51 protein-coding genes and 1 pseudogene (1 of these 52 cut by a window edge) are annotated in these 56,887 nt (G+C 71.3%); 25 read left to right on the top strand and 27 right to left on the bottom strand.

Features of this window, described 5'->3' with window-relative positions:
- The 4 genes from O4J56_RS10540 to O4J56_RS10525 all read left to right on the top strand — a co-directional run.
- A protein-coding gene (locus O4J56_RS10540) for a hypothetical protein (protein ID WP_270685539.1) crosses the window boundary here: on the top strand, window positions 1-311 show its final stretch. 454 nt of this gene lie to the left of the window's left edge; only the last 311 of its 765 coding nucleotides appear in the window; the start codon falls outside the window, past its left edge; it ends in the stop codon at window positions 309-311.
- A gap of 409 nt (window positions 312-720) precedes the next feature.
- Window positions 721-1,278, top strand: a complete 558-nt coding sequence (locus tag O4J56_RS10535; RefSeq protein ID WP_270685538.1) for a hypothetical protein — start codon at window positions 721-723, stop codon at window positions 1,276-1,278.
- Between the two features lie 125 nt (window positions 1,279-1,403).
- A complete protein-coding gene (locus tag O4J56_RS10530; RefSeq protein ID WP_270685537.1) occupies window positions 1,404-2,705 on the top strand; it encodes a hypothetical protein in 1,302 nt (433 codons plus the stop codon).
- Window positions 2,705-3,166 carry a hypothetical protein gene (locus O4J56_RS10525; protein ID WP_270685536.1) on the top strand — a complete coding sequence of 154 codons (462 nt, stop codon included), beginning with the start codon at window positions 2,705-2,707 and terminating at the stop codon, window positions 3,164-3,166. Before O4J56_RS10530 ends, O4J56_RS10525 begins: the two co-directional genes overlap by 1 nt.
- A gap of 7 nt (window positions 3,167-3,173) precedes the next feature.
- On the opposite strand, the gene O4J56_RS10520 is transcribed toward O4J56_RS10525, so the two are convergent.
- Window positions 3,174-3,554 carry a hypothetical protein gene (locus O4J56_RS10520; protein ID WP_270685535.1) on the bottom strand — a complete coding sequence of 127 codons (381 nt, stop codon included), beginning with the start codon at window positions 3,552-3,554 and terminating at the stop codon, window positions 3,174-3,176.
- A gap of 201 nt (window positions 3,555-3,755) precedes the next feature.
- On the opposite strand from O4J56_RS10520, the gene O4J56_RS10515 reads away from it, so the two are divergent.
- Both O4J56_RS10515 and O4J56_RS10510 read left to right on the top strand, forming a co-directional pair.
- Window positions 3,756-5,177 (top strand): C2 family cysteine protease, encoded by a 1,422-nt coding sequence (locus O4J56_RS10515; RefSeq protein WP_270685534.1) that lies wholly within the window; start codon window positions 3,756-3,758, stop codon window positions 5,175-5,177.
- Between the two features lie 23 nt (window positions 5,178-5,200).
- Window positions 5,201-5,884, top strand: a complete 684-nt coding sequence (locus O4J56_RS10510) for a hypothetical protein (RefSeq protein WP_270685533.1) — start codon at window positions 5,201-5,203, stop codon at window positions 5,882-5,884.
- A 130-nt stretch (window positions 5,885-6,014) separates the two neighbouring features.
- Here the strand turns inward: O4J56_RS10510 and O4J56_RS10505 are convergent, their stop codons facing one another.
- The 7 genes from O4J56_RS10505 to O4J56_RS10475 all read right to left on the bottom strand — a co-directional run bounded on the left by O4J56_RS10505 (window position 6,015) and on the right by O4J56_RS10475 (window position 12,287).
- Entirely contained in the window at window positions 6,015-6,449 is a 435-nt protein-coding gene (locus tag O4J56_RS10505) for a hypothetical protein (RefSeq protein ID WP_270685532.1), read from the bottom strand.
- Between the two features lie 70 nt (window positions 6,450-6,519).
- Window positions 6,520-7,137, bottom strand: a complete 618-nt coding sequence (locus tag O4J56_RS10500) for a hypothetical protein (protein ID WP_270685531.1) — start codon at window positions 7,135-7,137, stop codon at window positions 6,520-6,522.
- Complete coding sequence (locus O4J56_RS10495) at window positions 7,134-8,522, bottom strand: hypothetical protein (protein ID WP_270685530.1); 1,389 nt, start codon at window positions 8,520-8,522, stop codon at window positions 7,134-7,136. The genes O4J56_RS10500 and O4J56_RS10495 overlap by 4 nt, the downstream gene beginning before the upstream one ends.
- Window positions 8,523-8,924: 402 nt before the next feature.
- On the bottom strand, window positions 8,925-9,086 hold the full coding sequence (locus tag O4J56_RS10490) for a hypothetical protein (RefSeq protein ID WP_270685529.1): 162 nt from the start codon (window positions 9,084-9,086) through the stop codon (window positions 8,925-8,927).
- 285 nt (window positions 9,087-9,371) lie between these two features.
- Window positions 9,372-9,767 carry a hypothetical protein gene (locus tag O4J56_RS10485; protein WP_270685528.1) on the bottom strand — a complete coding sequence of 132 codons (396 nt, stop codon included), beginning with the start codon at window positions 9,765-9,767 and terminating at the stop codon, window positions 9,372-9,374.
- A complete protein-coding gene (locus O4J56_RS10480; protein WP_270685527.1) occupies window positions 9,764-11,314 on the bottom strand; it encodes a hypothetical protein in 1,551 nt (516 codons plus the stop codon). The genes O4J56_RS10485 and O4J56_RS10480 overlap by 4 nt, the downstream gene beginning before the upstream one ends.
- 211 nt (window positions 11,315-11,525) lie before the next feature.
- On the bottom strand, window positions 11,526-12,287 hold the full coding sequence (locus tag O4J56_RS10475) for a hypothetical protein (protein ID WP_270685526.1): 762 nt from the start codon (window positions 12,285-12,287) through the stop codon (window positions 11,526-11,528).
- Window positions 12,288-12,459: 172 nt separating this feature from the next.
- Between O4J56_RS10475 and O4J56_RS10470 the strand changes: the two genes are divergently transcribed.
- The gene (locus O4J56_RS10470) at window positions 12,460-13,347 is read left to right on the top strand and encodes a hypothetical protein (protein WP_270685525.1); all 888 of its coding nucleotides are present in this window, start codon (window positions 12,460-12,462) and stop codon (window positions 13,345-13,347) included.
- A gap of 99 nt (window positions 13,348-13,446) precedes the next feature.
- On the opposite strand, the gene O4J56_RS10465 is transcribed toward O4J56_RS10470, so the two are convergent.
- The 4 genes from O4J56_RS10465 to O4J56_RS10450 all read right to left on the bottom strand — a co-directional run bounded on the left by O4J56_RS10465 (window position 13,447) and on the right by O4J56_RS10450 (window position 15,797).
- Window positions 13,447-14,172 (bottom strand): SUKH-4 family immunity protein, encoded by a 726-nt coding sequence (locus tag O4J56_RS10465; RefSeq protein ID WP_270685524.1) that lies wholly within the window; start codon window positions 14,170-14,172, stop codon window positions 13,447-13,449.
- Window positions 14,173-14,365: 193 nt separating this feature from the next.
- Complete coding sequence (locus tag O4J56_RS10460) at window positions 14,366-14,725, bottom strand: CPCC family cysteine-rich protein (protein ID WP_270685523.1); 360 nt, start codon at window positions 14,723-14,725, stop codon at window positions 14,366-14,368.
- Window positions 14,726-14,799: 74 nt separating this feature from the next.
- A complete protein-coding gene (locus O4J56_RS10455) occupies window positions 14,800-15,204 on the bottom strand; it encodes an Imm7 family immunity protein (protein ID WP_270685522.1) in 405 nt (134 codons plus the stop codon).
- Between the two features lie 41 nt (window positions 15,205-15,245).
- A complete protein-coding gene (locus O4J56_RS10450) occupies window positions 15,246-15,797 on the bottom strand; it encodes a hypothetical protein (RefSeq protein ID WP_270685521.1) in 552 nt (183 codons plus the stop codon).
- Window positions 15,798-15,877: 80 nt separating this feature from the next.
- On the opposite strand from O4J56_RS10450, the gene O4J56_RS10445 reads away from it, so the two are divergent.
- Together O4J56_RS10445 and O4J56_RS10440 are read left to right on the top strand one after the other, a co-directional pair.
- A complete protein-coding gene (locus O4J56_RS10445; protein ID WP_270685520.1) occupies window positions 15,878-16,834 on the top strand; it encodes a DUF1152 domain-containing protein in 957 nt (318 codons plus the stop codon).
- Between the two features lie 152 nt (window positions 16,835-16,986).
- Window positions 16,987-17,874: a DUF3592 domain-containing protein gene (locus O4J56_RS10440; protein WP_270685519.1), complete on the top strand. Its 888-nt coding sequence runs from the start codon at window positions 16,987-16,989 to the stop codon at window positions 17,872-17,874.
- Between the two features lie 15 nt (window positions 17,875-17,889).
- On the opposite strand, the gene O4J56_RS10435 is transcribed toward O4J56_RS10440, so the two are convergent.
- On the bottom strand, window positions 17,890-18,357 hold the full coding sequence (locus O4J56_RS10435; RefSeq protein ID WP_270685518.1) for a hypothetical protein: 468 nt from the start codon (window positions 18,355-18,357) through the stop codon (window positions 17,890-17,892).
- A gap of 38 nt (window positions 18,358-18,395) precedes the next feature.
- On the opposite strand from O4J56_RS10435, the gene O4J56_RS10430 reads away from it, so the two are divergent.
- From O4J56_RS10430 to O4J56_RS10405, 6 genes are all read left to right on the top strand, one after another.
- Window positions 18,396-18,746, top strand: a complete 351-nt coding sequence (locus O4J56_RS10430; RefSeq protein ID WP_270685517.1) for a hypothetical protein — start codon at window positions 18,396-18,398, stop codon at window positions 18,744-18,746.
- Window positions 18,747-18,918: 172 nt separating this feature from the next.
- Entirely contained in the window at window positions 18,919-19,353 is a 435-nt protein-coding gene (locus O4J56_RS10425) for a GntR family transcriptional regulator (RefSeq protein ID WP_270685515.1), read from the top strand.
- Window positions 19,350-20,531 (top strand): DUF5808 domain-containing protein, encoded by a 1,182-nt coding sequence (locus O4J56_RS10420; protein WP_270685514.1) that lies wholly within the window; start codon window positions 19,350-19,352, stop codon window positions 20,529-20,531. The genes O4J56_RS10425 and O4J56_RS10420 overlap by 4 nt, the downstream gene beginning before the upstream one ends.
- A gap of 152 nt (window positions 20,532-20,683) precedes the next feature.
- Window positions 20,684-21,667: a CPBP family intramembrane glutamic endopeptidase gene (locus tag O4J56_RS10415; RefSeq protein ID WP_270685512.1), complete on the top strand. Its 984-nt coding sequence runs from the start codon at window positions 20,684-20,686 to the stop codon at window positions 21,665-21,667.
- Between the two features lie 167 nt (window positions 21,668-21,834).
- On the top strand, window positions 21,835-23,019 hold the full coding sequence (locus tag O4J56_RS10410; protein ID WP_270685510.1) for a colicin E3/pyocin S6 family cytotoxin: 1,185 nt from the start codon (window positions 21,835-21,837) through the stop codon (window positions 23,017-23,019).
- A 47-nt stretch (window positions 23,020-23,066) separates the two neighbouring features.
- Complete coding sequence (locus O4J56_RS10405) at window positions 23,067-23,306, top strand: DUF7683 domain-containing protein (RefSeq protein WP_270685508.1); 240 nt, start codon at window positions 23,067-23,069, stop codon at window positions 23,304-23,306.
- 334 nt (window positions 23,307-23,640) lie between these two features.
- On the opposite strand, the gene O4J56_RS10400 is transcribed toward O4J56_RS10405, so the two are convergent.
- On the bottom strand, window positions 23,641-24,534 hold the full coding sequence (locus O4J56_RS10400) for a DUF4231 domain-containing protein (protein WP_270685506.1): 894 nt from the start codon (window positions 24,532-24,534) through the stop codon (window positions 23,641-23,643).
- Window positions 24,531-30,953, bottom strand: a complete 6,423-nt coding sequence (locus tag O4J56_RS10395; protein ID WP_270685504.1) for a HEAT repeat domain-containing protein — start codon at window positions 30,951-30,953, stop codon at window positions 24,531-24,533. The genes O4J56_RS10400 and O4J56_RS10395 overlap by 4 nt, the downstream gene beginning before the upstream one ends.
- A gap of 383 nt (window positions 30,954-31,336) precedes the next feature.
- On the opposite strand from O4J56_RS10395, the gene O4J56_RS10390 reads away from it, so the two are divergent.
- Window positions 31,337-31,894, top strand: a complete 558-nt coding sequence (locus O4J56_RS10390) for a DoxX family protein (protein ID WP_270685502.1) — start codon at window positions 31,337-31,339, stop codon at window positions 31,892-31,894.
- Here O4J56_RS10390 and O4J56_RS10385 read toward each other — a convergent pair.
- Window positions 31,891-32,754, bottom strand: coding sequence for an urea carboxylase-associated family protein (locus O4J56_RS10385; RefSeq protein ID WP_270685500.1), 864 nt, complete (start codon window positions 32,752-32,754; stop codon window positions 31,891-31,893). The genes O4J56_RS10390 and O4J56_RS10385 overlap by 4 nt on opposite strands.
- 167 nt (window positions 32,755-32,921) lie before the next feature.
- Here O4J56_RS10385 and O4J56_RS10380 point away from each other — a divergent pair, with 167 nt between their 5' ends.
- On the top strand, window positions 32,922-34,289 hold the full coding sequence (locus tag O4J56_RS10380) for a C15 family peptidase (protein WP_270685498.1): 1,368 nt from the start codon (window positions 32,922-32,924) through the stop codon (window positions 34,287-34,289).
- A gap of 77 nt (window positions 34,290-34,366) precedes the next feature.
- Here the strand turns inward: O4J56_RS10380 and O4J56_RS10375 are convergent, their stop codons facing one another.
- Both O4J56_RS10375 and O4J56_RS10370 read right to left on the bottom strand, forming a co-directional pair.
- Window positions 34,367-35,047 (bottom strand): hypothetical protein, encoded by a 681-nt coding sequence (locus O4J56_RS10375; RefSeq protein WP_270685497.1) that lies wholly within the window; start codon window positions 35,045-35,047, stop codon window positions 34,367-34,369.
- Window positions 35,048-35,195: 148 nt separating this feature from the next.
- Window positions 35,196-35,870: a hypothetical protein gene (locus O4J56_RS10370; RefSeq protein ID WP_270685496.1), complete on the bottom strand. Its 675-nt coding sequence runs from the start codon at window positions 35,868-35,870 to the stop codon at window positions 35,196-35,198.
- Window positions 35,871-36,401: 531 nt separating this feature from the next.
- Here O4J56_RS10370 and O4J56_RS10365 point away from each other — a divergent pair.
- Window positions 36,402-36,611, top strand: a complete 210-nt coding sequence (locus O4J56_RS10365; protein ID WP_270681278.1) for a hypothetical protein — start codon at window positions 36,402-36,404, stop codon at window positions 36,609-36,611.
- Between the two features lie 153 nt (window positions 36,612-36,764).
- Entirely contained in the window at window positions 36,765-37,580 is an 816-nt protein-coding gene (locus O4J56_RS10360; protein WP_270685495.1) for a pentapeptide repeat-containing protein, read from the top strand.
- A gap of 62 nt (window positions 37,581-37,642) precedes the next feature.
- On the opposite strand, the gene O4J56_RS10355 is transcribed toward O4J56_RS10360, so the two are convergent.
- From O4J56_RS10355 to O4J56_RS10335, 5 genes are all read right to left on the bottom strand, one after another.
- The gene (locus O4J56_RS10355) at window positions 37,643-38,770 is read right to left on the bottom strand and encodes a protein kinase domain-containing protein (protein WP_270685493.1); all 1,128 of its coding nucleotides are present in this window, start codon (window positions 38,768-38,770) and stop codon (window positions 37,643-37,645) included.
- Between the two features lie 227 nt (window positions 38,771-38,997).
- Window positions 38,998-39,816 carry a LolA-like protein gene (locus tag O4J56_RS10350; protein WP_270685492.1) on the bottom strand — a complete coding sequence of 273 codons (819 nt, stop codon included), beginning with the start codon at window positions 39,814-39,816 and terminating at the stop codon, window positions 38,998-39,000.
- Between the two features lie 178 nt (window positions 39,817-39,994).
- Entirely contained in the window at window positions 39,995-41,389 is a 1,395-nt protein-coding gene (locus O4J56_RS10345) for an Nramp family divalent metal transporter (protein WP_270685491.1), read from the bottom strand.
- Window positions 41,390-41,595: 206 nt separating this feature from the next.
- Window positions 41,596-42,186 (bottom strand): mycothiol-dependent nitroreductase Rv2466c family protein, encoded by a 591-nt coding sequence (locus O4J56_RS10340; RefSeq protein ID WP_270685490.1) that lies wholly within the window; start codon window positions 42,184-42,186, stop codon window positions 41,596-41,598.
- 117 nt (window positions 42,187-42,303) lie between these two features.
- Window positions 42,304-43,476, bottom strand: a complete 1,173-nt coding sequence (locus tag O4J56_RS10335) for an NAD(P)-binding protein (protein WP_270685489.1) — start codon at window positions 43,474-43,476, stop codon at window positions 42,304-42,306.
- Window positions 43,477-43,908: 432 nt separating this feature from the next.
- Between O4J56_RS10335 and O4J56_RS10330 the strand changes: the two are divergent.
- Together O4J56_RS10330 and O4J56_RS10325 are read left to right on the top strand one after the other, a co-directional pair.
- Window positions 43,909-45,468: pseudogene (locus O4J56_RS10330) on the top strand (OFA family MFS transporter); the annotation flags it as partial.
- A gap of 239 nt (window positions 45,469-45,707) precedes the next feature.
- The gene (locus O4J56_RS10325) at window positions 45,708-47,000 is read left to right on the top strand and encodes a pectate lyase family protein (RefSeq protein ID WP_270685487.1); all 1,293 of its coding nucleotides are present in this window, start codon (window positions 45,708-45,710) and stop codon (window positions 46,998-47,000) included.
- Between the two features lie 153 nt (window positions 47,001-47,153).
- Here O4J56_RS10325 and O4J56_RS10320 read toward each other — a convergent pair whose 3' ends face one another.
- Both O4J56_RS10320 and O4J56_RS10315 read right to left on the bottom strand, forming a co-directional pair.
- A complete protein-coding gene (locus O4J56_RS10320; RefSeq protein WP_270685486.1) occupies window positions 47,154-48,671 on the bottom strand; it encodes a PepSY-associated TM helix domain-containing protein in 1,518 nt (505 codons plus the stop codon).
- A gap of 280 nt (window positions 48,672-48,951) precedes the next feature.
- Window positions 48,952-49,617 (bottom strand): hypothetical protein, encoded by a 666-nt coding sequence (locus tag O4J56_RS10315; protein ID WP_270685484.1) that lies wholly within the window; start codon window positions 49,615-49,617, stop codon window positions 48,952-48,954.
- A 225-nt stretch (window positions 49,618-49,842) separates the two neighbouring features.
- Between O4J56_RS10315 and O4J56_RS10310 the strand changes: the two genes are divergently transcribed.
- The 4 genes from O4J56_RS10310 to O4J56_RS10295 all read left to right on the top strand — a co-directional run bounded on the left by O4J56_RS10310 (window position 49,843) and on the right by O4J56_RS10295 (window position 53,232).
- A complete protein-coding gene (locus O4J56_RS10310; protein ID WP_270685483.1) occupies window positions 49,843-50,772 on the top strand; it encodes a DUF3592 domain-containing protein in 930 nt (309 codons plus the stop codon).
- Window positions 50,773-50,983: 211 nt separating this feature from the next.
- Window positions 50,984-51,814, top strand: coding sequence for a DUF3592 domain-containing protein (locus O4J56_RS10305; protein ID WP_270685482.1), 831 nt, complete (start codon window positions 50,984-50,986; stop codon window positions 51,812-51,814).
- A 155-nt stretch (window positions 51,815-51,969) separates the two neighbouring features.
- Window positions 51,970-52,884 (top strand): DUF3592 domain-containing protein, encoded by a 915-nt coding sequence (locus tag O4J56_RS10300; protein ID WP_270685480.1) that lies wholly within the window; start codon window positions 51,970-51,972, stop codon window positions 52,882-52,884.
- A 132-nt stretch (window positions 52,885-53,016) separates the two neighbouring features.
- Entirely contained in the window at window positions 53,017-53,232 is a 216-nt protein-coding gene (locus O4J56_RS10295; protein WP_270685479.1) for an EF-hand domain-containing protein, read from the top strand.
- Between the two features lie 60 nt (window positions 53,233-53,292).
- Here the strand turns inward: O4J56_RS10295 and O4J56_RS10290 are convergent, their stop codons facing one another.
- Window positions 53,293-54,537 carry an endonuclease/exonuclease/phosphatase family protein gene (locus O4J56_RS10290; protein WP_270685477.1) on the bottom strand — a complete coding sequence of 415 codons (1,245 nt, stop codon included), beginning with the start codon at window positions 54,535-54,537 and terminating at the stop codon, window positions 53,293-53,295.
- Between the two features lie 124 nt (window positions 54,538-54,661).
- A complete protein-coding gene (locus O4J56_RS10285) occupies window positions 54,662-56,257 on the bottom strand; it encodes an alpha-amylase family glycosyl hydrolase (protein WP_270685476.1) in 1,596 nt (531 codons plus the stop codon).
- Window positions 56,258-56,887: the final 630 nt, after the last annotated feature.

Genomic DNA, 56,887 nt, shown 5'->3' with positions numbered 1-56,887 from the left:
GGGGCGGTCGGTTCGAGTCGGTCCACCTGGACCTGCCCTCCAAGCGGGCATCGCTGTCCCTGCTGGTCGAGCCCGGGGACGACGACCCGGACGCCGACCTCGTCCCCCACCTGCTCATCCTGCAGGAGGTATCGGACCTGCGCCTACTCTCCGACGGCGGGCGGCTCCACGGGGAGGCGTTCATCGACGAGATCCGCGGACGGGCCGACGGGGACGGATATCGCTTCGATTTCGTTTTCGAATCGACCGGGGACCGGCTCGGAGTCCATTGCGCATCCGCCTTGGCGGACTTCGAGGAGATCACCCTGTGACGGGAGGGCCCTGCACTGGGCCCTCCCCTTCCCGACCCCTCCCTTGAGGTGGGAACTCGCACGTCAAACCGGTGGAGCGGGCCTAATGGGACCCAAATCCACGGGTCCGATTTGGGACCGGTTGGGTCTTCTTGGCCTGCTCCGCCGATGCCTAGCCTCGAAGGTACGAGTACTGAAATAGCCGGAGGTCAGGGGTCCGCGTCCGTTCGCGTCCCCCTGCCGCCGGGATCGGCGCCTTCCCCGCTCTTCGTCGGCGATCCGTCGGCGTGACCGCGCCGCTCCCCTCGGCCGTGTGCCGTGGGCCCACCCCTTTTCGGGGTACGGGTCCATCGCGCTCTGCGGTCGAGGCGGTGCGGCGTGCGCACGCGGGCAGGGTGCCCGGCAGGAGCGGATTCGGAGGATCCCGGAAATGGGAAGAATGAGGGGCGCCGGTTGCATCACCGTATTGGTGGTCGTGGGAGCGGCCGCCGGCATCTACTACTACGCGGCGCCCGAGCCTGAGGGAGTGCTGACCGAGGAGCGCGCCGAGGAGCGCACCTCGCAGTACATCGCCTCGGCGGTCCGTGCCCTGCCCGGGGACTCGGCCATGGACGAGGAGGCGCTCCTGCCGGCCGTGAGCGACCCCTGCAAGACCGATGAGCAGCAGGTCTCCAAGAGCTACCAGGTCCCCGTCGGCACCGAGGAGAAGGAGGCCGAGGCGGCCGAGGCCCTGGTCGACCATTGGGGCAACCGGGGGTACACGCTCCAGGAGGACATGCGCCCCGAGGAGATGTACGTCCTGTTCCGCAACGACGACGGCTTCCGCATGGCCGTCAGCAGCTCCACCGACGAGGACGAGCTGTCCATCAGCGCGAGCTCCCCGTGCTTCGACCCGGAGGCCGAGTCGGCGGGAGGACCGGAGATCCCGGTGGTGTCGGACATGTGGGAACAGGTCCAGTCCGCGATCGGCGGCATGGAACAGAAGTGAGGGCTCCCGAACCGCACCCGAGCCCGGCGATAACCCCATAGCACACCATTTGGGCCCAGATCGGGGCCCACGGACTCTTACCGCCCGGTAACACCTCGCTCTACCGTCACCCCATCACCGCCGCAATGGCGGTGGTGGACGGGGGCGACCAGAGGGAGGGGCGGGGAGTGCGCTGGGTCTGGAGGGGTGAACAGGGCGGCTTCAAGATCGAGTACGGGGCGCTGTTCCTGCTGGTCGCCACGATCGTGACCGCGGTGATGGCGTTCGGCCTGCCGACCCGCACACAAGAGCTCTACATCAACGCCCTGTGCGCCATCGACCCTGACAGGGACGACTGCGGGACCTCCGCGGCTCCGCCCGACGACGGCCAGGGCGGCGACGGCTCCGGCGGCGGTCAGGACGGCGCCGAGGATGGTGACGGAGCAGGTGAGGACGAGGACTCCGGCGACGGCACGGAGGAGAACGAGGACGGCGAGGACGCCGACGGCGCCGAGGACGAGGACGCGGGAGACGAGGAGTCCGAGGAGGAGGGCAAGACCGTCGAGGTCTACTCCCAGAAGGACGGGGAGGCCCTCCTCGACGCCTACGAGGAGCTGACCGCGGCCGAGGCCGAGATGGACGCGGCCGAGTCCGACGACGCCTACGACCTCCTGATGGAGATCCTCCTGGACATCGTCGGCTACACCGATGCCAAGAAGTGCCTCACCGAGGGCGACATCATCGCCTGCCTGAGCTCGGTCCTGGGCTTCACCGCCATCGGAAAGCTGTACAAGCTGGGCAAGAACAGCAAGAAGATCTACAACCTCTGGCAGCGCTACCGCAAGAGCAAGAAGGCCAAGTCGGCCGCGAAGTCGCGGCTGGACGACGCCCGCCAGGCCGTCGACGACGTCAAGAAGCGCGCGGACGACAACAAGGTGACGCGCACCTGCCCGGTCCCCAGCCGGGGGTTCGTGTGGACCCCGGCCTCTGGCGCGGTCGTGGACGGCGGTCCGGTCCTCAGGCCCCTCGGGACCGACGGCGCCCTCACGGGAACGGGCCCCGGTGCCGCCACGGGCCCGGCAACGGGCATCGAGGACGGCTTCTACACCGGCGAGCCCGACGTCGTCATCCCGGTCAAGAAGGACCTCCAGGACAACATCAACCTCCTCGGCGGGGACTGGACGGCCCGCAGGGACACCTTCCCGATGGGGAAGAACGTCGACTTCGAGATCCACGTCTACTACAAGGGCAAGGAGGTCGGCGTCTACGGCAGCAATGGGTGGTTCAATAAGCACCGCCACAGGGGCGTCCCGGATGTGCCGGACGCGGTCGAGAACCGTCTGAAGGGGATCGCCGTCGATACCATGCGCAAGACCGGGCGGCTTAAGGAAGGCGACAGCGTCAAGGGCGACGACTGGAAGCGCAACCGCCTTGGGGGAGGCTGCTAGTGAAGTACGTGGAGGCCTACAGGACGGGTGACGGCTCGTACTGGAGCAACCCCCAGGTGTACCTGGAACGGCTCCCTGAGCTGGTGCCGGACCTTCCCGAAGGCGCGAGGGCGTTCGCGTCCGAGGCCGGCCACTACAACTACTACTCGCGCCGGTGCGTCAAGGACCTGAAGCTCGCGCGGGTGGACCTGCCTCTCGGCGACGACGCACCACTGCGCCTCCGGTTCGCCCCCAACCCCTTCAAGCACGACGCTGGGCTCACGCTCACCTACACAGGGGCCGAGGCCTTCACCGTCGACAGCGACGACGGGGACGGACTGGTCGGGCTGGGCGACGTGATGCTCGACGAGGTCCTCCCCGCCGCCGAGGGCTGCACCCACGAGATCGCGTTCCGGTGGGGGCGGGTGACCATCGCCTGCACCGACCTCCACGCGGAATGGCAGGAGGACCCACAGGCCTGAGCCCGCCCTACTCCGGTTCGACGTCGATGTACTGGTCGATGTCCACCGACGCGCCCGCCGCCGCGGCCCACGCCGCGACCTCCCAGGGAAGGTGGATGCCCTTCTGCATCCCGTCGTCGGGATCGTCGATCTCCTGCACGAGGGACAGGACCGTGTCCCCCGACGCCAGATCCGCGACCAGCCGCGCACCGTCGTCGCCGAGCCGCAGGAGACGCTGGAACAACGGATCCGGCCGAGGATCCTCGCCGAGAGGGAGTTTCCACAAGGTGCCGACCCGGACCGGCCGCTCGACGGGTTCGACGCCGGTCCGCTCCAACGCCAGCCCCCGCAACCGGGCGGCCCCTTCAGGCGAGAGCTCCTTCTCCAGGACCAATGCCAATGCGAACATGAACGCCATCCTGGCGTGAAATGGTCGATTGACGCCTCACATTTTCATCTTCTTCCGTGTTCGGCCGCGATCGGAACGTCACGGAATGCACTTGGGCCCCGGGGCCCTAGGAACGGTGTGCGGCGGCGGATAGCGTTTTCTCGATCTGCTCCCCCCACCACCGCCGCGGGTCGGCGGTTCTGAACCCACAGGTGGTTCCGCGTGATCCCCCCACGGAAACACGGCGACCGCGGCGCGTCCTTCTTGGAGTACGGCGCGGTCATCCTGCTCGTCTCGGCGGTCGTCGTCGGCGTCTTCGGGCTGGGCGTCCCCGCCCGGGTGGCCTCCCTCTTCGAGACCGGGCTGGAACGCATCGGCGCCCCCGGCTCCGACGGCGCACCGGCCGACGAGAGCGGGGACGAACCGCAGTACTGGAACCAGGCCGCCCCCGACGAGGGAGGCGGCTCCTCCGACTCCGGGTCGGATTCCGACTCCGGCTACGACCCCGCGCCGCCCCCGGGCCACCCCGCCGGCCCGCCCGCCCCCGAGTCCCAAGGGGCCGATCCGGACAACGCCGACCCCGAGGCGGTCGACGCGGCCGTCGAGGAGTTGGACGAGTGCCTGTCCAACTGGAGCCCCGAGGACGAGGTCCCGTGGTACGTGTCGGCCTGCGCGTGGGACGTCTTCCAGGACCTGAGCCCCGAGGAGTTCGGTGGCGTCGTCAGGGACATGTCCGAGGAGGACCTGTACCGGCTCTTCGAGAGCGGGCCGATGCCGATGGAGCAGGAGTACTTCGACTGGCTGGAGAGCGTGCGGCGCACCGCCCACCTCGACACCCTCCGCAAGCTCGACGAGTCCGACGCCTACTTCTTCACCGAGCCCGAGTTCGACGACGTGCAGGGGGACGCGGCGGCCGGGAACTCCCCCTCCTCACTGGAGTACGAGGAGCTGGACGACTACACGCTGTTCGGCTCCGGCGACCAGGACCCCGTGCAGTGGGAGCACATCAGGCAGGGGTCGCTGGGCGACTGCTGGCTGATGGCGACCATGGGGGCGATGGCCGCCCAGGACCCCGGCGCGATCGAGGACATGATCAAGGAGAACGTCAACGGCACCTACACCGTGACGTTCCCGGGGCAGGAGTCGATCACGGTCACCCCGGACCTGCCCGTGGACGCCGCGGGCAACCCGGAGTTCGCCTCCTCCAACGAGGATCCGCCCGTCATCTGGCCGGCCATCGTGGAGAAGGCGTACGCGCAGATGAAGGGCGGGGACTACTCCCGGCTGGAGAACTGGCACCCCGGAGCGGCGATGACCGCCTTCGGCGGCGGCGCGACGGACTACGCCCCCGACGACTGGCTCCCCCCGTGGGAGGACGTCACGATGGACGGCCTGGCGGACAAGTTCGAGAACGGCGAGTCGATCACCCTGTCCACCCCGCTCGACGGAGAGGGCGCCGATCTCGTCGACGACGCGAACGATACGCTCGTCTCCGCTCACGTCTACTTCGTCTCGGACGTGGACCGGGAGGCCGGGACCGTCACGGTGCGGAACCCGTGGGGCTCGCACACCGACGACATCGTGCTGGACATCGACCAGATCAACGAGAACTTCGCCGCCCTGCACGCGGCGGACCTCGGATGAACCCGGATGGGAGGGGTGGCGCCATGGCCCTGTCCACGCTCGGCCGCGCCGTAGCGGTGCTCACGGCGGCCGCCGCCGCGGCCGCGGCGCTCACCGGCTGCTCGGAGGAGCCCGACGACACCAAGGGCGGCCTGCCCGAGGGCTACGTCTACGTCGCCCAGGGCGGCCAGTACACCGACGCCGACCTGTCCATCGGCGTCGGCAGCATCTCGGACGGGACGGCGGCCCTGCACCTCAGCGCCGACGACATCGACGGCACCGAGGTCGTCCGGGCCGGGGAGGGCGACACGGTGGAGGCCGGGCACCGCAGCATCACCGTGCACCGTGTCGACGAGGGCGACCGGGACGAGGAGGGCGTGGCCCTCACCGTCGACGGCGGCGGTGAGGACGGCGGGGATCAGGACGCGGGCGCCTCGGAGGACGCCTCGCCCTCCGCCGAGCCGTCGCAGGGCGCGTCGGCCTCCGGGGACCCCCTGGACGACCCGGCGGTGTTCGCGGCCCTGCCGGGCCGCAGGACCACCCACGAGGGCGTCACCTTCGCGCTCGGCTCCTCCCTGGACGGCGTCGCGCGCATCCTCGTCTCCGCCGAGGGTCATGAGGACGAGGAGATCGAGGTCGAGACCGGGGACAAGGTCGACGTGGCCGGTCGGACGGTGATGGCCGTGGAGGTGCGCAAGGAGTCGGTCTTCCTGAAGTTCACGGACTGAGCCGTGAGCCCGCGGGATGGGCGGACGGGACGGCCTCCGGGGGGCCGGCCCCGCCGAGCACCGCCCCTGCGTCGTTGATCTCGGGAAAAGCGCCCCTAAAACCGGCCCGGTAGCGTCGTTTCTCCCGAGATCAACGCGGGGCCCGCGCACCGGGCACGGAGCCGACCCCGGATCCGAGGAGGGCCGCGCCCGCGTGCAGCGCCGCCGCCGACACCAGCCCTCCCCCGTCGAGGAAGAGGACGAGCGCCGCCGCGACCGCCGCCAGCGGCCCGAACGCGCCCACCACCGCCGAGACAGCCGTCCCCGTTTCCCCCTTCCGCCGCGCGAGGGCGGCGCCCAGGGCCGCCGCCACAGCGGTCAGCACCGCCAGCGCGACGGCGCTGAGCGCACCGGACACGGTCGCGGCTCCTCCGGCCGCCCCGGTCCCCGGTTCCGCCCCGTCGAGCGCCGCGGCGTCGGGCGGAACCGCCGAGAGCGCGGCCACCGCGCCGATCAGCGTGTAGCCGACCAGCGTCACGACGAAGCCCCCCGCGACCACCGCGGAGCACCATCCGAACGTCCGCACAGGCATCTCCTTCCCCGTCAAGGTCCGGTCTCCAGGTGAGGCCCGGCGTCCCGGCCGGGCCCCACCCCCCTCACAGCAGCGCCAGGGACCCCTGGAGACGGTCGGGCCCGCCCTCGGGCTCGGCGCCCTCCCGCCAGCTCAGGCGCACCAGGTACATGTCGCGGTCGCGGTGCAGGACGAAGGCCGCGCCCGCGCACCGGCCGCCGTTCCCGGCCTCGTCCCCGTCGTCGTCGCCGTCCCCGTCGCCGCAGGCGTAGGTGTAGTCGATCCTCCGCGCGGCGTCGGCTCCGTCCACCTCGATCTCGGCCGGGGCCCCGTCGGAGTACCCGCTCCACCGCGCCTCCTGCGCCGCGCGGGCGATGCCCACGCCCGCCTCGACGGTGCTCACGCGCCCTTCGAAGGCCTGCACGTAGAGGCCGCCATCAGCTCCGTCCCCGGGCCCCGCCGTGTAGACCACCGGGTCGGCCTGCTGGGCCTCCTCCTCCGCGGGCGCCCCCTCCTCCCACCCCTGGGGGAGGTCCACGGCGACCGGGACGCCGTCGGCGGCCGACCGCGCGTCGGTTCCCGGTGTACAGGCCGCCATGGTGATCACCCCGAGCGCCGCCGCGACGGCCACCGACGCGGGCGCGGGCGCGGGCGCGATCGCGCGTGGGGCGGTGCGCCGGCGGGCGCGTGCCCTGCGGTTCATTCGGCCTCCTCCGAAAGGCAGTCCGGGAATTCGAGGAAGGGGCGGCTGCCGTCGGGCCGGGGCGCCCCCAGGTACTCCGCTTCGACCGTGTGCGACTCGGAGGACTCGGTGGACAGCTTCAGTCCCAGCCCCATCCCGAGGGCGATCTTGCCGCCGAACGCGGCGGCGTCCGTGGTCTTCTCCTGCACGGTGTTGGAGACGGTCGCCTTGTCGTACAGCAGCCGCTCGAACTCGCCGCTGCCCTCCGGGGGCTCGTTCAGCAGGTCGCTCCCGTCGTCGAAGAGCTGGCTGAAGGCCATCGTCGGCATCCCCGTCAGGCCCTGCTCCTCCAGGTACCGCTCGGCGATCGCCCGCTCCTCCGGGGTGTCGAGCTTCAGGGTGGTCCGGGTCTCCTGCACGAGCGACTCGGCGTCCTTGCCCTTCAGACCGCCCTTGCCCTGCTTGCGCTTGTTGCCGAGCCGGTCCTTGCTGACGATGGAGGAGTCCACGGTGGTGGTGTACACGATCTCCACGGGCTCCCCGGCCTCGTTGCGCATCACCCGCACCGCCCCGGACCAGTTGTGCAGGTTCTCCGCCCCGGCCCCGCCGAGTTCGGAGCCCACCCCCACTTGGCCGTCGACCTGGTAGGTGGTGCCGGTGAGCGGGTTGTCCGGGTCCCGGTTATCGGTCCGCATCGCCACCTGGCCTCCGACACGGACCTTGCCGTTCAGCCCCGTGCCGGTGTCCCAGTACTGCTCGGAGGTGGAGGCCTTCACGCGCGCTCCGGCCTCGGCGTTGGCACCGGCCTCCAGGCGCAGGGTGGCCGTGGTGATGCCGGGGTCGGGGATCTCCGGGGGCGGGTTGAGGGCGTAGTAGAGGCCCGCCCCGGGGTTGCGCGCCATGGCGTCCATGGCCATCTGGTTCTCGATGATGTCGTCCTTGAAGGACTCGGCCTCCGCCTTGTCCTTGAAGACCCACGTGTCGCCCACCCCGGCCTTGAGGTAGGCCCCGACCTTCGCCTCCGCGCCGAGCTGCACGTTCTTGCCGCCCTCGGTCTTGAACTCGAAGGCCTTGCCCTCGACGCCGATCTCGGCGTTGTGCGGCATGATCGTCATCCGGTAGGTGCCGTCGGCCATCTGCTGCTCCATGAAGGCGTACTCCTCGCCGAACTTGAAGATGCCGACGTAGACCGAGTACCCGGCCTTGTCCTGGGTCTGGAGCACCTCGCACCGCGGAGGCACGTACGCCTGGTCGTCGGGCGGCTCTCCCCCGTCCCCGCCCCCGTCGAGGGAGCAGTCCCCACCGCCGGTGATCATGCAGATCCCGTACTCGACGAGCCCGCCGACCCGGCCGGGCACCCCGACCAGGGCGACCGCGCCGACCAGGGACGCCACCAAGAGGACCACCGCCCCGTATTCGGTGGCCGACGCCCCGGAGTCCCCCCACGGACCCCGCACTCCCCTGCCCACAGGAACCCTCCCGCCCCGTTTCCCGGAAATCCACCGAGCGGGAGAGAGATTAGGCGCCGACAGGCGGGGACATCAGTCCCAGGGATTTCGCCGCGGGCGTGGGCCCGTGTGGGACCGGGAAACGCCCGGTGAGGTGGAGCGCGGTTCTGTTTCCCGCCATCATCGCTGGTCAGAGCGGAGATACAGGACTTCGGAAAGAATCGCGGGACCAGGGCCCCTTTAGGCCCTGTAAGGGGAATTCCATGGAGGGGATACCCCGGCCCCCGAGGGCATTCCCCGTTCATTCATCACGAATTCGCCTTCCGGCGGGGGCGGCCGGGGGCGTCCCGGGGCGCGCGGTCAGCCCCGCGCGCGGCCTCCGAAACCGGCGCCGAAGGCGACCGCGAAGGCCACCGCCAGGCCCGCCCCCAGGGCCACGCTGTCCAGGGAGAGGCCCAAGGCCACTCCGATGGCCAGGCCCAGAACGACCCCGCCGATGGTCCGACGTCGTCCCCTACCCACAGCCCACTCCCTTTCGTGCCGTCCTTCACCGGATTCGACGCACATGGAACGGTTCCGGCTCCCTCGGCGCGGCGGTCACCGCGTCCGCACCCGCCCGGCGCCGCCCACGACCGACTCGGGTGCCGTTGGGCCCTTCTTAGGCCTTTGGACCCTATTCGCATCAGGAAGGGCCCACCACCCCTGCACAGTGGCCTCAACCTGCCAATTCCGGCACACCGGAATGAGGGGCCGGAACGGACGACGGGGCGCCCTCCCCTCGGGGAGGGCGCCCCGCGGGCGTCCGCGTCAGCGCGAGGCCAGCCTCATGGGCTGCTCGGCGGGGCGGATGAGCAGGTAGACCAGGAGGGCGCCGGCGGCCGAGCAGACCGCCTGGGCGATGTTCATCGCCGTCTCGGTTTCGGCCACCACCCCGAGCACCACGCCCGCGACCAGGTGGACCGCCGGGGGGACGAGCACGACCGCCGCGCCGGCGGCCGACCTCAGCTCGTCGCGGCCGTAGACCAGGCCGGCCACGAGCACCATCGCCGCCGTGATGAGGGTCTGCGGAAGGGCGAACCACACGTACTCGCCGATGTCGTCCTGGAGCATCTCCAGCGGCACGAGGAAGGGGATGAACGCGATGGCGATGTTGAGGACCAGCCACACCCCGGCGGCTGCCCCGATGGCGGCTACAGCCCTCATTCGCCCTCCTCCTGGGTGTACTCATCGGACAGGCAGTCAGCGTAGTCGATGAACCTGCGGCTGCCCTCGTCGCTCGGGGCGTCCAGCATCAGCGCCTGGTTGGTGTGGCTCTCCTCCAGCTCCCAGTCCACCTGGGCGCCGAACTGCAGGCCCATCTTGACCGAGGCGCCGAAGGAGCCGCTGTCGATCTCCTTGTCCGAGGCGTACTGCCACGCGGTGCCGCGGCGGTAGAAGATCTCGTCCCAGGGGTCGGCGTCCGGACCCGGCTCCTCGACGATCTTGCCGCCGTAGTCCTCCTCGTCGAGCTGGTCGGCCATCGCGTTGGTCATGTACGGCGGCGGCGCCAGGCCGTACTCGTTCAGCAGCTGCTCGGCCGCGGCCTGCTCCTCGGGGGTGTTCTTGAAGTCCACCTGGACCATCTGGGTCACGCTCTGGGTCTGGCCCTGGCCGAACGAGCCGCTGCCCTGGTTGCTCTTGTTGCCGACGTTCTTGTCGATCCCGTAGTTGAACTTGCCCTCGGCCCCGGCGATGTAGCGGATGTTGGCGATGGACCCGTCCTCGTTGCGCATGATCCGCGTTCCGCCGGTCCAGCTCAGCGACCCGTCAACGTGGGGGGAGAGCGCGGTGGCGCCGAGGCTGCCCTCGGCCGTCCACGAGTAGGTGTTCGAGGTCTGGATGTTGTCCGGGTCGCCGTACCAGGTGGAGATGTCGCGCTGGGTGCCGGCGGAGAGGGACCCCTGGGCGCCCAGGTTCATGGTCCAGGCCTCGCCGTCCTTCTCCTTCTTGTCCGAGCCCTTCGGCCCGGCCCAGAAGCCGACGTCACCGTTGAGCTCGGCGTCGACACCGACGGTCGTGGTGCGCACGTCCGGCTGGCGCTCGATCTCCGGGTAGTCGACGATGCCGAGCCAGTCGCCGAGCCGCATCATGCCGTCGCCGGTGGGGTTGAGCTGCCTGTTCGTCTCCATCGCGATGGCCTCGTTGACCTCGTCCTCGAACTCCTTGAACTCCTCTTCGCTGTCGAAGATGTAGGTCATGCCCGAGCCGAGCTTGGCCTCAAGGCTGGCCTCGACGTTCGCCCCGCCGTGCGCGGCCTCGCTCGCGCCGAACTCGACCCCGGCCCCGGTTTTGACCCCGCCGTGCGTGGTCGGCATGAAGGTGACGATGACCTTGCCGTCGGACAGGTCCTCCCGGGCGTAGGAGTAGTCCTGTCCGAGCGTGAAGATCCCGAAGTCGATCGACCCGCCGTAGGTCTGCTTCTCCCCGTCCTTGACGCAGTAGGCCGGGGTGTAGTCGTAGTCGGGATCGGCCTGGATGTGGTCGTCCTCGGCCTCCTCGCACTCCCCGCCCAGGCCGGTCGCTTCCTTGATCTTGCACACGGCGGTGCTGAACAGGTCCGCGGTCCGGGTGGGCGCCACCAGCACGACGCTGCCGGCGATGGCGGCCACGCACAGCAGGAGCGCGCCGTACTCGGTGAAGGCGGCCCCCCGGTCGTTCCGGACCGTGTGGGACCTGCGGCGGGGCGCGGGCACTCCGCGCGCCGCGCTCATCGCACGGCTCCCGGGGAGGACGCACCTGCACTGCCGCGTCGCTGGTTCGTGAGGAGAGGCATTGGCCGAAAGTACGGCGGGACCGCCCCGGGCGAGTAGAGCCCCAGAACCCAACTCTGGGCCCAGAAACGGCCCACTCGGCTTCGGCTGTCGGCCGACCCGGCGTCACCCGGGGTTCACCGCCGTCGGCTCGTGCGCCCCGGGCGGGGGCTCACCCGCAGGGCATGGAGGGCTGTTCGAACAGCTCCACGTCGTGCCAGTCCTTACCCTCCGCGTAGCAGAGGCGGCCGGGGATGATGTCCATCGGCGGCTCGACCGTGTGCCCCCAGAGCTCCACGGGCGTCTCGTAGCGGATGTAGCGGCCGGTGAGGCCGCCCTCGTAGCGCTCGGAGGCGCTCTCGTCGGGGACGTCCGCGATGGTGACGGAGAAGTCCGCGGTGGGCTCGTCCGGCGTCAGCTCGGCGAGGACCTCGCCGTCCTCGGCCGTGTACGAGGCGAACCCGCCGGCGCCCTCCTCCCCCTCGGCGTCCCCCTCCTCGGGGACCAGGACGGTGAAGTCCTTGCTGTGGACGATGTAGGACCCCTCGTCGTGGAGGTAGGAGGCGGTGCCGCTGAAGACGACGTCGCCGCCGGACCGCTCCGCCGACGCGAAGGTGATGCTCAGGCGCGAGGTCCAGTCCATGGCGACCGCGCCGTTGTCCCCGGCGGGCTCGGCCAGCTCTTCGCCGGTCATCAGCTCGACGGTGTCGTTGGCGGTGGCCTCGGTCCGGACGACGCTGACCCGGAGGTCGCCCCCGACGGGGCCGCCGCGCTCCCCCCGGTCCGCGGCGACGCCGTCGAACCGGCCGGGGCCCTCCTCGCCGCCGTACGCGGGCGGTGCGCCCTGCTCCTCGTCGCCGTCCGGCGGGCTGACGCACCCCGCGAGCAGGAGGACCGGCAGGAGAAGGAGGGCCTTGGGGAGGGTTCCGTTCATCGGGGGGACTCCGACCTTCACGGTGCTTCGGAAGCGGGGGCACTGGAGTCTAACGCAGCCCCTGCCGACCGGCCCGGACGCCCGACCTGGGGCGGGGCCCGGGGCGGTTGACCGGGATGGGCCAATGCCCTGGTGCCGTCCGTTCACGGCCCTCGGTTAGGCTCCAGGCACTATGAGAACTCGCGTCCCCCGGTCAGCAGCACTCCTCGCCACCGCTCTGCTCGCCACCGCCTGCCAAGGCGGCGGCGATGACGAGCCAGCCGAGCCGGAGCCCTCCCCCGTCGCGCCCGCGAAGATGGACGACGTCGAACTTCCGGAGGCGCCGGACGAGCTCGCGAAGGTCGTCCAGGACCGCATGCAGGAGGCCCTCTCCGTCGAGGTCACCATGACCGTGGAGCCCGAGGACGCGGAGGAGGAGGGCGCGTCCATCGAGGACGTCACCATGTCGCTGCTGCTGACCGACCCTCCGTCGGCGCAGATGACCACGGTGGACAACAGCGGCGAGGAGCCGGAGACGGCGCACACCGTGGTGTCCGACGGCGTGGTCTACGTGATGCTGGAGGGCGAGCCGCTCGCGGGGGAGAAGGACTGGATGCGGCTCACCGCCGAGGAGATCGACGCGACCGAGGACGAGCTCGGGCCGTTCGCGGAGATCTTCCGGATCATGCACCGGGAGGTCAACGCGTCCTTGGAGCAGGCCGCCGGGAGCTCCAGCATGGACGTCGTGGCCTTGGGCGAGCTGGACGGCGACCCCGAGCCCGACGAGGGCGAGAACGGTCCGGTGACCCGGTTCACCGGCACGACGGAGACGCGCGCCCTGGCGGACAAGGGCGACGACGACTTCAAGAACGCCGCCGACGCGGGCCTTGAGGAGGTGTCCTGGGAGCTCACGGTCGGCCCCAAGGGCCTGCCCGAGGAGTTCACCGTCCAGATGGTCACCCCCGATGAGGAGGAGGCCGTGAGCACCGTCCACTACACCAACTGGGGCGAAGAGCTCGAGGTGTCCCCGCCCCCCGAGGACAACACCGGCACCCTCCAGGAGAGCCTCGACACCGCCTGACCGAGGCGTCAGAGGATCCCGAGGACCCCGGGTCGTTCCCCGAAAGCGGGGAGCGGCCCGCCACCTTGAGGAGGCGGTACCGCCGGGCGGCTCCGTGCCCTACACGTCGGTCAGGGTTCTCCAGAAGGAGTCTTCAGCACGGGAAGCCACCGGATCGATCCGAGTGAACGCGGCCGCAGCCTCCTCACACTTCGTATGAAAGAAGTCGAGCTGCTCATCACTCCAGGCCCAGTCGACAAGGCCGACAAGGACCGGGAGCGCCACGACCCAGCGCCACGCCGATTCGATGTACCTCTCCAGAGTCGAATTGATCACGAATTCAGGCGCATCGCCCCCTGAAGGCACCCCCCGGACGACACCGACACCCTCCTGCACACCTATTTCCACATCGTTCAGGCTGCCCAAGCGGTAGAGCCGGCCGTGGGCCGAGGACAGGACGGGAGCGCCCCCTTCTTCGGGAGAGTTTTCGCAGAACCCCTCCTTCACTACACGGGGGAGGCCGTAGCGCACCATCTCCCGATACGCTCCGATCGGTATACGCCAATCCCGGACCCTTGGCGGAATGACGCGGTTGCGCGGATCGACAAGGTCGGTCAGCGGGGCGCCGAAGGCCCGCCTTAATGAGAGGTCCGCCTGTGCTCGTACATCCTCTGCCCGACCGGCCACGTGCCACTTCCTCGCCGTCCGCTTCCCAGTGCCGCTGATGGGACCCGGCCGCATCTGGGCCAGGTCCCGGACCTCGCCGCCCTCCCAGGCCCGGGTCTCTTGATCCCCCGTGGCCCCTTCCGCGTCGCGCCGGATCCCGGTCGCCCACCGCTCGTCCACAGGCTCGAAACCGTCTCCCCGCTGTTCGAGGGGTTCAGGGAGGCTTGGACCCGTCGGCCACAGTGCACCGGGCCCACCGCCTCCCCGCAAGGGGCCCTGTGCCTCCCCGGCCGCCCGTGGGGATGAGGGGCTCCCGGTCCCCGTCCCCGACCGGGAGATCCCCGCGGGCGGCCCCTCGAACGGTGGCGGCGTATCACCCCCGCCTCCAGAAGGTGGGGCGCCACCAGAGCAGCACCGACGTGTCCGCGGGCCACGGCCGCTCCTGGACATGTGTCGGCTCGAAGCTGTCCCGAGCGAGGTCGATCGGGCGGAACCCCCGCTCCTTCAGGTGGTCGGCGGGGTCGCCGACCTTCTCTTTGAAGCGCCGTTCGCTCACGCCGACATCTGCGAACGAGCGCTGCGCCTCCACCAGGGCGACCCTGTTCGCTCCGCCCGTCATCAACGGCCACCGCAGCATCTGGACATCGTCCTCCCAGAAGCACACCGGGCAGATCAGGTAGGAGCCCGCCGGCTCGGTGTGGACCAGGCGACCGCAGCAGGGACACGGGTGCATCGGTACTCCCAGGGCCGTGTTCGTTTCTCGTTCCCAATGGTGGCCGGATCTCCTGGTCCATTACGCGGGCCGGGTCAGTCGTCTTCCGGGGAGTAGGGGTCCTCCAAGCGCGGGATGACCGGGGACAGGTGGCCGTCGGGCTCCTCTGTCACCTGCCCGCGTCTCATGGCGAGTACGTGGAAGGCGTTCCCGTCGTTCCCGGGCTTCTCATCGTCGCGGTAGTACAGCACCCCGTAGGAGCCGAGGGCGACGGATCCGATGCGTTCGAACAGGTCGACGACCTCGTCGGCCTCGGAGGAGCGCCGGTTGAGCAGGCCGCCCACATGGAGGAACAGTTCCCCGTTGATCCACCTGAGGTCGACGAGGGACGACCCCCCGGATGCGGACTCCACCAAGCGGCGAAGGACATCCTGGTCCGGCTCGTCGTCCTCGCGTGCGGCCGACCCCTGAATCGCCAGCCAGCCATGGAACTCGAACATGCCCTCTGTCCCCCGTCCTTGCGCGGAACCGTCCTCGGTGGTCACGGAAGTCGCCGGTGGAGTGTCGCCCAGCGCGCGATCCGGTCCCGTGCCCAGTCGGGATACTCCTGCAAGGGGACTTCCAGAACCCTGGAAAGGAGGTTCTTGTAGTTCCTCAAGAGGGCGATCCTCTCGATCCCACGCTCAGCGATCGTGGCCCTTGGATCCTGCCGCCAGCGGGCGCAGTCCCGTTCCACCTCGGACAGGTCGTCGGGCAGCTCGCGCAGGGCGATGTCGGCCATGGTGGAGGGGAGCCCGAGATCCCCTCCACAATCCTCCGGGCATTTGCGCCTCACCGAGAGATGGATACCGCATTTCTCGGTCGCCCGCTTCAGGCGGTCGTTACGCGGATCAGCATGGAACAGGAAGCGATCACTGGCGGCCAGCGCCACTTCCGCCCAGGCCGCGCGCCGCTCCACCTCTGCCCCGTGGGCGAGGCGGATCTTGGCATAGGTGATCACGACCAGCAGCTCATCGTTGGTCAGGGCCCATGTCCCGAGGTCATCGAGGACCTGCCGCGGGTCGCGCCCGTGTGGCCAGGACTCGTCGGTCATGCGACCACGATGCCCTGATCACTACGGCAAGGAGTGAGCGCCCCCGCATCGCCCGACGCGTGATCCTAGGATCCGGGGCCATGACCACACTGCGCGAGAACCCCTTGTTCGCCCGGCTGGCCGGGGCACGGTCGGTGCTCATCGCGGGGGCCGGCGGCGGCTTCGACGTCTATGCCGGGCTGCCCCTCGCCCTCGCGATGCGGGCCGAGAGGCGGCAAGTCCACTTGGCGAATCTGAGCTTCAGCCGGCTCGAACCCGACCTGGCGTGGGTCGCTCCCGACGTCGCCGAGGTCGGCCCGGACTCGCCCGGAGCCGCGGACTACTTCCCTGAACGGACCCTGGCGCGGTGGCTCGATTCGCGTGGACTGCCGCCGGCCGTGCACGCGTTCCGGCGGACGGGGGCACGCCCCCTGCGGGAGGCCTACCTCGCACTGGTGCAGGCCCTGGAGGTCGACGCCGTGGTGCTGGTCGACGGCGGCACCGACATCCTCATGCGGGGAGACGAGGCCGGGCTCGGCACACCTGAGGAGGACATCTCCAGTCTGGCCGCACTTGCGGGGCTGGACGAGGTTCCGGTCCGCCTGGTGTGCTGCATCGGGTTCGGCGTGGACGCCTACCACGGGGTCTCGCACGCGCTGTTCCTGGAGAACGTCGCGGCCCTGGAAAGGGCGGGCGGGTATCTGGGGGCGTTCTCGGTTCCGAAGGGCAGCGACGAGGGCGTGGCCTTCCTGGAGGCGGTGGAGCACGCCCAGGAGGAGACGCCGCGGAGGCCGAGCATCGTGAACGGGTCGATCGCGGCGGCGGTGCGCGGCGAGTTCGGGGACGTGAGGTTCACACACAGGACCGCGGGCGGAGAGCTGTTCATCAACCCGCTGATGGGGATCTACTTCGCCTTCGACCTGCCGGCCGTCGCCGGACATTGCCTGTACCTGGACAGGGTGGCGGCGACCGAGAGCTTCCGGGAGGTCCAGGCGGCGGTGGAGGCGCACCTGTTCATGCTCGACGGCCACCGCCCCTCGCGTCCGTTCCCCCACTGACCCCGCCGGGCGGCAGCGGGGTTGGCCGCACGTGGTCAGGGGGTCACCCGTTCCGGCCGGACGGCGTCGGTCGCTAGGATCGGCCGACCCCCTGAGAGTCCGCCGACAGCCGCTCCGTCCCCATCCCGCCCGCTGCCCAGGAGGAACGGCCTGTGCTTGACGTCTCGGTGCCCGCACTCATCTTCGCCGTTGTCGTCGGGGCGGTCTCCCTGTACCGGTTGTTCATGTTCACCCGCGCGTATCTGCGGCGGCGCACGAGGAACGTCAAGGGCGTGCGCGCGGAGGCGGAGGTCGTCGAGGTGGCCCCGCTCGCGCCGCCGAAGCGGACCGAGCACGGGGTGCGGCTCAAGTTCTCGACCCCGGCGGGGCAGGAGTACGTCCGGGAGTTCGCCCGCGGGTTCGGTGGGATCGTCCCCGTGCAGGGGTGGCGGGTGACGGTGCTGTTCGATCCCGACGACCCGGAGAACGCGGAGATCGTGGACAACCCGTACCTGCACCCGGTCGCGGGGGCGCCGGCTCCCAAGAAGGAGGGGCCGCTGCGGGGTGTGGTGCTGAACGCGCTGTTCACGACGATGTTCGTGGGGGCGACCGTCATGTTCCTGTTCAACGACCGGCTCGGCGTCATGTTCGCCGGCCTGTTCATGCTGATGGGGCTGTTCTCCTGCGTGATGACGGTGTGGACCTGGACGGACCAGAGAGGGCTGCGCAGGAACCCCGCGCACACCGTGGGCACGGTGACCCACTCGTGGGAGGAGTGGAGAAGCCGGGGTTCCGTGAGCGACAGTCGGACGGTCGAGGTGTACCCGTACACGGTGCTCTTCCCGCTCCCCGACGGCCGCCAGGTCCACCGCCGGGCGCCCATGGCGACGAGCCGGACCCGCTACACGCCTGGTCGGCAGGTCGACATCGTCTACGACCCGTCCGATCCGACGGAGATCGCGGTGGGACGAAGCGCCTTCGCGACCAGGGTCCCGGTGTTCAGCCTCGTCATCGGCGTCGTGTTCATGGCCGCGGGCGTGGTGATGATGCTGTACATGTGAGGCCGCGCCGCCGGTTCAGTAGCGCAGGCTCACCCCCGCCACGGCCTGCCCGCACCCGGCCGCGGCCTCCATGACGGCGATCAGGCCGTCCACGACCTCCTCAGGCCGGAAGTCCGGCTCGTCGCCGTGGGCCCTCATCCAGGCCCCCGCCTCCGCGCACAGGCGCTCCCGCTCCTCGGATCCCGGGGAGGCCACCGCCCGCAGTGCGGCCACGATCCCGGGGACCTCCGCCGGAGAGACGACGAAGTCGCCCCCGAATCCCGGGAGGATGTCGGCGAGCGCCGGGACCATCGCCGCCGCCGGGTCCGCCTTGCGCGCGGTGGCCACGAACGGGGCCGTAGCGGCCGTATCCGATCCCATCAGGTCCAGCAGCGCCTCGGCGCGGTCGACGGGCGCGCCGGAAGCCGGTGAGCCATCTCCCGCGTATTCCGCAACCCTCACCCACGGGACGGCCCCCACCGCCCACACGCCTGTCCAGCTCATGGTCTCCTCCCTGGCCGCCCCGCCCGTAGGTTCGGGCCGTGACCGACGACGACATACACATCGACGCCTCGAAGTACCGCGAAGAGCTGGACTATCTCATCTCCTACGCGAAGGAGGACTGGGTCCCCTTCCACCCCGTCCAGAGCGGGGCCGAGGGCACCCTGCTCCCCGGCCGGGAGGACCGCTCCATCGACATCACCGTGCGGCTCATCTCCGACCTGTACGACGCCGGTGTCCGCCCCATCGACCTCCTCGCCACCGACGACCCGCCCTATGCCGTCTGGGACCTGCCCAAGGACGCCGCCCTGGCGCGGATCCGCCTCGCCCTGGAAGGGCTGACCGACTCCGCGGACGCCCTGGACATCTGCTGGTTCACCCACGTGGGCTGACCTCTGCCCGGGAGGGGCTTCCGATCCCCTCTTGCCGGTTTGTTCTAGTCGTTCTATATTAAAGACATGACAACGAGACGCCGTGCGCCATGAGCGCCCGCCGGGCCGGGGCCGACCCCCGCCTGTGGTGGGATCGTGACGGTCCCGAAGCAGGTGTAGCAGGGGGAAACGGATGATCCTGGCCATCAACCTCGACAGCGACGTGCCGATCTACCAGCAGATCCGCGACCGGATCGTGCAGGCGATCGCGTCCGGGGAGCTCCGCGAGGGGAGCCCGCTGCCGACGACCCGACAGCTCGGGGCCGACCTGGGCGTCAACTTCCACACCGTCAACAAGGCCTACGACCTGCTCCGCCGCGAGGGGCTCCTGCGCCTCAGCCGCAAGACCGGGGCCGTCATCCTGCGCGACCCCTCGTCGGGCACGCCGGATCCGGCGTTCTTCCCCGGCTGGGAGGCGCGCCTGGGGGTCCTCCTCGCCGAGGCCATCGCCCAGGGCGTCGCCCCCGACGAGATCGTCGAGCGGAGCCGCCACCAGCTCTCGGGGCTCGCCGCACCGGGCGGCCCCGGGAGCCCGGAAGAGGAAGAAAGGGAGGGACAGAGGACATGACCGACGCAGCGCTCCTCATCCACCTGACCGCCATCGCCGTGGCGGTGGCCGCCGTCGGCCTGCTCCCGCGGATCTCCCGCGACACCGTCCCCTTCGGCGTCCGCGTCCCGCCCGAACGGGTCGGCGCCCCCGAGGTCGCCGCCGCCACCCGCGCCTTCGTGCTCTCGGTCCTGGCCACCGGCGCCCTCGCGGCCGTCGCGAGCCTCCTGCTGTGGCCGGTGCTGCCGGCCGGGGCCGCGACGGGAACGGCCGGCGCGCTCCTCGCCGCCGGGCTCGCCGCCTGCTACGCGCGGGCCCACCGCGCCGTGCGCAGGGCGAAGGCCCAGGGCGACTGGTACGCGGGCCTGCGCCAGGGCGTCGCCGCCGACACCTCGCTGCGCACCGCGCCGCTCCCCTTCCCGTGGCTGGGCGCGCTGCCTTCACTGCTGGTCACGGCCGCAACCGCGGCCGTCGGCGCCGTGCTCTACCCCGGCCTGCCCGACCGCCTGGTCACCGCGGTGGTGTACCGGGGCGAGGACGTCGAGTACACGACGGCGGCCACGACGCCGGTGATCGCGTTCGCGCCCGTGTTCTTCCAGGCGGTGATGGTCGCCGTGCTGCTCCTCCTGCTCCGCCTGACCCTGCGCGCCCGACCCGACGGCGACGCCTCCCGCCCCCGGGAGAACGCCGACCGCCACCGCCGCTTCCTGCGGATCTGGGCCCGGAGCGTGCTCGTGGCGGCGCTGCTGTCCGCCGTGGCGCTCGGCGGCCTGGCGCTGCTGTTCTGGACCGGAACGATGGCCGGGGCGGGGCCGGCCGCCGCCGCGCTGGTGGCCGTGCCGACGCTGCTGTCCGGCCTGGTCCCGCTCGGGGTCGCCGTCCGCATCGGCCAGGGCGGGTGGCGGCTGCGCGCCGACGCCCGCGACGGCGCCGGGACCGGCCTCGTGCAGCAGGACGACGACCGCTTCTGGCACCTGGGCGGCCTCGTCTACGTCAACCGCCGCGCCCCCGGCCTGCTGGTGCCGAAACGAGCGGGCGGCTTCGGGTGGACGGTGAACCTGGGCCACCCGGCCGCGTGGGCCGTCCTGGGCGCCGTCGCCCTGGCGGTCGCGGTCCCGCTCACCCTGGGTCTGCTGGGCGTCGTGGACCTCGGCGGCTCCGACTTCTACGGCTGGAAGTTCGAGCCCGGGGCCGAGTAGAGGCCCCCGCCCTCCCCTGAATCCCCAGCCCCGCGGCGCACGCCGCCGCGGGGTCCCCCTCCCCTGCCCGAAACCGACCGTGCACCGCCGATCCCGCCACCACCCACGGCATCGCCTCCGGCGCCGCCGATCCTCGAAACCAGGAGGACACCATGTCCGCACCGCACTCCGGCCCGCCTCCCGCGGGCCTGCCCCGGTCCCCGTTCGCCGTCGTCTCCTTCTGCGTGCTGTCCTACGCGCTGGCCTGGGCGGTCGCCTCGCCCATGTGGTTCAGCGGCCAGGGCCTGGACCACCCGCACCAGCGCCTGATCCTCCAGGCCATGATGCTCACCCCGGCCCTGGCCGCGGTCATCGTCCTGGTGGCGACCGGGCACCGCCGGGACATCCTGCGCGTCAGCGCGCTCGTCCCCTTCCGCCCGGCCGGGCGCATCCTGCGCTACTGCCTCTACGGCCTGCTGGTGGCGGTGCCCGTCACGGGCGGCGGGCTCCTGCTGGCGGCCGCGGCCGGCGGCTTCCGCCTCGACCTGGCCGACTTCTCCGGCTTCCGCGAGCTCGCCGGGCCCATGGGCCTGGTCGACCCGGACGGAAGCGGGGCGCCCTGGGGCGCGCTGGCCCTGTTCGGCGCGCTCCAGCTCGGCGGCCTGCTGCTGAGCGTGCCCGCGCTGCTCGGCGAGGAGTGGGGGTGGCGCGGGTACCTGCTCCCCGCCCTGCTGCCGATGGGGACGTGGCCCGCGCTGATGCTGCACGGCGCCGTCTGGGGCGCCTGGCACGCGCCCGCCGTCCTGCTGGGCTACAACCTCGGGCGGACCGACCTGCTGGGGGTGGCCATGATGACCGCGTGGGGCGTGCTCCTGGGCGTGATCATCGGGTGGCTCCGGCTGGCCTCCGGGTCGGTGTGGCCGGCCGTCGTCGGACACGGCTCGATCAACGTGGCCAGCGCATGGCCCATCGTCTTCGGCGACGCCGGTTCGGGGATCGCGGAGGCCTCGGCGCTGCCGATGCCGCTCTGGTACGCGATGGGGGCGGCGATGCTGGCCCTGGTCGGCGCAGGCGCCGTGGTCCAGGCCGTGCGCTCCCGGCGGTCGTCCGGCTCCCGGCCCGACGCCCGGGGCGGTGCCGGCCTCGCGCGTCTTTGAGGAAAGCGACACGGGCACCGATTTGGGCCCACAACCTCGCATTTTGGGCCTGGGGACACTGTTCTCGGGCCCATCCCCCTCCCTAGGCTGCTGTTCCGCTTCGGCGCCCCGTGCACAGGGGCGCATCCGGAGACGGCAATCGCGGGGGATCACAGAACATGCGTTGGGTGTGGAGAGCCGACCACGGCGGCTTCAAGGTCGAGTACGGCGCACTGATCCTGCTCGTCGCCACGATCGTCGTGGCCGTGTTCGCGTTCGGGCTTCCCACGCGCACCCAGGAGTTCTACATCGCCGCCCTGTGCCGCATCGACCCCGAACGCCAGGACTGCGAACAGTTCGGCGGCGGACCGGGCTCCGGCGGCGAGGGGTCGGCCGACGGGAGCGACGACGGCTCGGCGGACGACGGCTCGGCGGACGACGAGGGCTCCGGAGACGAAGAAGGCTCTGACGGCGAGGAGGAGTCCGGAGGCGACGAGGAGGGCTCCGCAGACGAGGAGGACGGCTGGGACCCCGCGCTCGCGGAGGCGCTGTACGACGCCGAACAGGAACTGGACGACGCCGAGCAGGAACTGGCGGACGTCGACGACCCCTGGGACGAGCTCCTCGACGTCGTCGCCGACATCATCGGCTACAACGATGCCAAGGCCTGCCTGACCGAGGGCGACCTCGTGGCCTGCCTGTGGACGGTCGTCGGCTTCTCCCCCTGGGGCAAGGGCGCCAAGCTGGTCAAGAACATCCCCAAGATCACCAAGCTCTGGAACCGCTGGCGCAAGGCCAAGAAGCTCAAGAACACGCGCAAGGCCAAGGTCGCCGAGGCTCAGCGCAAGTACGACGACGCGTACAGCGCCTGCGAGGAGCTGGCCGACGCGGCCGTGGACGGCGCGACCAGCGGCCGCCTCCACCCGGTCACCGCCACGGTGGTCGGCGGAACCCTGGTCCTCGAACCCGCGGCGGAGCAGCCCGCCGACGGCACCCCGGCGACCGGACTCGTTCCGATCGACCCTTCTCCGGCTCCCCTCCCCCGGTCGGGGTCCGCTCCCGTCGCCGAGGCGGGATTCTTCGTCCCCGCCGGCAAGAAGGACAAGAAGCCGTCGGCCTGCAGCTTCCACCCGGCCCCTTCGTCCCTGTCGGCGTTCCCCAACGCGAAGAAGGCCAAGGCGAAGACCTCGGTCCAGGGCGGCGGCAAGAAGCGCGCCCGCTGGAAGGACGACAAGGGGAACATCTACGAATGGGACTACCAGCACGGCACCGTCGAGAAGTACAACAAGCGCGGGAAGCACCAGGGCGAGTACGACGCCACGACCGGTGAGCAGACCAAGCCCCCCGACTCGACCCGCTCGGTCGAACCGTGACCGTGCGGCTCAGCCCGTGCAGCACAGCGCCTTGCGAAGGAACCGGAATGCACCTGGTACGTGAGATCTGCGGCTACGACCGCGAGACGGAATGGCAGGTGTGGAGCACGCCCATCGACGAGGATTCGGCGCGCACGCTGGCCCCGTACCTCGACACCGAGGGCGACGAGGACCTGTTGTTCGTCTACGACCTGGAGGGCGAGCCACTGAAGATGGCCGCCCGCCTGGCCGGCTTCGAGATCCGCCCCGACCTCGACTACACGCTGGAGGCGTCCAGCGGGCAGTGAGTCGGCCATGGGCGATATCGCCCCTCGTCCTGCGCCCCGGCCCCGTGCCCCCTCACGATCGGCCGGGTGGACGGTGGGGGAGACCGGTGGGGGCGTTCTTGTCAGGGGGCGGTGCCTTGCCCGTTCGCCTAACGACGACCATGAGTAGAAGCCGCCGGTCCCGTGCGTTCATCCCCGAGCGCAGAGCGACAGGGCACGGGATCTTCTTCTACTTCCCAGTGATCGCTCCAGACAGCGGCGCCTCCTATGCGCGATTCCGCTAATCCCGCCCGGCGAGCGAAGCCGGAGGGCGTTCAAGCAGGAGCACGCCTGAACAACCACAGGGCGTCCGCGTTCATTGCGTCGCCGGAGATCGCGCAGCCCGCCATGCTGCGTTCTCGCTGGTGATCACATTTTCGGCCTCCGCAGCCGTATCTGCCCAACATGCCTCGTCCGAGAGGTCGATGTCCTCCAAGCGGTCCCGTACAATGCTCAACTCATTCGAGGCGTAGGAATAGGTTCGCGCTGATAAATCATGCCGCCTGGTCGCCGTCCAAGCGGCACCAGCCCCGACGAGTGCCGCCATGGTGCCGGACAAATCCAGGGCTACGGCGCCGAGGGCATAGCCGACGGCGCCGAGGAAGCCGGCCACCTCGAACAAGAGCATCACAACCCGCCATGCGGTTGCACGTCGCTCGCCGATGCGGGCCTGGCCCGCGTACCACCTCTGCTGGTCGACCACGCGGCCTCTAAGGTAGATCGCACGGCGATCCGCAACGGGACGGGCACGAATCTTTTGCACACGATCACCGATCACAGGCGATTCGGTCGGAGCGATTCCTGCTTGCGGAGACTCCTTCAATAGCCTGGAGATCTGATCGCGAAAGCGTCCCCCCACCGCCTTGTCGGGGCCGGAGCTGACGGCGAACGGCGCGGCGCCGACTGCATACCTCCACGTCAGCGACTTCACCGTCTCCGCGAGCGCGCGACCCTCATACCAAGCAAGATCTGGTCTGTCGTTCAGGACATAGATCTCGACGAGGAGCGCCCCGAAGAACGCGAGCGCTGTGATTGCGGCGATCTCGCCCTTGAGAGAAGCAAGCATGCCGCTCACCGCTGCGGCGACTACGAGGCCCAGGCGGAGCCGGATGGCCAGCTCGTACCTCCGCCTGCCCCGTGAGGAGGCCGACGCGGCGGCTTGATAAAGACCGGGCAGGTCACTTTCCCTCAAGGACTCGACCTCAGTCATGCGATCGAGACCCACTCCCACCACTGCACGAATTCGATCGGGGCATCGTCCCGGTCAGCAATCCGCTCCATAGTTCTGCGCAGATCCGGCTCCGAGCGCCACCGGGGATGGACAGCTCCCACCGCGACGTCCAAGACCAGGAGCGAGTGGTCGTCGAGTGCCTCGACCACAGCCTCCCGCGTCCGTGCGGAGCGGGGCCAGCGGGCGACCATGTACTTAAGTGCGGTTCCGCGCACACGCGGAGCCTCGTCTCGGCACGCCTCGACGACAGCGTCGTACGGTTCGGGCTGGTCAGGCTGGAGCAGCAGGTGGTTCACCGCCCACTCCCGGACCAATGGGGAGGGGGCCGTGCGTGCCCGGTCAGCAACAAGGTCCATGGACAGCAGGTGCGGATGGAACTCCGCGAGCGCGCTTAGAGCGACCCGTTGGGCGATCTCGTCGCCTCCCGATACTGCGCCGAGGAAGACAGGCCCCACTTCGGGGCGGTCGCCCCACATTTGCGCCAGACCCACCACTGCATTTAGAGCGAATCGCCCCTGTCCGCACCCTACGGCTTCGCGCAGGGCTAGTGTCAGGTCCTTCTTCTCAAGGTTCAGGGAACGGATCCAGATGTTCATGTCGAAGCGGTCAACTGGACTCTCACGTTCGAGCAGGACCTTGCGGCGCCCTTCTTCGTCGAGGAGACCTTGTCGGACGAGGACGAGGATGGCCTCGTCCCTCACCTCCTCGTCCGGGTCCTCGGCCGCCGCCCGTAGAACCTGCAGCGAACCGTGATCATCGACCCACCCGATGGCCAGTGCCCGGACCGCCATGCGGCGCACCTCCCGATGCGGATCCACAGCGGCTTCCTTCAATACCTCTCTGGTCCGGTCGTCGGTCGGCGCGTGAGCGGCCACCGCATCGACGACGGCGGCCCGGACGCTCGGATCCAGGTCCCCGGCGGCGGCCCGCAGCGTGGCGAATACATCGGCACGATGCGGCCGGTACGAGGGAACCTGACGTACGGCCGCGCTGCGCACGGCGGGATGAGGGTCGGCCAGTGCGGTTTGCAGTGCGGTGTCGGTCTCCGCCCCAACCGGCCAGAGATCGAGCCGCGCAATCGCGTCCATGCGGGCCATGGCGTCGAGGGAGGACGCTTCGTCCTCGGGTGATGCCAGCTCTACTTCGCGCTCCAGATCACGCAGTCCTTGCTGCACACAGGCGATCTCGCGGATATCAGCACTCGGATCGTTGAGTGCCTTCTGCAGGATGGGCACGACCTCGTCTTCCCGGGTGATACAGATGAGCCCTTCAAGGGCCTGTCGGCGCACGTCGGCATCGAGATGCTGAGCCGCCGCTTCAAGGACGCGGCGGGTCTCAGGATGGGTTGGCCACGAGATCAGAAGCGATTTCAGGATCTCCCGCATCGCGGTGTCACCGGGCGGTGCTTCGGCGACCTCGCAGAGTATCCGGCGGATCTCTTCTGCCCGCTCGGGCTGGTAGCGGGAAAGGGCGGCGATGTCCTGTTGTTCGGCATACCCATAGCGCCGTACAGACCACATGGCGGCCTGTATTGCCGCAGGATGCTTCGGCCAACGGGCCACCAGTGCTGGTGCGGCGGTCGATGCGTAAAGTGAATCGCTCATGAACAGCGACCGCAACACGGAAATCGTGCGCGACTCGTCGTTCTGCCGCATAGTCAGGAGGTGAAGTGCGCACTGGCGCACCTCACTATCCCGATGCAGTAGAAGGCGTTCCGCCGCCGCACGAGCGTGGGGCTCCTCCGGCCACCGCTCCCCGAGAGTCCACAACGCCTGCAGGCACGTTGCCCCGTCCATCTCGCGGGTCGCTGCGGCGGCGTCCTCAGGGGTGATCGGGGGAGGCGGTGCCTGACCCCTGCTTCTGAGCCCGCTTCCCGCAACCTCTCTTACACTCCTGAACGGGTCCTTCGATGCCGCCGCCAGCAAGGCTGTAGCATCGGGGAAGTCGCTCAGTACCGTCGGAAGCGCCGCGACCGCTTCGTGCCGGACCGACATGGAAGGGTCGACTGTGCGCCGACGGACGGCCTCCACGGTGTCGGGGTGGTCCGGCCAGACGCCGCAGACCACCCTCAGAGTGTCCCACCGCACCTGGTCCTCAGGATGGGCGAGGGACGCCATTAACCAAGGACGTGTTTCCGGATGCTCCCGCCAGCGGGTGGTGAGCGCTTCAAGGGCGCGAGTGCGCATCAATAACGACGGGTTGCGCGCAGCTTCGAACGCCGCCTCACGGGCCTCCTCCTCGGGAAGACCACCAGCCAGAGCCGCCTCCAGAGCCTCCCTCCGGACTCTTTCGTTCGGGTCGGTCAGGGCGCAGCGGACTGATCGCGCGCATTCGACGCTGCCCGGCGCTCGGGTGAACAGCAGCCACAAGGCGTTAATGCGCACCCACCCGTCCGGGTCTCGGGACGCCTGCTCGGCGATCGGAACCAGTACAGAGTCTGGGAAGGCAAGAACGTCGGCCCCCGCGACCTGCACTGCCACACACCTCACGTCCGGTGAAGGGGAGCGCAGTGCGGCGGCCACTACTTCCCGGCGTTGCTGGGGATCTGGAAGGCTCCGTGTGAGTGCGGAGAGCCGATGGGTGCGGTGGCAGGTTTCAGCCGCTCCATCAGCCGGTCCGCCCAAACTCAGCGCACCAGCGGAGAGACATGCCACTGCCATGCTCTCCCGAACAGGTAGGGATACATCGTGAGCAAGCCCCGACACGTCCTCAGCCACAGGTAGGTACGCGTTCGCCATGGACAGTTCCACTGAACGATGCCGCACCATGGAAAACGGGTCACGGAGGGCACGTCTGCGGATCTCGTGGCTCAACGGAAGCTCCGACCACTGAGTGGAACACGCCTCTACGGCCGCTCTGCGGACTGTCGGAAACTCATCGTGGGAGGCCGCGAGCAAGACCTCCGGAAGCTCCTCGGCGTCACTGAATCGAGTCACCACGGCCTCGACCGCTATTGCCCGAACCCTCCTGTCGGTATCACGGACCGCGCGCAGAGCGGCGTTCGCGCTCCTCTCGTGCTCCGGCCATTTCGCTACCAAGGCCTGCAGAGCACTGGTCCGCACTGACGGGTCCGAATCGTTCGCAGCGGCCAGTGCCGCTCGTCGCGATTCAGCGGCCCACGGCTCGTACTCCATCAGGGCCCGCAGGGCGGCTGCGCGCAAAGAGGGATCCGGGGATCGGGAGGACTCGTGGAGAAGCGTGGTGATCACAGCGTGCCGCCCTTCAGCTTCCGCCTTGGCGCACATGGCGGCAACGCGCACATCGCCGTCCGGGTCGTGGGCGGCAGTCTCCAACGCACGCCGGGTCTCGGTACGCTCCGGCCAGTGCTTGACGAGCGTCTCGACAGCTGTGGTGCGCACCTTGGAGTGGTGATCGCGCAACGCGTCACGCACTGCAATGTATGCGGCCTCGAGTTCAGTCCACCGTGAGGCGAGGACCTGAATGGCGGCCGCTCGAACGTCCTCGTCGGGATCGCGCAGACTGAAGCGCGTCGCCTCCAAGGTGTCTTCGGAATCGGCCCAGTTGGTGGCCACCGTGCGCAGCGCGTGCCGACGGACGGTCCAACCGGGATCATGCAGGAGCGCGAACGCTGCCGCCTTGACCTCCTCATCAGCACTGAAATGCGCTAATGCCAGGTCGAGGGCAGTGTTCCGCGCCGACGCCTTCAGCCCTTGGAGGGCCGATATGAGGGCGGGCCGGGTGTCCGGATGTTCGGTCCACCTGGTGGCAAGTGCGCGCAGCGCGGCGTTCTGGACGATGATCCAAGCATCGGTCCGCATCCGGGCCACGGCTTCGCGGACTTCGCCGTCGTCACCGTCGGCAAAGTACTCGGCGAGCACTGTCACCGCTGTCATGCGCACCTCTGCGGCCGGGTCCCGCAGCATGTCCAGAGCGAGCTTCTTCCCCTCTTCCGCATGAGGCCACGTCTCAGCCACCGCATAGAGGCATGCGGACCGCTGCTGGTGAACGTGACTCTCAACGGCGACTCGGATGAGGAAGTCCCGGACCTCCGCCCGGTCGGGATGGGTGGCGGCAGCAATTCGGGCCGCGTGGTCGGCGCCGGGGCTCGTCGGAATGTGGCGCCCCTTAGTCAGGTACCACTTCCAGAGGTCCTGGCGCCCCGGCCACGCGCTCCCCATGGACTTGACCGCCGGAAGCACCTTTTCGGAAAGCGCGTCGCCGTGGGAAAGGCCAAGATAGGTGAACGGCAGCTGCAGCAACCCGATGAGGGAGCGCTGTACCTGCTCACCGGCCTTCCTACACAGACCCACGGCCCGCACTTCCGCTAGGCACTGCACCGCCAGGGCCACCGCGCCGGCGGCTGGTCGCTCCAGGACAGGGGTACGACGCGGGGAGCAACTGGTGACCAGGTACCTGATCAGACGGTCGGCGACGGTAGGGTGGACCATGCCCGCGACAAGCCGCAGCACCTCAGCCCACGAGGCGTCTTCCCAGTGCGCGGCGAAGATCGTACGGAGATCCTCCTCGCTCAACTCCCGTGCCTTCTCGAACCGGGCAACGATCTCCGCCGCGCAGAAGTACTCCAGGAGTGCCCGGTGCACGAACCCGAAGATTCCCGGCCCGTACCGAGCGAGGACGAAGTTGCGGACCCGGAGCTGCGCGATCATCACTTCGGCCATTGCGGCGGCCTCACAGCGCGAGTACTCGAACCTCTCCTGCAGGAACGATTGAATCTCTTCTTCGAGGTCGGCACTCAAGACGTAGTTGCCCGCCCCGCCTTCACTACCCTGCTGCATCCGGTAGGCCAGTCGCCGTAGCAACTCCTTCTTGTCCTTCTCCCGGATCGTGGCGGCGCTGATCCGAGCGTCGCTGAGATGCTTGTTGACGTCCCAGTGGTGCACTAGGACCCCTGCTGCGTGGTCGTAGACTTCAGACCGCTCCCGTGGCAGCTCCTGGTGCTTGCCGATGATGGCGAGGATGGTGAGCAGCAGCGGGTTGCCGGCCAGATCGCGGATGGCCGGAGTCTCCTCGATGGCCTTGGTGAGGCGCTCGCGCCTCTCTGCCGCCACACGGGGACGATCGCTCAGCGCACGTGCGTACCAGGCATCAAGGAACCGGCCCACACGCTCGGTATCAAGGTCGTCGATGGTGTAGTGGCGGAATCCGGCCTCGTCCAGGATCCGCGGTTGATATCCGATGATCCGGGACGTCACGACGACGTGCGCCCGCGGATGGGCGTCGGCGAATCCGGCGATCTGCCGGGCGACCACCTCCCGTTCTTGGGGGTCAAACAGTTCATCCAGCCCGTCGAACACGGCCAGCACCCGGCCATCATCCAGGTACGCCTGCAGCGCTTCGGCCGGGATTCCCAGTCCGTCGGTCTCCGCCCGCTCCTCCAGGTAGGCGCTGAAGGTGCCATGCCGGGCTCGGTGAAGGGAATAGTCGCGCAGTTCGATCAGAAGGGGTTGTCTGCCTTCCAACCCTTCGAGCCCTCCGGCTAAGTCACCTTCGGCAAGAGACAGAGCGAGGTAGCGGGCAAGCGTGGACTTGCCGGACCCCGGATCGCCGAGCAGCACGCAGCGGCGCCCGCCGGGTCCGGCGACGACTTTGAAGACAGGTTGGGGGATCTGATCTCGGTGCGACCGCCCGACCTCCGACAGTCGCCGCGCCTCCCGCCGGTACGGAAAGTCGGACGGGGAAAGTTCCGCACTCTCCTCCAGCTTTCGCCACAGCTCCTTGGGAAGTTCAGGCCGGGACACCGACTCGCGCACCACAGGTTCAACGAACACATTGCGCAGTCTGATCTGGAGGTGTTCCTCCAGCTCCGGCGGAGTCAGCGCCTCGAGGTCGAGTCGGCCGTACTCCTGGATCAGACGCCTGCGGTAGGACTCCCACTCGGGAACGGCCAGGGTGGTCGGATCTGTCTGTTCCGGCCGGACCTCCCGGAGCCAGTTCGACGCGGCGGCCGTCACGAGCGACTCCAGCTGTGCGGCACCGTCGAAGAAGTCGCACGTGTACCGCTCACACAGCTCGGCCCGCAGCCGCTCGATACGCTCCTGGTTCTGGCCCCGGTCGACGAACTTGCGGGGCCAGTTGGCGTCCTCGTCGAGCAGGAAGATCAACCGGGGCACCCCGGTAGCGACGGCCTCGCGGTACTCGAGCTCCGTGAAGGAGCGTTCCTCTCCGTCTGGCGAACTCCCATAACTCCATGCGAACACCCCGATGTACACGTCGCAGGAGCGGACGTCCGCTCGGCACTTGTCTGCCGGAGGCTTGTAGTCGGCCGTGTACGTCTCCATCTCCACGACCTGGAAGTCCAACCGCCGCAATGCCCGTCCCGCCGCCTCCCGGCATTCCTTCAGATCGGTGAACGTGGAGGACAGGTAGGCACGCGGCGGTGAACCCTGTTCACGAGGGCTGGGGGACTCGTGGGGCATCACGTCTCCTTCTCAGGTGGCGCCTGTGCCGACGCTCCGCCCGGCTCCCACGTCCTCGGTGTCCGGGCCCATGCCGGAACGCGGCGTCCCGCGCGATCCGCCACCGATCATCCCGCGCGGGAGCGGCTCGGGGAAGCCGGAGGGGCAGATCCGAAAATCAGCATCCCCAGAAATACACCCGGACATTGCCGATTCATCGGTATTTCGCCCGCATTCGCACACCTGAACACGTGTTCAGCGATTCGAACCGAATGAACCTGCGCAAACGTCTGCGGATCATCGCAGGCCGCCGCCTTTCGGACGGGTGTGACCTGGGTATGTGACCGTGGGGAAACCGCACCGCGGGGGAACGGCGCGGGTGTTCTGATCAGGGGGGATCCACTGTGGGACGTATCGATATCGGGGACGTCGCCGTGTGTGCGCTCCGGGCCGGGCTCGGGGCCACGTTGTTCGCGCACGGGACCCAGAAGCTGTTCGGCTGGTTCGGCGGCGGGGGTCTCCAGGGCACCGCCCAGGGCTTCCACGCCATGGGATACCGGCCCGGCGGCGCCACCGCGCTGGTGGCGGGGCTCTCCGAGACCCTCGGCGGTGCCGCGCTCGTCCTCGGCTTCGGCACGCCCGCCGGGGGCGCCGCCGTCGCCGGGACCATGAGCGTCGCCGCCGAGATGCACACCCCCAACGGCTTCTTCAACACCGAGGGCGGGTTCGAGTACCCCGGCCTGCTGGGGCTGGCCGCCGTCTCGCTCATCGCGGGCGGTCCGGGCCGGGTGTCCGTCGACCACGCCACCGGGCACGTCCTCGACCGGCCGTGGATGCGCGCCGCCGCCATCGCCGCCGTGCCGCCCGCGGTCGCCCTCGTCGTCGCCCGCAAGCGCAAGGCCCTGGCGGCCGAGAACGGCAAGGAGACCGAGGAGGAGGGGCAGGAGGGCCAGGGCGGCTAGGCACGCTCCGCCGTCTCGGCCTCCACATTCGCCCACGTCCGCGGCCTCAGGCCGTGGGCCCCGGCGTACTGCGCCCTGGCCGGCGCGCTCCAGCCGTGAAGCGCCTCCTCGTCCGGGCGGTACACCTCGACCCGGATGGGGCGGCACACGTCCACCGGGTCGCGCGCGTCCGGCCCCCACAGGGGCACGGACAGGTCGCCGCCCGGGCACGTCGACAGCGCGCACAGCAGGTCCATCTCGGCGAAGAACTCGAAGTGGTCCCCCGGCCGCGCCGGGCTGGCCTTCATGAAGTACCGGTCCTCGTCGTTGAGCCCCGTGCACTGGAAGACGTTCAGCACGTCGTGCACGTCGAACTCGGTCAGCCCGTAGGGCTGCACGGCCCGCACGAGGTTCGAGTGGCAGTGGTGGTCGAAGTCCTCCCCGGTCAGCATCCGGTTCACGTACGGGTCGCACCGGGTGCCGAGCAGGTCATGCACCCTGCCCCCTTCGGCGTCGGTGCCGTACCCGGCCAGCGTGTCGGAGGTGACGGTGACCATCGGGCGCAGGAACGGCAGCGTCGACCAGAGGCGGTCGTAGGTGCTCACGTGCGCGCGCTGGAGCTGGCGGGTGCGCGAGGCCCACAGCCGCTCCCGGGGGTCGTGCCGGTTCCACAGGTTCAGGTCCCCGACCTGCGGCCCCTCCACGGTGACGAGGCGGCACAGGTGCCCGCGCGGAACCTCCCAGGCCACACCGGAGCGGATCGGGATCTCGAAGGCCCCGACCTCCTCCCGCCCGGCGGCGGCGACCCGGTCGTAGAACGCCCGGTCCACGTCGAGGGCGCCTCCCGCCGATGCCCGGTAGGCGGCTTCCGGTCGGCCCATGGGTCTCCCCCTCCGCTCGGTCGCACGGGTTCCGCGCCGCATGATCGCATCCCGGACACCGGGCGCACCAGGTGCCACCCCTGCCCGAAGATTCCCGTTCCGGACGTCTGGCCGGATCCCGTACACGGGTGTTAGTTTCCATGAGGATTGTTGAACAAATCACTTGTATGGAGCGATCCCCCGTGCGAACCCCCTTCCCCTCCCTCCGCCCGGCGGGGCTGCGGACCGCGACCGCCGCCCTGCTCGCCGCCCCGCTCATCGCCGCGCCGACGGCCGCCCAGGCCGACTCCGGCCCCCAGGCCGGCCCCGGCGCCCCCGGCGACTGCCTCGCCGCCGACGGCGCCACGGTCGAGGAGGAGCGGCTCTCCGGCGACGTGCCGCAGGAGATCCTGCGCCGCTCCGGCTTCGACGGCATGGCCGCCGACTTCACCCGCGCCCTGTGCTCGGCACCGAACCTGAAGGCCGCGGAGAACGCCGTCCGGCGGCACGGCGACCGCCTCTGGAGCGCCGCCGTCGCGCGCGTCCAGGGCACCGGCCCGTACGCGGAGGCGTCACAGGGCACGTCCAAGGGCGCGGGCCGGGACGGCTCGGAGGACCGCCTCAGCGCCGGCGACGACCGCCCGCTCTACTGGGCCCGCCTGGGCATGGCCTCGGCCCTGCGCCGCTGGGAGCCCTCCTTCGACCTGGCCGACGCCGACCGCGCCCGCCTCATCGAGGACCTGGAGCGCGTCTCGCGCGGGCAGGACGACATGGACTTCCCGGGCGACCCGAACATGAAGCGCGTCGTCGTCACCGGCTTCGACCCCTTCCGCCTCGACGGCGACATGCGCCGTTCCAACCCCTCGGGCGCGGCCGCGCTGGCCCTGGACGGCGCGGTCATCGAGACCGAGGCCGGTCCCGCCGTCGTGCAGACCGCCGTGTTCCCGGTGCGCTGGCGCGACTTCGCCGACGGCATGGTGGAGTCGGCGCTGGCTCCCCACTACACCGGCGACCGCCCCGCCGACGCGGTCTTCACCGTCAGCCAGGGCCGCGAGGGCCGCTTCGACCTGGAGGCGCACAACGGCGCCTGGCGGGGCGGCTCGGACGACAACGAGCGCGTGGGCGACGAGGGCATGATCCCCATCCCCGAGGGCGCGCCCACCGTCACGCCGCAGCCCCAGTGGTCGGACTCGACCATCGACCGTCCCGCGGTCGTCGAGGCCGTCTCGGACGCGCCCTTCCCCGTCGTGGACAACACGGAGGTCACCGAGATCCCGGCCGGTGGAACGGAGCCGGTCACACGCCCTGACGGCCCGACCGAGGGCTCGCAGGCGCGCGCGGGCGGCGGGGGCAGCTACCTGTCCAACGAGATCGCCTACCGCAACACCCTGCTGCGCGACGCCACCGGCCGCGACATCCCGGCCGGCCACATCCACACACCGATCCTGCACTTCGGCGAGGGCAGCGACGCCGTGACCGACCCGTCCTTCGAGGAGATGCGCGACTCCATCACCGAGCAGACCACGCTCATCGTGGAAGCGTCCGTGCGGGACTGAGCGGGACCGAGCGGGACCGAGTCCGTACGACGGGGGCAGGGCGGGGGCGCCGGGATGCCGTTCCGGCGCCCCCGCCCTCAAGCGCGGCGGGACCGGTCCCAGGCCTCGCCGGGGACCCGGTCGAGGAGGTCGGCGAGGAAGTCGGCGGGCTGCAGGTCGGGTTCCTGCCCCATCGGGATGCTCTCCCAGCAGATCACGTGGTCGCCCGTGAACCGGAACGGGTTGCGCCCGCCGGAATGCCCGACCAGCCATGAGCGCACGTCCTCCGTGAGGACCGCGCGCGCGAAGTCGTCGTCTCCGGTGGCCACGCGGAACGTACCGTCGAACGCCTCGTCGTCGAGACGGAAGTCGTGGATGCCGAGGAGGTCCAGGATCGCGTGGCCGAAATGCCTGCCCTTCACCTCCAGGACGGGCGTCGGGGCGGGTGTCTCCACGGCCGTGATCGTGTAGACGTGCCTCTGCGTCGTGGTGGTCTGCCCGTTGTAGCTCGACGTGGTGTAGGAGTACTCGTACTGCAGCACCTTGCGCCCGCGGTGGGAGCCGGTCAGCGCGTGCTCGGCATTGCCCCTCCCTGTGAAAGGGGTCCCCTCGAAGTGGCCGACGAGTTCCGGCCGCTCCACCTGGTACCGCCACCCGTTGCGCTCGGCCCACCCCGTGAGCGCCTTGGTCTTCTTCTCGCGCGCGGAGGCGCTCGTGATGAGGGCGATGACCACCACCACACCGACCAGCATGATCACGATGCCGACGGCCCCGTCCACGGCCCCTCCAGCGTTTCGTCCGCCATTGCCGCCCGATAGGACTCCACGGCCTCGCCGCGGGTTCCTGGTCGGTTCGGATGGCCGGTCCCGGCCTCCAGCGCGCGGGGGCGGCGCAGCGGCGACGGCGATGGGAGGGCGGACCGGCGCCTCAGTCGCGCCAGGGGCGCTCCCAGACCTCGGACGGCAGCTGCTCGCAGAGGTCCGCGAGGAAGTTGACGGGCTGAAGGTCGAGTTCGTATCCCATCAGCGCGCTCTTCCAGCAGATCACGTGGTCACCGGTGAAGCGGAACGGGAAGCGGCCCTCTGGGGGCAGTCCTGCCAGCCACGCGCGGATGTCCGGCGTGAGGACCGCGCGCGCGAAGCCCTCGTCGGAGGCGACCACCCCGTAGATCGCGTCGAACTCCCCATCATCGAAACCGACGGTGTGGGTCCCGAGGATGTGCCGGATCGCGCGCCAGACCCGGCCGTCCTCGGCTTCCACAATGGGCATCGTCACGGGCGTCGGCACGACCGTGATGCGGAAGGTCCTGGTCGTCGGCGTGCCGCCGGTGAAGACGGTGGAGCTGTACTGGTACTGCAGCACCTGGAACCCGCGATGGGAGCCGGCCAGTACGTGCCCGACATTGCCCCCTCTCTTCCTGAAGGGGGTGCCCGTGAAGCAGTCGACGAGGTCCGACCGCTTCTCCTCATACCTCCACCCGTTGCGCTCGGCCCACTCCCTGAGCGCCCTGGCCTTCTCCCGGTGCCAGTCGGCCACCTTGTTCGGGATCGTCACCGCCGCCAGGGCGAGCGACGCGAGCACGAGGAAGGTGAACGTGTCCACGTCCCTCCCTTCATTCACTCCGCTGCATCCGCCCGGATAGGACCTCACCCCCCTCAGGCCGGTTCCCGTTCTGCCCAGATGGCCGCCCCCGGCCAGGGCCACGCCCCCTGGGCGGCAGGTGTGACCCGCGTCTCCCGGAATGTTCGGGTGCCCCTGGAACAACTCCCGGGGTGCGGCCGTTGTACCCCGCGCAGGCCGGTGCGGTAGCAAGTGTCCCCCGGGCTCCATTCATAGCCTTCGCGGAATACCGCGTCGGGCGCCCACGGGTGCCCCGGCGGTCTTCGGAGCCGCGTTGTGCCCCGCGCCGTGAGGCGACCGCCGTACCAGGCCTGCACACTCGGAAGGCCCGGGCGGGTTCACACACCCGCCCGGGCCTTTCCGTGTCTCCACGGGCCCACCCGTGTCGTTCCCGTCCCCTTCGACGCCGGATCCGACGATCCGTGCTCCGTCCTCCGGTTCCGGGGATTACAGTGACCCCGTGGGCCGTCTGCGGCGCCTGTGCGAGGTCCTGATTCATCCGGAGGGAGCCCGGTGGACACCGAACGCATGCCCGTGCGCATCCTTCTCCTCTTCGGGGAAGAGGCGCACCTGTCGACCCCCTACATGGGGCCCGGGGAGACCGAGCGCGTGCCCGTCTCCCGGATCAGCGCCGACACCGGCCTGCCCCGCGACCGCCTCGCCGGCGCCCAGCTCGTCGCGCTCCTGCGCAACGGCGAACTCGTGCGGTTCGAGCGCGACTGACGGGCCCCGCTCCGCCCCGCTCCACTCCCGGCCCGCCCCGGCCGCCTCGCCCCGCCCCCGGCCGACGACGGAGCGGACGGTCCCGGCGACTGGCAGAATGGGCCGGTCACAGCGCGGCGTCGGGCCGCCCACCGTTCAGGAGACCGCCTTCCGGTGCACACTCGCGACGCGCGCCGCTCCGAGCTGGCCTCGGACTGCGCGAACTGCTTCGGCCTCTGCTGCGTTGCCCTGCCCTTCTCGGCCTCGGCGGGGTTCCCCTACGACAAGCCGGAGGCGAGCCCCTGCCGCAACCTCGCCGGCGACTTCCGCTGCGGGGTCCACGCCGACCTGCGCGAGCGCGGGTACACCGGCTGCACGGTCTTCGAATGCTTCGGCGCCGGGCAGAAGGTGTCACAGCGGACCTTCTCAGGGACCGACTGGCGCGCGGCTCCCGGCACCGCCCAGGACATGTTCGCCTCGTTCGGTGTGATGCGGCGCCTGCACGAGCTGCTGTGGTACCTCACCGAGGCGCTGGAGCGCCCCGAGGCCGGACCCCTGCACGCGGAGCTGGGCGAGGCCTACGACAGGACCGAGCGCCTGTCCCTGGGCACCCCTGAGGAGCTGAAGGCGCTCGACACCGACGCGCTGCGCGGTGAGGCCGCTCCCCTCCTCAGGCGCACGAGCGAACTCGTCCGCAAGGGCGCCCCCGGCCCCGGAAAGGACCGCGCGGGCGCCGACCTCATGGGCGCCCGCCTCCGCAAGGCGGACCTGCGCGCGGCCTGCCTGCGCGGCGCCTACCTCATCGCCGCCGACCTGCGCGGCGCGGACCTGCGCACCGCCGACCTCCTCGGCGCCGACCTGCGCGACACCGACCTCCGGGGCGCCGACCTGTCCGGCGCCCTGTTCCTGACCCAGCCCCAGGTGAACGCCGCCAAGGGCGACGCCTCGACCGCCATCCCCGACGCCCTGGACCGCCCCGGGCACTGGTAGGTAGTTCGGCGGCGGCTCCTATCGGCGGGTGCACCGCGCTCCCCGGCGGGAGCACCGCGGCGTCAGGAGAGCCCGGCCGCCAGGTCCGGCCGGAAGTGGGCGACGAACATCGCCGCGGCGTCGGCCGGACGGTGGAAGCGTGCCGCCAGGGCGCCCCGGTCGAGCGAGGTGTCCTGCACCTCCGCCGAGAGCCACGACAGCAGCCGGCCGCGCTCCTGAGTGTCGGCGAAGAGGTCCGCCGCGCGCTTCGGGGCGGCGTGCATGGCCCCGGCCAGCGCGTAGGGCGACCCGTGCGCACAGCCGTCGAACCGGAACGGGGTGAGGGGGCGGCGCGCCTCGGTACGCGGCCCGGGGACGGTCGCGGAGGAGCGGCGCGCCTCGGGCCGCCAGACGCGTCCCCGGTTGCAGGCGGCCACGACCGACACCATGAGCCGCTCCGCGGACAGGCGGCGCTCCGGGGCGCCGGACAGGCACCGGGGGACCAGCTCGCGCAGCTTCTCCAGGACCGCCCCCGCGGGCGGCGGGGCGGACGGGTCCTCGGGGAGCTTCGAGCGGTCGTGCGGCTCCTCGCCGGTGGCGGCGAAGAGCATCACCGCGGCCCAGGCGTAGACGTCCTCCTCCGGCCGGGGCTCGGCCCCGGCCGGGTGCTCGGGGGCCGTGTAGGCGGGGGTGGCCGCGCGCGCCGCCAGGTCCGGCCGGGCCGCCGCGAACGCCCGCGCGAACCCGGCGCCGGTCACCTTCGGGGCGTCCGAGGCCAGGACGATGTTGGAGGGCGTCAGGTCCCCGTGCACGAGGCCGAACCAGTGCAGGACGCTGAGCGCCGCCGATGTGCCCAGTGCGAGCTTGTGCAGCTCCTCCCCTCTGAGGGGGCCGTGTCTTCGCACCGCCTCCAGGAGCGTGGGGCCCTCGATGTACTCGGTGGCGATCCACGGGACGTCAGCGTCGAGGTCGGCGTCGAGCACCCGCGCCGGGCCGTAGCGCGTGGCGATGCGCGCCGCCTCGATGTCGCGCGCCAGCTCCCGCCGCACGCGCGGGCCTCCGCCTCCGGACACGCGCGGCACCGCCACCACCGCCGGGACACCGTAGCGGTCGCGGCCGAGGTGGCGTCCGGCGAAGCCGTCCCTCCCCAGGTAGCGCTCGATGCCGTAGGGCCCGATCCGGCGCGTCGTCTCCTCCGCCGTCGCCCTCACCCCCTCCGGTACGCATGCCCTGCGCCCTTCCACCCCAGCATGCCCCCACAGCGCCGGACAACCGATTCATCCGGAATCGGCGTCATTCCGGAGCCCTTTGGGGAGCACGGGGCGGGTGGGGCGGCGCCGGGAGCGCCCCGCGGACGCGGAAGGGCGGTGCGCCGGTGGCGCACCGCCCGGGAGGACGCGGTCCGGCGGCCCGAGGGCGCCGGGGATGTACGGAGGGGTCAGTACGAGGGGACGTCGCCCATCATGTCGTCCATCATCGAGTCGAAGTCGCCGATCTGGTCCTCGCTGGGCCACTCGACGGTCACCGGCTCGTTGAAGCTGGTGAAGTCGATGCTGCTGGTGACGGTGCCGCCGGCGTCGGTGGTGACCCGCCGCGGCATGCCGTCGCCGTCGACGAACACCTCGAAGGACACCTCGCTCACGCCGGACTGGTCGTAGACCTGCCGGGCCGCCTCCTGGGCCTCGGGGTCGAGCTCCTGCAGCGCCTCCTCGGTGCTGTAGGTGCCGGAGTAGCGGGTGGTCTCGACGCCGTTGACGTCGGCCGAGCCCTCCTCCTGGACGTCCTGGGCGGCGAGCAGCTTCTCGACCTCGGCCAGCGGGTCCTGGGCCCCCGCGCCGCCGCCCTGCTCGCCCATCTGGCCCAGGTCCATGCGCAGCCACTCGGGGCCGCCGGGAGGGGCGCCGGGCATGTCCGACTGCATGACCATCTCGCTGCCGCGCATGAGGATGGTCGAGGTGGTGCCCTGGGTGGTGGACTCCATCTTGACGGTCGGCTCGGGGGTGGCCGTGTACTCGATGTCGGAGGTCATGTCGAGGGAGACGCCGGACATCGACCCGCTCATCTCCATGGTGGCGGTGTAGCTGTCGACCGCCTCGGTGTTGTTGACCGCTTCGGCGACCAGGTCCACCGGGTTGAGGTCGGACAGCGGGCCGCCCGCGGCGCCCCCGCCGCCGCCACCGCCGAACAGCAGGCCACAGCCGCTGGTCGCGAGAACGATGCCCGTGCCGGCGAGGGCCGCGCTGATCTTCTTGTGCATTTCTGGGCTACTCCTCATGCGAAGGGGGATGACAGGCGGGGTGGAAGGGGCGCCTGTTGTCTCCGGTCCGATGCCCATCTGACGCGGGCACCGGGGTCCGGGTTCCTCCCGAAGGCGAGAAAGTCTCCGCCCCTTTCCGGTGTCGGGGCGAAGACGGCCGCGTGGACGGGCGGTGGCGCTAGAACAGGCCGAGCGTCTGCGGGATCACCCAGAGGGTCAGCAGGGTCAGCACCACGACGCTGATCCAGCTCCACACGATCCCGAAGCGCCCGGGCCGGTACCGCTCGGGGATGAACTTCAGCGCCACGTACAGGTTGATGGCGAACAGCACCGGGCTGATCGCGAACGACACCGCGCCGGCGGCCGGGACCAGCCAGGCCGGGTCGGGCAGCACGGTCAGCGCGACGACCATGCTCACCAGCATCAGGACGATCATGCCCAGCCCGGCGTTGCGCTCGGTCCACCAGGGGCGGTCGGCGCGCGGCGGGAAGACGGTGGTCGCGGAGGCGGCCAGGGCCCTGGGGAAGCCGTCGTAGATGATGAACACGGTGGAGAACAGGGCGGCGAACGCGCCCAGCAGGAACACGGGGAACATCCACGGGCCGACCGTGTCGGTGAAGATGCCCGAGATCGCCAGCACCGTGGCGGCGCCCTGGGGCTTGTCCTCGAGGGAGAACAGGATCGCCGCGCCCAGGAGCAGGTACATCGTGGCGATGATCCAGGAGACGATGTGCCCGATGCGGAAGTCGTACAGGGCCGCGCGGAACCAGCCGTCGGCGTAGGCGCGGTAGCGCTCGGGGGTGTTCTCGACCGCCTCGGCGCCCAGCACCTCGCGGATCCGGACCATGCCCTTGCGCTTGTCCTTCATCCACAGCGAGCCCCACACGCCGACCGTCAGGTCGGTGGGCATCCACCCCATCAGCCCGGCGATCACCAGCGCCGACCCGGCGGGGATCACCGGCAGCACCATGTACATCAGGGAGTCGGCCCGCACCCCGGCGAACACGAAGGCGACCACGGTGCCGGCCACCAGCACGATGGCGAGCACCTTGTTGACCGCCTCCAGGGCGCGGTAGCGCCCGGACAGCAGCAGGCCGACGGTCAGCAGCGACAGGCCGATCCCGTACAGCAGCAGCGGCCCGGCGCCGAGCCAGGCCCACAGCACGGCGGCCGCGGCGGCGACGATCGCCCCCACGGCGGTGCAGCCGATGACCAGGGTCGCGATGCCCAGGGCCCACACCGCCCATTTGCGGGGGCCGGGCACCCGCGCGTAGGCGGAGACGATCGACTCGCCGGTGGCGGCGGTGTAGCGCACCGCCAGCTCGAAGCCCTGCCACTTGAACAGGAACGCCACCGGCAGCACCCACAGCAGCGCGTACTCGAAGTTGGCGCCCGCGACGGGGGCGGTGACCAGGTGGCTCGTGCCGATCCCGGCCATGGCGATCAGGAGTCCGGGCCCGATGTAGCGGAGGGCGCGCACCCCCCTGAGGTCGGGCGGGGAGGCGGCCTCTTCGTCCAGGGCCCTCCGTTCCTGTTCGTCCGAGGGCTGCAGCGGCTCACTCACGGGGGACATCGGGTGCCGTGCCTTTCTCCAGGGGGTGCGGGGCGTATCCGGTGGTCGGGGTTCCGGTCGGCCCCGCTTCTCGCACGAGTAGTAGGCGGGTTCCGCCCCGGATGTCAACCTCCGACCAGCACGGACGCGGGGAGGACCGCCCACTTCCTGCCCCGTCGCCCGGGTCCGGGGCCGGACCCGGCCCCGGCGCACCCCCGGCCGGCGCCTCAGGTCTTGAGCTCTTTGAACCCCGGCACCCCGGCGATGAGCAGCGCCCCGTCCCACAGGTCGGCGGCCGACGGGCCGGTCGGGACCTGGTGGACGACGGGCCCGAAGAAGGCCGTCCGGCCGCCGTCGGGCGCGGTGACGGCGGTGACGGGGGTGCCGGTGCCCTCGCCGACGAGGGAGGTGCCCTCCTCGTGGGAGGCGCGCAGCACGCCGTCGTACTCGGTGCCCCCGCCCACGGCGGCCAGCTCCGGGGGCAGCCCGGCCGCGGTCAGGGCCTCGGTGAAGTCGCCGATCCAGTCGCCGTCGCCGTTCTCGGCGGCCGACCACAGGGCGCGGTAGAACCGGCCGAGGGCGTCGTGCCCGTGCTCGTGCTGGACGGCGGCGCAGATGCGCGCCGGGATCCACAGGTAGCCGTCGGGGTCGCCCTCCGGGTCGTCGTCGCGCCCTTCGTTGAGCACGGACAGGCTCATGACGCGCCATGTGATGGTGATGGGGCGGCGGCTCGAGGCCTCCAGGAGCCAGCGTGCGGTGTTGCGCGTGAGGGGGCACGAGGGGTCGAACCAGAAGTCAACGGTCCAGACACGGTCCATCGCCCCATCCTGGCACAGTGCACGGCCCGGGAAGGGAGAACGCCGGGCTTCCCCGCGCGCGGGAGGGGGAAGCCCGGGACGGGCCCCTGGCAGGGGACGGGCGCGGGCGGAGCGGTGTCAGCCCTGGGCCGCCTTCGTCCGCGCGGTCTGCCGGAGGGCCAGGGACGCCGCACGGAGCGCGCTGTTGATGGAGATCTCCCCGCGCATGCCCGGCGCCGCCACCATGTCCCCCGCCAGGAGGACGCCGTCACCGCGGTCGATGGCCGGACGGTCGCGCCACGTCCGGCCCGGAAGGTCCAGCGCGCCGCTCCTCCCGCGCGCTTGGGCCGTCCGCTGCCAGGTCACCCGGTCCCTCCAGTCGCGGATGCCCGAATCGGCCAGGGCCCGGGCGCGCTCCCGGCCCTGTTCGGACGACTCACTGCTGTGCATGGGCACCTGGAGCTGGTAGAGGTCCTCCCCTGCGGGAGCCGCACCGGGGTCCTGCTGGGCATAGCTCTCGAAGAACCCCCCGCCGTCCACGTCGAAGCAGAGGAACGGGTCGTCCCGCCTCTCCTTCACCGCGAGGTCCATGAGCATGCAGTGGCCGCTCTCCCACTCCAGGGAGTCGTCGTCCAGCAGCCTCCGGGCCGAGGAGAGCTCCGTGGCGACGATGGCCGGGCCGCGGTCCAGAGGGACCTCGGTGACGCGCGCCCCCGTCTCGATCTCCACGCCGAGCGAGCGCGCGCGGGCGGCGAGCCGGTCGACCACGGCCTGCCACCCGCCCGCCGTCCACCGGACGGCGGGCACGCGGAGGCCGTACACGCGGGTGATCAGTCCCCAGACGAAGGCGGCGGAGAGGCGCCCGGTATCGGCGTCGTAGGTGGCCACGGCAATGGCGTTCGCCGCGTCCCGGGCGGTGTCGGGCCCGTACAGGCGCGTCGCCCACGAGCGGAAGTCTTCGTCCACGGGGGCCTTCAGCCACGGACGGGCGGCCATCCGCAGGACGGACGGCGGCGGCGTGTGACGCAGGCGCCCCTGGTGGAGCCACCTGGCCCCCGCCGCCTTCCTGAGCGGCGGCCAGGCGAGCGGCTGCACCAGGCGGCGCCGGGTGAGCCAGGTCCAGTGGGGGCCGTCGGCGTAGAAGACGTGGCCGCCCTCGTGGGCCAGGTAGGGGCCCTCGATGGCGCGCGCACGGCCGCCGAGGTCGGTGTGCGCCTCGTACAGCCGCACCGCCGCCCCCTTCTCGGCCGCCGCGTTGGCGGCGACGAGCCCCGCGAGGCCGCCGCCGATGATGGTGATCTCTGCAGGCATGTCCACTCCTTGCCAACGGCGTCCGACCGCACATGCTCCGGTGCGTTGCACCCGGATGAGCGGTCCTCACAAGGAGGACAAGGCGGCGGACCGATCCGTGACAGGAACGGCGGACACGGGCGGCGGCCCCCGCGATGATCTCGACAGAAGTGCTGTCAATATCGCCGATTCGACAGCACTTCTGTCGAGATCATCATCCGCTTCAGTGGGCGTGTCCCCTCTGCGGGTCCGACGGCGGGTCAGCCGCGCTCCTGGCCGTCCTCGACCCTCAGGGCCGGTTGCGGCGCCCCGGCAGGGCAGTCGGGATGCCCTTTCCCGCTTTGGAGGAGGGGGCTCTATGATCTTCCCGGTACCGGTGCCGACGTGCCATGATTCCGACGTCTACGGTATGCGATATCCCAGCACCGGGAAGAAGGTCCTCCCTTGTCCGCGTTGCGCGTCCTCGACCGCGAGCGCTCGGTCGCCTCCCGGGGGTACAGCCGGTGGCTCGTCCCGCCCGCCGCCCTCGCCGTCCACCTCTCCATCGGACAGGCCTACGCCACCAGCGTCTACAAGAACTCGCTCATCGCCCATTTCGACACCTCGCAGACCGGGATCGGACTGATCTTCTCGGTCGCGATCGTGATGCTCGGCCTGTCCGCCGCCGTGTTCGGCCCCTGGGTCGAGCGCGTCGGCCCGCGCACCACGATGTTCGTCTCCGCCGTGTGCTGGGGATCCGGCTTCCTCGTCAGCGCCCTGGGCGTCGCCGCCGGGCAGCTCTGGCTGGTCTACCTCGGCTACGGCGTGATCGGCGGCATCGGGCTCGGCCTGGGCTACATCTCCCCCGTGTCCACGCTGATCAAGTGGTTCCCCGACCGCCCGGGGCTGGCCACCGGCATGGCGATCATGGGCTTCGGCGGCGGCGCGCTGGTCGCCACGCCCGTCTCCGGCCGGCTCCTGGCCCTCTTCGACCCCGCCTACGATCCCGCCTCGGCCGGTTCGGTCGCCTCCGGCGGGGCGCTGGTGGGCATGTTCACCGTGCTCGGGCTGGGCTACTTCGTGCTGATGATGATGGGCGTGCTGCTCATCCGCGTCCCTCCGGAGGGCTGGGTGCCCGAGGGGTTCGACCCGGCGCGCACGGCCAAGGCGCCGATGGTGACCAGCGCGAGCGTCTCGGCGGCCAACGCCCTGCGCACGCCCCAGTTCTGGCTGCTGTGGACGGTGCTGTTCACCAACGTCACCGCCGGCATCGGCATCCTGGAGCACGCCAGCCCGCTGATCCAGGACTTCTTCCGCGACGGGGGCGGGGCCGCCGTCACGGCCGTCGCGGCCGGGGGCTTCGTGGGGATGCTGTCCCTGTTCAACATGGCCGGCCGCTTCGTGTGGTCGTCCACCTCCGACATCATCGGGCGCAAGCCCACGTACATGGTCTACCTGGGCGCCGGGGCGGTGCTGTACGCGCTGATGGCCACCGTGGGCGGCACATCGATGGTGCTGTTCGTGGCCACCGCCTGCCTGATCCTCTCCTTCTACGGCGGCGGGTTCGCCACCGTTCCCGCCTACCTGCGCGACCTGTTCGGCACCTACCAGGTGGGGGCGATCCACGGGCGGCTGCTGACGGCGTGGTCGGCCGCCGGGGTGGCGGGGCCGCTCATCGTGAACGCCTTCCTCGACGCCGAGGGCGAGCCGGGGACGCTGACGCAGAGCGCGTACCAGGCGCCGCTTCTGACGATGGTGGGACTGCTGGTCGTCGGGTTCGTGGCCAACCTGTTCATCCGCCCGGTCTCCAAGAGGTTCCACGAGCCCGCGCGCGCCTCCGCCTCCTCCGGCGGCGGCGCCGAAGACCGGGGCGAGGACACCGTGGACCGCGCGGAGGAGGACTCGCAGCCGACCGGCGGCGGCGCGGTACGCGCACGCGGCACATGGCTGGTGGTGTCATGGGCGATCGTGTCGGTACTGCTGCTCTACGCGCTCTTCCGCGTCCTCTCCACGGCCGTGCAGCTGTTCACGGGGTCGACGAGCCCACGCGGTGAGGAGCCTCCGCGGTGCGGGGCCGGGGCGGTCGCCCCGGCCCCGCACCGCTTTCGGCGACGCCCGCCCCTCTTGACGCGGGAGCACCCTTCGGGCGACCGTTGATTTCGGTAAGCGTTTTCCGATCAATGAATCAGAGAAACGGCACGATCGGCCTCATACCATCCCAGATGGTCAGGAAATCGCTTCCCTATCCCCCGAACGAACAGAGAGGAACCCCCGTGAGGAGAGCACCCCAGCTCGCGGTCCTCGCCGCCGGGGCGGTCCTGGCCGCCTCGGCCGCCGCTCCCCCGGCCGCCGCCGACCCCCGACCGCCCGGGCGCGACATCGGCCGGGAGACGCTCGCCGAGAACGACGGATGGGCGTCGGCCGAGGGCGGCACCACCGGCGGCGCCGCCGCCGACGACGCGGACGTGTCCACCGTGCGCACCTGGGACGAGCTGAAGCGGGCGGTCCGCGGCGACCACCCCAAGATCGTCTACGTCGAGGGCGCCATCGGCGCCATGACCGCCGCGGACGGCAGCGCGCTCGCGTGCTCGGACTTCGCCGACCCCGAGTACGACTGGGACGCCTACGTCGAGGCGTTCGACCCCGAGCACTGGGAGGGCGGCGAGGACGGCCCGCTCGCCGAGGCCCGCGACCGCTCCTACCAGGCCCACCGCGAGCACGTCCTGCTCACGCCGGGCTCGAACACGACCATCGTCGGCGTCGGCGACGCCTCCCTCACGGGCGGCGGCATCCTGCTGGAGAGCGTGGAGAACGTCATCGTCCGCAACCTCGCGGTGCACGACGCCTACGACTGCTTCCCGGAGTGGCGCGGCGAGGACTGGGACGCCGAGTACGACAACATCGAGGTGTCCCGCTCCCGCCACGTCTGGCTGGACCACCTGACGCTCACCGACGGCGAGACCCGCGACCACGAGCTGGAGCGCGTCTACGGGGCGCAGGTGGACCGCCACGACGGCATGATCGACGTGATCCGCGGCAGCGACCTGGTAACGGTCTCCTGGAACGTGCTCGACGGGCACGACAAGACGATGCTCATCGGGAACACGGACTCCAACAGCCACGGGGACCGGGGCCGGCTGCGCGTGACCGTGCACCACAACCACTTCACCGGCCTGACGCAGCGCGTCCCGCGGGTCCGCTACGGCCAGGTGCACGTGTACAACAACCACTACACGCACGGCTCCGGGTCGGACTACGCGTACCAGTACTCGTGGGGCGCGGGCGTGGAGTCGGGGATCTACGCCCAGAACAACTCCTTCGACATGGCTCCGGGGATCGCTCCCGAAGACGCCATCGTCTCCTGGGGCGGGACGGCGCTGTACGAGGAGGGGAGCATCTTCGGGGGGCGGCCCGTGGATCTCCTGGGCGCCTACAACGCGGCCCACCCGGATGCGCCGCTCTCCTCCGACGTGGGCTGGGAGCCCGAGCGGCACGGGAAGATCCACCCGACCCGGGCGGTGCCGCATCTGGTCCCCGCCAAGGCCGGGGCGGGCAGGCTGCGCTGACCACCCCGTCTTGAGGAGCATCCCGGGTGGTGATTCCGGGGCGGGAGGGCCGGGCGGAACGTACCGCCCGGCCCTCGCACGGTCCTCGTCCGGCGCCCACCGGCGAGGGCTCGGCCGGGGCGCCTTTCGGGTGCTCAGCAGCTCAGGCGCCTGTCAGGCGCCCAGGGGCAGGCCGTCTCCCTCCCTCTGCTCCTCACGCTTCGCCCTGGCCCTCTGCTTCAGGCCGAGTGCGGTGTCGACGGCCAGGAACGCCAGCAGCGAGATCCCGAAGAGGGGGAGGAACACGCCCACGGCGACCGCCACGAGAGCGACAAGGATGCGGGCGGTCCAGTCGAGGCGGGCGAGCGCCCCGCGGGGTACGGGGCGGCCGAAGGAGGCACGGCTCGCCGCCCTGGTGGGTCGCCGCTGCCACCACATCCGGTAGCCGAGGACGATGAGCGTCAGCGCCGCCAGTGCCAGCGCCGCCAGGGCCACCTGGTTGGCCAGGCCGAACAGCAGGCCCATGTGCGCGGCGATGCCCCACTTGGTCACCTTGGCCATCAGGGGGTAGTCCTCGAAGCGCAGCTCCTCCAGGACACGGCCGTCAGCGGGGTCCACCGCCACCTGGTCCTGGTCGGCCGGCCATTCCCGGCTCGTCTCGGCGACGGTGTACACCGCGCGTTCCGCACCGGGGACGGCGATCTCGACCGGCCCGTCGAGCCCTGCGGCACGGGCCGACGCGAGCGCCGTTTCCGGCCCCGCGCCGCTGAGCGGGGCGTGCTCGTGGCCGCCGTCACCGCCGTGTCCGTCGCCGGAGCCGCCGTGCCCTTCGTGGCCGCCCGAGGCCGCCTCCAGGCTGGGCGTCTGCCAGCCGAAGGCCTCGCGCATGGAGCCGATGTTGCCCCCGGCCAGGTTCGACCAGGACAGGCCGGTGGCGGAGAGCGCGAGGAGGCCGATCAGGGCCCACGTTCCGACCGCCCCATGCCAGGAGAGGCTCCGCCTGCGCCCGCGCGCGCCGGCCCCCTCGGGCAGAAGCAGTCTGCGCACGCGGCGGTTGCGGCGCCCGCGCGTGAACCACAGGACGATGCCTCCGGCCGCGATGACCCACATCCAGCTCGCGGCCAGCTCGCTGTACATGCGGCCGGGCTCGCCCAGGTGGAGGTCCTTGTGCAGTTCGGCGAGCCAGGTCCGCAGGGGAAGGGAGGCGCTGCTGCCGTAGGAGTCGTACCGGCCCAGCACCTCGGCGGTGTAGGGGTCGACGAAGACGCTCATCCGCTTGTCCTCGTCGTCGGGCTTGGTGAACAGCACACCGGTGCTCCGGTCGGGCTCGGCGCCGGGCCTGACGGCGTCCAGGGTCCCCTCCGGGTAGGCCTCGGCGGCGGCGTCGATCTGCTCCTGGAGCGGGAGCGGGTCACCGCCGGCCTCCACGGTGAGGACGTCCCGGTAGGCCACCTGTTCCAGTGTCGGGCTGAAGGCGTAGAGGAGCCCGGTCGCCGCCGCGACGGCGATGAAGGGCGCGATGAGGATTCCGGCGTAGAAGTGGAGCCGGAGCACCAGCGCGCGCAGGGCCGCACCGGTCGACGGCCGCGGCGGGATCCGGTCGGGCGCCTGCGGCGGCGTGGTGTCCGGTGACGTGCTCGGTTCTGCGTCCGGTGCGGCGTCGTCGGGACGCACACCCGGTTCGATGGACATGTCTGTCGCTCCTTGGGGTCTGCACGGACCAGGAGCCGACGGCAGGGAGATGCGCCGCGGTGCACCGGGGGAACGGTCGACGCGCGCATGCCGCGCCGACCTCGCGGGTTCGCGGGTCGAGCGGGTGGCGCGTGAGGCGTCGGCCGAAGCGGAGGCGTGAGCGAAGCCGGGGCGGGGCCGGGGCTTCGCAGCCTGGTGAACCGGCGGTCGTGACGACGTCGGCCCTGGACGGGGAATGTCGTGCCGACCGGACCTCCGGGCGGGCGAGCGCGCCTCCGCGCTATGCCGCCATCAGAAGGTGACTCGCAGAACGTGCGTCGTCCAAGGCCCCGGGGGGTCCGGTCGGAGGCCCCGACGGCGGGCCCCGGCGGCGGACCGAGTGCAGCAGCGGCGCCGGATACAGCGCGCGGACGGCGCTGGTCGGCACAGGAACGGCGCGCGCGGGCAGGATCGGCGGGTCCGGGACCACCGGCAGGACGACGCGGTCGAACAGCGCCCTCGCGTAGCGGACGAGGGCGAACGCGGCCGCCTCTCCCCTGCGGAGCCACCACGCGGCGACGGCGGTGGCCGCGACGTGTGCCAGGAGCATCGGAACACCGCCGGTGAGCACCGAGGACCCGGCCTCGGCGACCGCCCCGGCAGAGACGGCGGGAGCACCGGCCGCCGCGGGGTCGGCGCCGTGGTGCCCGCCCGGGGACTGGGCCAGGGCGAACAGCGTGTGCAGGGCGAGCTGGATCCATCCGAGCCAGGCGGCCACGGTCCCGAACCCGCGCTCGCGCGCCGTCCCGGCGTAGGCGAGGCCGAAGACCGGCAGCGCGGCGGCGAGCAGTCCGCCCGTGGGGATGCCGTGGCCGGAGGTCGCCGCGTGCCCGGCCGCGCCGATGCCGACGCACACCGCCGTGAACACGGCGGCGCGGGCGGCGCGCAGCGGGGACAGGTCGGCCATGGAAGGACTCTCGCACGGGCACCGGGGCAGGCGAAACCGGGGTGGCGCCGGTTCCGCCCCGCGCCTGCGCCGTGGAACCGGGGCGGCCCCTCGGACGTCCGATGTCCCGGGACACCGGCTCCACGGCCGGTGCCGGGCGCCCGTCGACGGTTCGGGGCCTCGGTAGGATCCTTCCGCCCCCGAGTCCCGCGTCTCTCCATCCCCCGAGTGTGAAGCGGAGTTCACATGTTCACGGGCCCAGTCGGCCTCGCCCTGGTGGCCTCCCTGTCAGCCCTGATCGCGGGTACGAACATCGTGTGGGTCCAGCGTGCGCGGAACCGCCAGCGCAGGCTCCTGCGCGACGGGGTCCGCAGCGACGCCGAGGTGGTGGCGGTCGGCGACACGGCCCCGCCGAAGCAGACGGAGCACCCCTTCACCCTGCGGTTCTCCTCGCCCGACGGCACCGTCCACCGCCACACGTTCACCAGCGGGTTCCAGGGCATCGTCCCCCAGCCGGGATGGGTCGTCCCCGTGGTCTTCGACCCCGCCGCGCCGGAGGGGGCCGAGATCACCGACAACCCCTACCTGCACCCCGTGCCGGGCGCGCCCGCCCCGCCGCGGCCCGGGCGCGCCTTCACCCTGGCCCGCTACTACGGGCCCACCTTCCTCGCCGTGCTCCTCACCGTCCTCGCGGTGCCGTTCGCGTTCACGGAGGTGCCGCCGCCGACCGTCCTGATCGGCGCCCCGTTCAGCCTGATGGCCCTCTACGTCGTCAGCAGGCAGTGGCTCTCCCAGCGCCACGCCCGGCCCGGACTGTGGAAGGGCCCGGTCGTGCCGGCCGAGGCACAGGCCGTGGTCACGGACTGCTGGCTGGAGTTCGGGAGGAGGGGCCGGCGGTGGTACCCCTTCGCCGTGGAGTTCCGCCTCCCGGACGGGCGCCTGTTCCGCCGGGGCGTGCCCACCGACTCCGCGCACATCGAGAGCACGATCGGGCAGGTGAGGCCGGTCGTCTACCACCCCTCCGACCCGACCGTCGTGTACGCGGGCACGCCGGAGTCGCTGCGCCGGATGCTCTCCCTGGGCTCCGGCCTGTCCCTCGGGGTCTCCGCGTTCCTCCTCGCGCTCTCCTGGGGCCCTGTCCTCCTGATACTGGCCTTCGCCCTGGTGCAGGCCTGAGTACGGACAGGGGCGGGCCCACGGCCGGATCCGGACGGAACGGCGGCACGGCTCCCCGGGTCCCAGTTCCGGTCCCAGGCGGTCCGGTCCTCGTGGCCCTCGAATGCGAAGCGGTGTTCCCATGTTCACAGGCCCACTCGGTCTCATCCCGGTGTTCGCGGTGGCCGCCCTGCTCGCTGGCGTGAACCTCGTACGGGTCCAGCGCCCACGAATGCGCAGGAACAGGCTGCTGCGCGAAGGGGTCCGCAGCGACGCCGAGGTCGTGGCGACGGGCGAGCTCGCACCGCCCCACCAGAAGGAGCACCCCTTCACCCTCCGCTACTTCTCGCCCGACGGCACCGTGCACCACCGCACGTTCACCAGCGGGTTCCGAGGCATCGTCCCCCGACCGGGCTGGACCGTCCGAGTGGCCTTCGATCCCGCGGCCCCCGACGACGTCGAGATCATCGACAATCCCCATCTCGGGCCGCTCCCGGGAACGCCCGCCCTGCCGCCGCCCAAACGCGCCCTCACGCTGCTCCACACCTACGGCCTCACGGTCTACGCCGCGGTCCTCGTCGTCCTCGCGGTGCCGTTCGCGATCATCGACTCGGACCCGGCGGCGCCCCTGATGAGCGCGCCCTTCATCGTGCCCGCGCTCTTCGCCGTCGACAGGTTCTGGCTCTCCGAGCGCCACCTCAGGAAAGGCCTGTGGACCGACCCGGCCCAGACCCAGGGCGTGGTCACCCACTGCTGGGCGATGCGCGGGAGGCGGGGCACGTACTACCCGATCATCGTGGAGTTCCCCCTTCCCGACGGCCGCATCTTCCGCGGTGGGGTCCCCTCCGACTCCTCGTACGCCCCCAGCGGCATCGGCCAGGTGAAACCGGTGGTCTACCACCCTGCCGATCCGACCATCGCCTACGCCGGGACGCCGGAGACGCTTCGCGGCGGGGCCTCCTTCATGTCCGTCATCTCCCTCATACTCCTCGCCTTACTCACCGCTCTCGGGATCGGCCCCCTCGTCCTCACGCTGCTCCTCGCACTGATCTACGCCTTCTGAACTCCGCACCGTCGACGCCCCTGCGCCCGGCGTCCCACAGACCGAGACCGCCGATACTCCGCAGGTGGCGGCGCTGTTAGCATCGGGCGCCACCTCCCGCCGCCGCGCCCGCGGCGGGCCGTTCCCCGCGATCCAGAGAAAGGGCGGTCTCCCCGGTGGATGACGTCAACCTCCCGCTCATCATCTTCATCGTCGCCGCCGTGGTCTTCGCCGGGATCAACATCGTCCGCGGTGTGCTCGGCCGCAGGCGGAGGAACAGGCGCGTCGAAGGCGGGGCGAGCAGCGAGGCCGAGGTGGTCGCCACCGGCGGGCTCGCGCCGCCCGAGCGGACGCAGGTGCCGTTCACCCTGCGCTTCCAGACCCCCTCCGGGCAGGTGGTCGACCGCGAGTTCACCCGCGGCTTCCAGGGGATCGTCCCCGTCGTCGGCTGGCGGGTCCGGGTGCTCTTCGACCCCGAGGACCCCGACAACGTCGAGATCACCGACAACCCCTACCTGCACCCCGTCCCCGGCGCCCCGGAGCCCGTGAAGCCCCGCCCGGTACTGCGGTACGTCGCCCCGCCCGCGTTCATCGCGGCGGCCGCCCTCTTCGCGTTCCTGCTGCTGTCCGCGCTCTCCGAGGACCGGAACCTGGTCCCCGTCGCCGTGGGCGCCGTGTTCACCCTCGTCGGCCTGGTCTTCCTGTTCGCCGGGATCGGCATCTGGCGCGGCCAGCGGCGCCTGCGCGAGGAGCCCGCCCGGACCACCGGCACCATCACGCATTCGTGGAAGGAGGTCCGGACCCGCAGGGACTCCGACGGCGGCCGGACCACGCGCGTCTACTACCCCTACGCGGTGCACTACGTCCTGCCTGACGGGCGGCACGTGCACACGCGCAGCTCGACCTCGACCAACAGGCCGCGCACGGTCGGCGAGCGGACCGAGGTGCTGTACGACCCTTCCGAGCCGACGCACTTCTTCGCCGAGGGGGGCTCGTCCATGAAGGTCATGCCCCTGGTGTTCATCGGATTCGGCGTCGTCTTCCCGATCCTGGGGAGTACGATCGCGGTCGTCTCCCAGCTGGCGTCCTGACCCGGGGCCGGGGGCGGCACGCCCCCGGGCCTGCGGACCCGGGACGCTCTGCTGGTACTGTTCCGGCGCGTCCGGCCGCGCGCCCGTGCCCGGGGCCGCGGCTCCCACCCGAGAACAGGAGCACCACCCGCGATGTCCGAGACCAGTGAGTACGCCGCAACCTTCGAGCTGGTCGACGCCGACGGCGACGGCCGCATCTCCGCCGAGGAGCTCGTCAGCCTGATGGACCGGCTCGGCGGGAAGGTGACGCAGGAGCGCGCCGAGGCCCTCATCAGCGCCATGGACAGCGACGGCGACGGCCTCATCACGCTTGAGGAGTACACCCGCTTCATGAACGAGCGCTCCTGAGACGGCGCCCCGGGGCGGTGCCCCGGGGCGCCGAGGGGGCGTGCGCCGGCGCGGTGCGCGCTAGCGCAGGTCGAGCCAGACCAGGCGGTGGTCGGAGGCGGCCGCCGCCTTGTCGGACGCCGGGTCGTCGGTGGTGGGCCAGTACACGCCCGAGCCGCGCACCGGCAGCCCGTGCGAGGGCAGCACGTAGTCGACGCGCAGGTTGCCCGGCGCCTCGTCGTTGAAGTCGCCGGTGTCGTGGGCGGGGTCCCCGGTGTGGTCGGCGTTGGCGCCTCCCTGGAGCTCGGCGGCCTCCGCGCCGCCGTCGGAGCGCCGCACCTCGCCGGAGTTCACCCGGGGCGCCTCCAGGAGGCGCCGGATGGCCCGCGGGTGCCCGTCGCCGTCGTGGGGGTCGGTGTTGAGGTCGCCCGCGACGACGAACCGGGAGCCCGGCTTCAGGCCGCCCTTCCGGCCCTCGTCGTCGTAGATGTACCGGCCCTTGCCGGGGGTCGTGTAGTCCGCCCAGAACCGGATCTCGTCGTGGTTGCGCAGCACGTTCCTGCGCTCGGGCCCATCGAACGCCGGAGGCGTGGGGTGCGCGGCCAGCAGGTGCACCGGCTTGCCCCGGCCCACCCGCACGGGCACGTCCCAGTGGCTCTTGGAGGACAGGCGCAGCTCGGCCAGCTCCTCCTCCGAGTAGAAGCCCTCGCCGGTGTCCGGGTCCTCGGGCAGCAGTGCGCCGGGCATGTCGGCCCAGCGGAACTCCTGGAAGGTGCGCACCCGGTCGGTGTCGATGGGGTACTTGGAGTAGACGACCATGCCGTACTGGCCCGGGAATCGCCCGAACCCGAAGGAGTCCTCGGCGTACCCGGGCGCGCCGGGCTCGGTGACCGCCTCGCCGTCGTTGTTCAGGTCGAAGCCGGAGGCGACGCCGGTGTTGACGGGGGCGGTGTAGCGGTAGGGGTAGTCGACGGGGTCGGCCCCGTCCTGCCCGACCGACAGGTAGTTGCGCTGGAACAGCTCGGCGGCGCGCCCTTCGGCGTCGTAGTCGAACTCGTTGACCAGCAGGACGTCGGGCTCCGCGCGCTGGATGATCCCGGCGACGGCCGCCGCCTGCTCGTCGTCCGGTGTGGACAGGTCCTCGATGAGCTCGCCTTCGGCTCCGCGGTTCAGCGAGGAGTTGTAGGTCGCGAACCGCACGCCCTCGGGGCCGGGGGCGGCGCCCGCCGGGGCGGGGGCCGCGTGCGCGGGGGCGGTGGCGAGGGCGGGGACCAGGGCGGCCGCCGCGAGTGCGGCCGCGCCTGCGGATCGGGGGCGGGGGCTCATGCGCACCTCTCGTCGTCGTGTGGGGCGGTGGAGAAGTGTGCCGACCCTAACCGACCGCCGGGTGGCCCGGGGGTTGCCGCCCGGCGACGCCGGGGCGTGGGTCCTGGGCCCGCCGCCCCGCCCGTCACAGCCCGAAGACCCCGAAGCCGAACCCCTCCACCTCGATCCCCGTCCGGGTGCACTCGGCGCCCTCGGCGATCAGCGGGCGCGCCGCCCCGTACCCGGGCAGCGCCAGGCGTGCGGGCTCCTGCCGGGGGTTGACCGCCACCAGGTACCGGCCGTCCCGCTCGTACACCAGCGGGTACCCGTCGTAGGCGACCTCGGCGGTGCCGCCGGTGCCCAGGCCCGGGTGCTCCTTGCGGAGCGCGATCAGCCGCCGCACCAGGTTGAGCAGGGAGTCCTCGTCGGCCCATTGGGAGGCGGCGTCGGGCCGGCCCGGGTCGGGGTCCAGCGGCAGGTAGAAGCGCTCCTCGGGGGCGGTGGAGAAGCCCGCGCCGGGGGTGCGGTCCCACTGCATGGGGGTGCGCGACCCGGCCCGGTTGCGGTTCGGCCCGGTGGAGCTGCCCTCGGTGTCGGGCAGCCCGGGGACGTAGCGCATGCCGATCTCGTCGCCGTAGTAGATGGCCGGGAGCGCGGGCCAGGTGAGCAGGAACGCGAAGGAGGCGCGGAGCTGCTCGCGCGTGCGGGGGCCGCAGACCGGCCGGGAGAAGTCGTGGTTGGAGGTGGGCAGGGCGATGTGCCCGGTCTCCCCGACGGCGGCCGTGGCGGCGCGCCAGGCGTTGAGGAAGGTGCGGGCCGAGCCGCCGCCCCCGGCGTCGAAGTAGCAGGTGGACTCGGCGACGTTCCACGGCCCCAGGTCGGTCCCGGCGCGGTTGTCCCACAGGGACCGCAGGGCGCCGCCGCGGGTGGGGCCGCCGAAGTGGAGCAGGAAGTCGGCGTGGAACCCGGCGGGGACCGAGGTCGCCGGGTCGCCCCATTCGGCGACCAGCACCGCCTCGGGGTGGTCGGCCTCCAGGCGGGCGCGCAGCTCCGTCCAGACCTCGGCGGTGCGCCGGTGCCCGGGGTCGTCCTTGATCAGCGAGTGCGCCATGTCCACGCGGAATCCGGCGACGCCCTTGCCGAGCCAGTGGTCCATGATCTCCAGCAGGGCGCGGCGGTTGGCGCGTGGCCCGGGGGCGTCGAGGGGGCTGCGCCAGGGCTGGTCGGGGTGGGGGCGGGCGTAGCCGAAGTTGAGCGCGGGCTGGTGGGAGAAGAAGTTGGGCAGGTAGTGGCCGGGCCGGGGGCCGGGAGAGGGGACGAAGCCGCGGACGGGCTCCTCGGACCAGATGTAGCGGTCGTCGGCGGGGTCGCGGGCGGCCTGCTTGAACCAGGGGTGCTGGTCGGAGGTGTGACCGGCGACCAGGTCGAGCAGGACGCGGATGCCGCGCCGCCGCGCCTGTTCGACGAGGTGGGCGAGGTCGTCGTCGGTGCCGTAGCGGGGGGCGATGGAGAAGTAGTCGGAGACGTCGTACCCGGCGTCGTGGAAGGGGGAGGCGAAGATCGGGTTGAGCCAGACGGCGTCGACGCCGAGGCGCTCCAGGTGGTCGAGCCGGTCGGCGATGCCGCGCAGGTCGCCGATGCCGTCGCCGTTGGAGTCGGCGAAGCTCTGCGGGTAGAGCTGGTAGAGGACGGCCTGGTCGAGCCAGGCGGGGCGGGGGCGGCGCTGGGTGCGGTCGGCCATGGGCGGTGCGGTCCTCCGTGGACGGGACGCGGGCACGGGGGTGCGGGTTCGCTCCCCGATCAAGCCGATGCCCGCGCAAGGGCCCAGCAACCCCGCCGACGGCCGGTTCCGGCCACCTCCCCCGCCCCTGACCTCAACCGCAGGCCCTTGCCCATCTCGGGGAACGAGGTTGGAACGGAAACCGCGGGTTTCGGGTTTCCGCAGCGCGGGCGGCGGGCTGACCTCGGTCCGGTCGGGTGGCCGGTCAGAGGGGCGGCTCTGCTGGTACCCCTTGAGGACCCCGGCCGGGCGTTGGGCCGTCGGAGCGTGAGCAAGAGGGCGGCGACGAGGCGAGGCCGGCGGCCCATCCGGCAGCACTGTCGGCCGCCGGGCGTGTGCGTGGTCGCCGTGGACGGCGGCGACGGCGAGAGCGGGGCGGTTCCCCGGACCCGCCTGCCGTCCGGTGGGCCCCGGATGGTCCGGATGGGCGGCTCGGTGGGCGGGGTTCGCGCTCTTACGCGCTCGTGGCGGCCGTCGGCCCGGCGCGCCCCCGCCCGGCGATGATCTCGACAAGGGTGCTGTCAAAACCGCCGGAATGACAGCACTTCCGTCGAGATCATCGCGGGGGCGGCGGTGCGGGGCACGCTGGTG

Origin of the sequence: Nocardiopsis endophytica, from assembly GCF_027706725.1 — a bacterium.
Classification (GTDB): Bacteria; Actinomycetota; Actinomycetes; order Streptosporangiales; family Streptosporangiaceae; genus Nocardiopsis_A; species Nocardiopsis_A endophytica.
Note: the sequence above shows the minus strand (reverse complement) of the source record. Positions and strands in the feature narration are given on the sequence as shown.

Bases quoted from the DNA above. Each gene is read 5' to 3' on its own strand.
- O4J56_RS10460 (WP_270685523.1), bottom strand. From the start codon at position 14,725: ATGCACCCGTGTCCCTGCTGCGGTCGCCTGGTCCACACCGAGCCGGCG.
- O4J56_RS10305 (WP_270685482.1), top strand. From the start codon at position 50,984: ATGCGCAGGAACAGGCTGCTGCGCGAAGGGGTCCGCAGCGACGCCGAG.
- O4J56_RS10380 (WP_270685498.1), top strand. From the start codon at position 32,922: ATGGAGCGATCCCCCGTGCGAACCCCCTTCCCCTCCCTCCGCCCGGCG.
- O4J56_RS10520 (WP_270685535.1), bottom strand. From the start codon at position 3,554: ATGTTCGCATTGGCATTGGTCCTGGAGAAGGAGCTCTCGCCTGAAGGG.
- O4J56_RS10485 (WP_270685528.1), bottom strand. From the start codon at position 9,767: ATGAGGGCTGTAGCCGCCATCGGGGCAGCCGCCGGGGTGTGGCTGGTC.
- O4J56_RS10400 (WP_270685506.1), bottom strand. From the start codon at position 24,534: ATGACTGAGGTCGAGTCCTTGAGGGAAAGTGACCTGCCCGGTCTTTAT.
- O4J56_RS10415 (WP_270685512.1), top strand. From the start codon at position 20,684: ATGTCCGCACCGCACTCCGGCCCGCCTCCCGCGGGCCTGCCCCGGTCC.
- O4J56_RS10435 (WP_270685518.1), bottom strand. From the start codon at position 18,357: ATGAGCTGGACAGGCGTGTGGGCGGTGGGGGCCGTCCCGTGGGTGAGG.
- O4J56_RS10500 (WP_270685531.1), bottom strand. From the start codon at position 7,137: ATGAACCGCAGGGCACGCGCCCGCCGGCGCACCGCCCCACGCGCGATC.
- O4J56_RS10315 (WP_270685484.1), bottom strand. From the start codon at position 49,617: ATGGCCGACCTGTCCCCGCTGCGCGCCGCCCGCGCCGCCGTGTTCACG.
- O4J56_RS10450 (WP_270685521.1), bottom strand. From the start codon at position 15,797: ATGACCGACGAGTCCTGGCCACACGGGCGCGACCCGCGGCAGGTCCTC.
- O4J56_RS10310 (WP_270685483.1), top strand. From the start codon at position 49,843: ATGTTCACGGGCCCAGTCGGCCTCGCCCTGGTGGCCTCCCTGTCAGCC.
- O4J56_RS10290 (WP_270685477.1), bottom strand. From the start codon at position 54,537: ATGAGCCCCCGCCCCCGATCCGCAGGCGCGGCCGCACTCGCGGCGGCC.
- O4J56_RS10405 (WP_270685508.1), top strand. From the start codon at position 23,067: ATGCACCTGGTACGTGAGATCTGCGGCTACGACCGCGAGACGGAATGG.
- O4J56_RS10335 (WP_270685489.1), bottom strand. From the start codon at position 43,476: ATGCCTGCAGAGATCACCATCATCGGCGGCGGCCTCGCGGGGCTCGTC.
- O4J56_RS10345 (WP_270685491.1), bottom strand. From the start codon at position 41,389: ATGTCCCCCGTGAGTGAGCCGCTGCAGCCCTCGGACGAACAGGAACGG.
- O4J56_RS10320 (WP_270685486.1), bottom strand. From the start codon at position 48,671: ATGTCCATCGAACCGGGTGTGCGTCCCGACGACGCCGCACCGGACGCA.
- O4J56_RS10470 (WP_270685525.1), top strand. From the start codon at position 12,460: ATGAGAACTCGCGTCCCCCGGTCAGCAGCACTCCTCGCCACCGCTCTG.
- O4J56_RS10285 (WP_270685476.1), bottom strand. From the start codon at position 56,257: ATGGCCGACCGCACCCAGCGCCGCCCCCGCCCCGCCTGGCTCGACCAG.
- O4J56_RS10530 (WP_270685537.1), top strand. From the start codon at position 1,404: ATGGCGGTGGTGGACGGGGGCGACCAGAGGGAGGGGCGGGGAGTGCGC.
- O4J56_RS10455 (WP_270685522.1), bottom strand. From the start codon at position 15,204: ATGTTCGAGTTCCATGGCTGGCTGGCGATTCAGGGGTCGGCCGCACGC.
- O4J56_RS10395 (WP_270685504.1), bottom strand. From the start codon at position 30,953: ATGCCCCACGAGTCCCCCAGCCCTCGTGAACAGGGTTCACCGCCGCGT.
- O4J56_RS10510 (WP_270685533.1), top strand. From the start codon at position 5,201: ATGGCCCTGTCCACGCTCGGCCGCGCCGTAGCGGTGCTCACGGCGGCC.
- O4J56_RS10420 (WP_270685514.1), top strand. From the start codon at position 19,350: ATGACCGACGCAGCGCTCCTCATCCACCTGACCGCCATCGCCGTGGCG.
- O4J56_RS10480 (WP_270685527.1), bottom strand. From the start codon at position 11,314: ATGAGCGCGGCGCGCGGAGTGCCCGCGCCCCGCCGCAGGTCCCACACG.
- O4J56_RS10350 (WP_270685492.1), bottom strand. From the start codon at position 39,816: ATGCACAAGAAGATCAGCGCGGCCCTCGCCGGCACGGGCATCGTTCTC.
- O4J56_RS10340 (WP_270685490.1), bottom strand. From the start codon at position 42,186: ATGGACCGTGTCTGGACCGTTGACTTCTGGTTCGACCCCTCGTGCCCC.
- O4J56_RS10445 (WP_270685520.1), top strand. From the start codon at position 15,878: ATGACCACACTGCGCGAGAACCCCTTGTTCGCCCGGCTGGCCGGGGCA.
- O4J56_RS10385 (WP_270685500.1), bottom strand. From the start codon at position 32,754: ATGGGCCGACCGGAAGCCGCCTACCGGGCATCGGCGGGAGGCGCCCTC.
- O4J56_RS10535 (WP_270685538.1), top strand. From the start codon at position 721: ATGGGAAGAATGAGGGGCGCCGGTTGCATCACCGTATTGGTGGTCGTG.
- O4J56_RS10425 (WP_270685515.1), top strand. From the start codon at position 18,919: ATGATCCTGGCCATCAACCTCGACAGCGACGTGCCGATCTACCAGCAG.
- O4J56_RS10475 (WP_270685526.1), bottom strand. From the start codon at position 12,287: ATGAACGGAACCCTCCCCAAGGCCCTCCTTCTCCTGCCGGTCCTCCTG.
- O4J56_RS10295 (WP_270685479.1), top strand. From the start codon at position 53,017: ATGTCCGAGACCAGTGAGTACGCCGCAACCTTCGAGCTGGTCGACGCC.